Genomic DNA, 57,671 nt, shown 5'->3' on the forward strand with positions numbered 1-57,671 from the left:
GTAGGCATTGGTGCGATTGAGCGTCATACACGCATTAAATCTGACGCGGCCATGGGCTTGATGTTCACTAGCGCCTTTGCGCTGGGTATTGTGATTATCAGCAAAATAGCCTCCAGTACTCATCTAATGCATATCCTGTTTGGCAACGTGTTGGGTGTTCAACCCTCGGCGTTGCTGCTGACATTGGTGGCCAGCATGATTGCCCTCTTGGTAGTGTGGCTCGCCTATCGGCCATTGCTGCTTTATGCCTTTGACCCACTGCAGGCTCAGGCACTGGGCTTCAATACCAGTATCATTCACTACGGATTGATCCTACTGTTAACCCTTACCATCGTGGCGAGTTTGGAAACGGTGGGTATCATTTTAGTGGTGGCGATGCTGATAACCCCAGGTGCAACGGCACATCTACTCACGGATCGCTTTAAAACCATGATGCTGATATCAGTGGGGGTGGGGGTTAGCTCGGCAGTCATAGGGCTGTGGCTTTCTGTGATGTTAGATGTTGCTTCTGGTGGCTCCATTGTATTGGTGGCGACAAGTTGGTTCTTTATGGCGTTGCTGTTCTCGCCCAAGCAAGGTGTGCTGGTGCGTCAGTGGCGTCGCAGGTCTATGGGTTGAAGCCTCAGAGTAGCGAACCTATAAATCCGCTGAATCAGAAAGCGATCTGATCTGATTTTTAATACCCACAGCGTCTTCGACATCCAACTGAAAGGCGATCCCTGTACCGGGAGTTTCATCAAATTCGCCTACCTGGGCAATCGCCTCGAGAATATGGCGGCTGCGGTGCTCCTCGGCCAGGAACAGCAGCATATCCCGCTGCGCGGTAATCTCCATGCCAAAAATGCCGTGCGCTTTATTAAGCCCTTCGCCGCGAGCGTTATTGATCACCGTGGCGCCGGTAGAGCCAGCTTGGCGAGCCGCCTCAAGAATGGCGTCCGTTAGTGTGTCTTCAACCATCGCGACAATTAGTTTAAAGCGCATCGTGATCTCCTTTTCCTAATTAGTTGCTGTTCTGAGTCGTTAAGTTATTAGCGGAGCGTTTCCGCGTAGCTCGCCATTGAGCAAGTTGGGCGTAACCCATTACGGTGATTATCGGGAATAGGCAGGCGAGAGCGATCATACCGAAGCCATCCATTATGGGGCTTCGGCCGGGAATTTCTGATGCCAGCCCTAAGCCTAATGCAGCAATAATAGGAACGGTGATTGTCGACGTTGTGACGCCCCCCGAGTCGAACGCCAACGGTATGATGGCGCGGGGCGAACGCAGGGTTTGAATTATTACCAGTACGTAAGCGGCGAATACGAACCACTGTAAAGGCCAGCCCATTACAATGCGCCAGCTTCCCAGCGTAATACCAAAAGCCATGCCCAGGGCAACGGCAATGCGTAACATTAGGGGGTCGATCGTGCCGCCGGAAATTTCGCCTGCCTTTAACGACACCGCAATCAGCGAGGGTTCGGCAATAGTAGTACTGGCCCCAATAGCAAATGCAAAGATATATACCCAGTAGTAGTCGCTCCAGTGGCGCTCTGCTCCTGCTGCTAGGGCTGGTAAAAACGCTTGGCTGGTAAGTTGGGTAGCCATTAACTCACCCATGGGAAACAGCGCTTGTTCCAAACCAACCAGGAAAAATGAGAGCCCAATCCATACCATGAAAAAGCCAGTCAATACTTGGGACAGGCGTTTTACGGGTCGGCGAATCACCAGATACTGAAAGCCGAAAATAATCGCGGCAATGGGTAGGATATCGAGTAGCGTTCCCCAGAAAGTAGCAATAAGCGTCATGGTGCGACTCCGGGCACGAAGTGAAGGCCAATAATGCCAAACAGCAGTACAAAAATAATCGGCATGACAGAAGCAAGCGCTATTAATCCAAAGCCATCAAGCATAGGGCTGCGACCTTTGATCGAGGAGGCCAACCCAACACCCAGCGCCGTTACCAGGGGCACGGTAATGGTCGAGGTGGTTACGCCACCAGAATCATACGCAATGCCTACCATTTCAGCCGGGGCAATGAGGGTCAGCAGCAACACCACTACGTAGCCAGCAATTATAATTAAGTGCAGCGGCCAGCCTTTAAAAATACGTACCACACCTACTACGACTGCAGTGCCAACAGAAACAGCGACCACCAAGCGTAGCGCAAGCGCGAAGGCATTTTGTGAACTGCTGGTGTCAACAATGAGGCCGCCTTGCGCAACGACTTCAGCTGCTCGCGAGGCAATGGCGATGAGCGCAGGCTCGGCTACTGTGGAACCAAATCCCAGGGCGAAAGCAAACACCAATAACCAAGTGCCAGAGCCTTTTTTTACAAAAGCGCGCGCTAAGTTCTCACCGACGGGAAAAAGCCCCAGCTCAAGGCCTTTAATAAATAGTGTGAGTCCCACGAGAACGAATACCAGACCGAGTCCTAGATCAATCAAAGCAAGGGTGTCAGGGAGTGGTTGGCGTATAACCACTAATTGAAAAAAAGCTATTACCAATACCACCGGCGCAAGATCGCGCAGGCTATCTTTGAATTGACGGGCAAGCGATGCCACAAGTTCCATTGGAGCTTCCGCATGTCAGGGGGGCATAAAAAGTAACGCTTAGGCGTTATCTATTTGAGATATGAGTGTACAGAGGCGTGGCATACAAAAAAATGACGCTGCTCAAGATAAGCCTTATCAACCACTGATAGCTGTCTTAAGCCGTAGGTTTTAGCAGAGGCGACTACCAAACATCAATAACGAGGCGTCGAGGTTTTGCCAGCCCCACCATGCTAATGCCAAACCGCCTATCAAGGCAGCTGCTAATAATAGGGAGCTGAAAACGAGAGTGATGTTCATGGGGTTATCTCGGTTAGTACACTGCGCTCAAGCGGCTTTTCATTGATAAACCAATGTAATGCAGCCGCCACGACAGAAAGTACGATGGCTATTTGCCATACCGTATTGTAATGCCCCGTCAGGTCGTAAAGGTAACCGCCCAGCCAAACGCCCATAAAAGACCCTAACTGGTGAAACAGAAACACGATGCCTCCGAGCATGGAAAGATGGCGTACACCAAACACTGACGCCACAATGCCATTCGTCAGTGGCACACTAGAGAGCCATAGCAATCCCATCGCAATCCCAAAAACATAAGCACTCATGGGGCTAAGCGGTAAATAGACAAACGCCGTAATCACTACACCACGAATTAAATAAAGCCAAGTCAGTAGCTTGGGTTTGGACCAGATGCCGCCCATCCAACCTGCGGTATAGGTGCCGACAATGTTAAACAGCCCCACCAATGCCAATACCGTTGTTCCTACCTGCACCGCTAAGCCGTTATCGAATAAGTAGCCAGGGAGGTGGACAGCGATGAAAACCACCTGAAAGCCGCAAACAAAGAAGCCTAAACAGAGTAGCCAGAAGCCTTTTTGGCCTGCTGCTTCGTTGAGCGCCTCTTTTAGGCTTAAATCAGCGGTGGTTTTGGCCGAAGGTTTATCGCGTAACATGGCGCCCAGCGGAATGATAATGGTCGCGATAGCCGCCATTGCCATCAGCGCCGCCGCCCAGCCAAGCCACTCTAGCAAGCCAAGCGTTCCGGGCAGCATGGCGAATTGCCCGAACGAACCCGCTGCGCTAACAATGCCCATGGCCATACTGCGTTTTTCAGGCGCTACCGCGCGGCCAACTGCGCCCAAAATGACTGAGAATGTCGTGCCGGAAAGACCAAGACCTATCAATAGCCCGGCGCTAACCGTCATGCCTAGTGCCGAGGTCGAGAGGCTCATAAATAGCAATCCCAAGGCATATAGCAAGCCGCCCACCACGATAATCCTCGCGGCCCCGAAACGATCCGCCAGCGCGCCGGTGAAAGGTTGCGATAGGCCCCAAACGAGATTCTGTAAAGCCAGCGCAAAGGCAAACACGCCGCGTCCCCAGCCTAGCTCACTGCTGAGAGGTTCCATAAAGAGCCCAAACCCATGGCGTAACCCCATGGCAGTGGAAATAACCAAACTTCCCAAGATGATCAACAGCAATGAATGGCGACGGATGAGAGCCATGGCGTTCTCTTTATTGGCAGGCTTACGGATAGTTGACTATCGCATGCGTTGCAGGGTTTTAGAAGCTGCCAAATAAGGTGCCTAGGGTAATGACACTGATCAATGCCACAACCGGTAATGCGATGGTCACGATAGCGACATTCGCATAAGACTGACGGTGGGTTAAACCGCAAATAGCCAGCAATGTAATCACTGCACCCGAGTGGGGGAGGGTATCCATGCCACCTGCCGCTAGCGTTGCGACTCGGTGCATCAGTTCCGGATCAATACCTGCTTCCTGTGCCATTGCCAGGTATTCGCTGCCCAGGGTTTCTAGTGCAATAGACAACCCGCCGGAGGAAGAACCGGTAATCCCTGCGAGTACACTCATCGCCATGGCTTCAGAAATTAACGGATTTCCGGGTGATGCGGAGAGTACTGTATCGCGGATAATTGCAAACCCCGCAAGGCTTGCAATGACTGCGCCGTAACCGACTTCAGAGGCGGTATTAAAAATGGGTAAAAGTGAGCCCAAACAGCCTTGGTTAACGGTAGCTTTTAGGTCCTGCCATTGCTTCCAGCGGGTAATGATCAGCCAAGCCGACGCACTCAGTAGCGCGATTAAGATAGCCCACAGTCCGGTTTGGCCCGAGGGGGAAACATTCTCAAACGCGTCGCTGATAAAGCTTAAATCCATCGCGGGAAATACACCGTAGGTAAACAATGCATTTAATCCAATCACCATGACCAGTGGTATCAGCGCTAGCGAAAGAGGCATCTGCGCAGTCGGCGTTTCATCTTCACCGGTGGTCACTTCGCGTTCGGTATGATGCCCATAGCCTTCGCCTTTAGACGCTGCTTTGTTGACGCGCGATTGTAGATAAAACGTTCCCAAACCGAGCATGATAAGCCCGGCAATGATGCCTAAACCTGGGGCAGCAAAACTGTTGGTTTCAAAGTAAGGAATAGGAATCGCATTTTGAATCGCAGGGGTGCCTGGCAGCGCAGTCATCGTAAACGTGAAAGAGCCAAGCGCAATCGAGGCGGGAATAAGACGCTTGGGAACATTAGCACTGCGGAACAGTTCACGGCTGATAGGATAAATCGCAAAGGCGACCACAAACAGTGATACACCACCATAAGTGAGTACCGCACAGGCCATCACCACAGTGAGTACCACGTGATGAGTGCCCAGTTTTTTAACAATCCCGTTAGCAATCGATTGGGCTGCGCCCGAATCTGCCATTAACTGTCCAAAAAGAGCGCCTAATAAAAACAGCGGGAAAAACTGAATAACGTAGTTCCCCAGCGCACGCATAAAGGTATCGGTATAGATAGGCAATAAAAAAGCCATATCGCCTGAAAGAAGTACTGCTAAACATGCCATAAGAGGTGCCAGCAACAAGACCGAGATACCTCGGTAAGCCAGGAACATCAATAAAAGCAGAGAAATGACAATGGCAAGTATGCTCATGTGAGCTCCTAGGAAAATCTTGCGTGGCTTAATTAAGGTAAAAGAAAAGATGGTAGGCAGCATGATGCGGTGCAGCAATAGATTGTCGACTAAAGTGGCAGGGCTTTAGATAAGTATCCCAGGCTTAGGTTTGTACTTTTAATCTGCTAACATTCGCTCCCTTTGCCGTTAATAACCTCTCAATAGCTCTAGGGATTTTCATGAATGCAGTAATTCTTGCGGTGCTGGTGATGGTGGCACTGTCACTGGCGCGTGTCTCTGTGGTATTTGCGCTGGTCGTGGGCGCTTTAGTCGGTGGTCTAGTCGGTGGTTTATCTCTTGATCAAACGTTGGAGGCCTTCAATGAAGGGGTGGGGGGTGGTGCACAGGTTGCGTTGGCGTATGCGACGCTAGGGGCGTTTGCGGTCGCCATTTCCCGCTCTGGCCTGCCGGATATGCTGGCGAATCGCCTGATAACCCTGCTAGGTAAAGAGACCACTGCCACGCATCAGGCACGTGTCAAAATGTTGTTGCTAACAGCGGTCCTACTGGTGGCGATCTCTTCGCAAAATGCCATCCCCGTGCATATTGCGTTTATACCGGTACTGATACCGCCGCTGTTAACAGTGATGAACCGCCTGAAGTTAGATCGTCGTGCGGTGGCGTGTGCGCTCACCTTTGGTTTAACGGCTCCCTATATGCTGTTGCCGGTAGGGTTTGGGGCAATCTTCTTGAATGACATACTGTTGGCTAATCTCAACAGTGCAGGTGAGCCGCTGGGGCTGGAGATCACCCGCGGCATGGTGCCGATGGCAATGGCTATTCCTGTCGGTGGCATGGCGTTAGGGCTTATCGTGGCGCTGTTATGGAGTTACCGGGGAGCTCGTGAGTACCAGGCGCAAGACATTGCTGCCAACGTGGCCGAAGCGAGTGCGCCGGCAAAGCCGCATATGCTGGGTCTTGTGATGTCAGGGGTGGCCATTGTCGCGGCATTGGGCCTCCAGCTTTATAGTGGCTCAATGATATTGGGCGGGTTGGTCGGTATTGGTCTGTTATCCATGGGTGGAATATTCAAATGGCGTGAAGCAGATGACCTGTTTACCAGCGGTATGCGGATGATGGCGCTGATCGGCTTTATCATGATTTCCGCTGCGGGCTTCGCTGAAGTGATGAAAACCACCGGTGAAATTGATGCGTTAGTATCAGGTGCGTTTGCATTATTCGGCGATAATCGCGGGCTGGCTGCCCTGGTAATGCTGTTGGTAGGACTGTTTATTACCCTGGGTATCGGCTCGTCGTTTTCTACTATCCCCATTATTGCTGCTATTTTTGTTCCGTTAGCCGTCCAGTTTGGGTTCTCGCCAATGGCAACTGTCGTGCTTGTTGGCACCGCGGCGGCGTTGGGAGATGCCGGCTCTCCCGCGTCTGATTCTACGTTGGGCCCGACCTCAGGCCTTAATGTGGACCGTCAGCATGACCACATGTGGGATAGCGTAGTGCCGACGTTTCTGCACTACAACATCCCGTTAGTAGGCTTTGGGTGGCTAGCGGCAATGATGCTGTAAGCATTCAGTGGACAGAAAAAAAGAGCAACCCTTGGTTGCTCTTTTTTCTGTCAGTTAGCCCATTACTTTTCAGGTAGATGGCTTTCAAAAGCACTCAACAGACCGCGCAGTAACGAAAGCTCTTTACGACTAGGTTGGGCGCGGGCAAAAAGCGCCTGTAGTTGTTCTTCAGTGCGGGCGTGAGGCTGAGTTAAAAAACCGCTCTCTTGCATTAAGCGGCCTAGATGCGCTTGGAAATGTAGAAACTGCTCGCGGCTGGGTGGCGTTGCCTCCAGTGGGCGCTGGTAACTAAAGCCGCTATCGTCACCCTTACGCCAAGCGCGATGTACTTCATACGCAAGAATTTGCACCGCTTGGGATAAATTCAGAATGCCGTAATCAGGATTGGCGGGAATGCTGACTTGGTGCGTGCAGCAGCGTATTTCACCGTTAGTGAGTCCCGAACGCTCACGGCCAAACACCAGCGCAACCGGTGCCGTTTGAGCGTTTTGAATGACATCTTCCGCCATATCATCGGGTTCGTCGAAGTGCGGCAACGGCAGGCTACGTAAGCGCGCACTGGCCCCGACGACCTGAACGCAATCGTTAACGGCTTCTTCCAGCGAGCTAACCACCCGTGCACTCTCCAGTACATCAGTGGCGCCTGCCGCTAAACGAGTCGCTTCTTCGTCAGGAAACATGCGTGGATTAACCAGTACCAGCTCGGTTAAGCCCATGGTTTTCATTGCGCGTGCCGCAGCACCGATATTGCCTGGATGAAACGTCTGAACGAGTACGATACGGATATGCTGCAACATGCGCTGATTTCGCCCTATAGCCTAATAAAAATCGCGCCGATAGTAGCACGTTAGCTCCGCGTAATGGGTAGCAAGGTGGTTGAAACGTGGTTGGCAGTGTCTACGATTAATCAAACATCCAAAACGCAACAACCCCGCACAAGGCGGGGTTGTTGGTAATTGCTATACGTTAAGCAATCGAGAGAGCAGAGAGCTCAGGGGTGCATGTCGGGTAGCAGCAGTGCGTTACTGCACCGCCGCCCCCTAAGAACCGTACGTGCGAGTTTCCCCGCATACGGCTCAAGCCTTTATAAGCCCAAAGATGATAAGGCCGACGACTATTTTGATTGGCACTGGTTGCACTGTTCTCTACCAGGCGGCTTACTCTGCTTCGCAACCCAACCAGAGGCAGGGTAATTGTTCAAAGAACAACTTTTCTCCCAATGGTATGTATCGCTACCAGTTTCCTTGTAGTAGTACAGTGGTGATGGCTTAGACATATTCGATACCTCTTTCGCGGTGAAATGATTTGGTTATTTAATAACCAACCTTAACTTAGCAGAAAGAATGCTCGAATACAGCATGTGCTTACTATTGTCAGTAGTGATGCTACATATTGTGTATTATGTCTAATTCACTGTGCAATTGTCGATGGCAATTCGGATGCAGCATTACCAAGTTACTCGACTTGTTACTACCGCCTTTATGCCGTTCCACCACATGATGGACATTCCACCCAGTTTCCCAGGTGATAAAACCACGGCACATCGGACAGCGTTTGTTTTGCCGAGTCCAGAGCTTTTGCAGTTTCTTACGACCTTTCGTCGACGCCTTCCAAGAACGCTCCAACCTGTCCTCAAAATACTGCTCGTCTCTAGGGTCATAAGGGTTCGCCTCCGCCCTGATCTTAGTATGTCGCACAATCGGGATGTCCTTACTGCTCAACAACCTCACTGGCTTGCCGGGCAATAAGGTACTTTGGAAAACCCAGTTCTCGCTTTTGACTGAGTGAAAATATTTCTTTTTCACCCAACGTTTTTGACGATTACCGTGACGCCGACAGCTCCAGCGCCACAAAAGTTTCCAAACACGGTAGTCAACATAGCCAAACGTTTCCTTAGCCACCACGTGACGATGATAGTTGGCCCATCCGAGTAGTACTGGATTAAGCTGCTTTATCAAAATGTCTTGTCGTGACGTACGGTTCACATTGACGATGTCCTTGATTTTTCTCAGGTGTGTTTGCAGGTTCTTACGGCTGGGCTTAATCAACAGCTTGCCGTTGTACTTCCGCAGGTTCTGCCCAAGAAAATCAAACCCTTCTGTAATGTGCGTGACCAAGGTTTTACTGGTCGACAATGTTAGCCCGCGCTCTCCCATGAAGGCAGTAACGACAGGTAGAACATCATTTTCTAACAGCTCTTTTGAGATGGCAGTAATAATGAAATCATCGGCGTATCGCACATAGTTAACTTTGGTCTTGTAGCTGGCTTTGGTATTTTTCCTCCCAAAATGGGATTCCAACACTTTTTCCAGCCCATCAAGCGCCAAGTTGGCTAATACCGGAGAGATAATCCCTCCCTGAGGTGTTCCTGCCTCTGACGGATACAGTTTTCTGGACTCCATGAATCCCGCTTTCAACCACATTTTGAGCACTTGCTTGTCCATAGGGACGTTAGCCAGCAGCCAATCGTGACTGATATTGTCAAAGCACCCCTTGATATCGCCTTCCAGCACCCATTCAGCAGAGTGCTTACGGCTCAAATTGACAAAGCATTGCTCTATCGCATCGGCCGTTGAACGCCAGGGACGAAATCCATAGCTATTACGATCAGCTACCGTTTCTGAAACTGGTTCGAGCGCCAGCAAATATAGTGCTTGCATGGCTCGATCCCGCATCGTAGGTATCCCTAGTGGGCGGCGTGAGCCGTCCGTTTTGGGAATATAGACACGGCGTAATGGGGCAGGGCGATAGCCCTTCCTTTTTAGCCTGCCTAACGCCAACCACTTGGCTTGTGGAGTGCTCCACAATTCACCATCAACACCGGGCGTTTTCTTGCCCCGGTTTTCAGTGACACGTCTAACGGCCAATGTTCTGGCCGCAAACGAGTGGGTAAGTAGTCGTTGCAGGGCTTTCACCTTGCGCCAACGTTTTTCCCTAGTCGCCTTCGCGATCCGCACTTGTAGCCCTCTCACCTGCCTATTAATGACAGACCAATCAATGGTATGCCAGCTTTCGGGCGGGTGGGAGAACGCAGGTACTTGGTTAAAGTCAGTACTCATCTTGCTATCCTCCGAATGCCGATAGGACGACCCTCGGAGAACAAATACATTAGTCCCTTGCGGGAGTGTATTTGCTCCCGCAAGGGTATTGGTAAGGCTCTGGAAGAGCCTATACTTTTATCGTCATGTCTGCATGAAGAGCGCTTTACAGCACTATCACACGATTAAAGACCAGTTGGACGTGGGCCCCGTTTCCGGTAGAGGAACGTTTAACCTCTTATCCATCCCATTACAGGATGGCATTCGCTTTTTCCAACATCCTAAGCCTGCACCTCCTACAGCATCGATTGCTCTTTGCCTGCCCAAGAAGGGCGGAGATACAGGGTTTCCGAGTTCCGTGTCGATGACATGAGTCACTTAGGTTCTGCCAATACACCGAAGGCTGAATAGCAACGTATCCCCAGATGTAAGAGGGATAGCTAGCCTTATACCTTTTGGTCAAAGCGCATCAGTAGCTTGCGCTCATTGCGGCTGACGGTGCTTTTTAGCAGTTCACATAAGTTAACCATATGACTCAGTCTAGCCTCTCAACCGCCTGCTACTGGCGGTATCCTTGATCCACCTCACGATGAAATTCAAGCCCGAATGGGGAGTACATTGTCAGGAAGCTTCGAACCCCGCTGTTGCCAGCGACGCACTATCCCTAGACTACCGTTGGTTGCACAACGGGTTCCTCTCGCTATCTCGACCAAGTTACTTTTGGACTAGACAACGTGGAACAATCATCAGACACAGCTTCACACCGGCAGGTGCTTAGCTTTCTTTAAACGTAGATATCCCCGTTGCATCACAGCTTGGAATTTAAAGCTGCTTCAACGTGTATCCTTCATAGGAGGGGTACAGGCTTAAGCCAATACTCGCGACCGGATACTCCATTAAGGAGTGCCGATACCCGAGCTGGTGTTCAGCCCGGATATCGGGTTTATAGAGGCTATTTTCTGCTGGAAAAGGGGCACTTACTTATTTAAAGTAAGTGCTCCCAAAGGACGTAACCCAGCCAGGCTAGCTACCTGCGCGACTCTCGTCGCACTACATCATGCCGCCCATGCCGCCCATTCCGCCCATGCCACCCATATCGGGGGCAGCGTCTTTCTCTTCAGGGTCTTCAGCGATCATGCACTCGGTGGTGATCATCAGACCAGCAACAGAACCAGCGGACTGCAGTGCAGTACGGGTTACTTTAGCCGGGTCCAGAACACCCATTTCGAACAGGTCGCCGTACTCGCCAGTCTGAGCGTTGTAGCCGAAGTTACCTTCACCGTCTTTTACGCGGTTGATAACGACTGCAGGCTCTTCACCAGCGTTGGAAACGATTTGACGCAGCGGTGACTGCATAGCGCGAAGCGCCATATTAATACCGTGGTTCTGGTCTTCGTTTTCGCCGGTCAAGCCTTGTACTTTGGCCATGACGCGAACCAGGGCAGTACCACCACCAGGTACGACGCCTTCTTCAACAGCGGCACGAGTAGAGTGCAACGCGTCTTCAACGCGGGCTTTCTTCTCTTTCATTTCCACTTCGGTGGCAGCACCGACGCGGATAACGGCAACACCGCCTGCCAATTTGGCAACGCGCTCTTGCAGCTTCTCTTTGTCGTAGTCAGAGGAGGTGTCTTCGATTTGCGTGCGGATCTGGTTAACGCGTGCTTCGATATCGCCTTCTGCACCGGCACCATCAATGATAGTGGTGTTCTCTTTCGACATCGTCATGCGCTTAGCTGTACCCAGGTGATCCAGGTTCGCTTGCTCAAGCGTCAGGCCGACTTCTTCAGAGATGACCGTGCCGTTAGTCAGGATAGCGATATCCTGCAGCATGGACTTACGACGATCGCCAAAGCCAGGCGCTTTAGCAGCGGCTACTTTAACGATACCCCGCATGTTGTTGACGACCAATGTTGCCAGTGCTTCGCCTTCGATATCTTCAGCGATAATAGCTAGCGGCTTGCCTTGCTTGGCAACGGCTTCCAGCACCGGTAACAATTCACGGATGTTGGAGATCTTTTTATCCACTAACAGGATGTAAGGATCTTCCAGTTCAACCGTCATGGTGTCCTGGTTGGTGACGAAGTAGGGAGAGAGGTAGCCGCGATCGAACTGCATACCTTCGACAACTTCCAATTCGTCTTCAAAGCCACGGCCTTCATCAACAGTGATGACGCCTTCTTTGCCGACTTTTTCCATCGCTTCGGCAATGATTTCACCGATGCGCTTGTCACCATTAGCAGAGATGGTGCCTACCTGAGCAATCGACTTGGTGTCGGTGCAGGGGACAGACATTGCTTGGATTTCTTTAACCGCAGCTGCAACGGCTTGGTCGATGCCGCGCTTAAGGTCCATCGGGTTCATACCCGCAGTCACGCCCTTCAGGCCTTCAGCAATAATTGCCTGAGCCAGTACAGTAGCAGTCGTGGTGCCGTCACCAGCAGCGTCAGAAGTCTGTGAAGCGACTTCTTTAACCATCTGGGCGCCCATGTTCTCAAACTTGTCTTTCAGTTCGATCTCTTTAGCAACAGAAACACCGTCTTTAGTGACGGTCGGTGAGCCGAAAGATTTTTCCAGCACCACGTTACGGCCTTTCGGGCCGAGGGTAACTTTTACAGCGTTGGCGAGAACGTCAACACCGCGCGCCATGCGCTTACGTGCATCATCTGAAAATTTAACTTGTTTAGCTGACATATCTGCTACTTCCTAAATTGAATGCAAAACGTGAAAGTAATTGATCGAGGCGCTCATGAAAGAAGGGATGAGCTGCGACGATGGTTAGCCTTCAACAACCGCAAGAATATCGGCTTCACTCATGATCAAGACTTCTTCGCCGTCGATTTTCTGCTTCTCAACGCCGTAGCCATCTTTAAAGATCACGTTGTCGCCAACTTTGACGTCTAGCGGACGGACATCGCCATTTTCCAGAATGCGGCCATTACCGACAGCAAGAATTTCACCACGCGTCGGTTTTTCTTGTGCATTGCCCGGAAGCACGATGCCGCCTGCGGTTTTCTGCTCTTCTTCAACGCGACGGACGATGACACGATCGTGCAAAGGACGGATATTCATTCACGTTCTCCTGAGTAGGGTTGAAGCCCCGATGAGGGCGGTTAGCTAAAAGTGTTCTCGAGGGAGTGCCCCGCGAGAAGTGAAGGCCTGACGGTCTTCATTGTTAATGGCAGCTACCACTTAGATTGCTGCCGAATTTGTATGCTGGTTGAAAAATGGGGGCTGCGGATAGCCTTTCAAGGGGGCGGGTAATAAAAAATTGCTTTTTCGCTGATTTTCTTCCGAAGCAAACCTCAACGACGGCGCGGGGGCTCATCCCGACTAATAAAATCCCCCTCAATCGGGCCATCTTGTTGTGAAGACTGGCTGTTTTGGTGTTCCTTGGGCCGAGCTGATGATGCGCTGGGGTCTTGTTGTTGCCCAGTAACTTTTTTAAGCCCTAGCCAGGTAAGTGCTTTGAACATTAGCTGCCGCGCGCTGGGGATCAAGCATGCCAAACCTAATGCATCCGACAAAAAGCCTGGGGCCATTAACAAGGCACCGCCAAAAATCAGCGCCGCCCCGGTTAGGAGCTCACTAGAGGGCAATTCACCCGCTTGCATGCGTTGGCGCGCCCGCGCAAAGGTGGACACACCTTCTTTGCGAATCAAGTGTAGCCCGACAAAGCCTGTGCCGAGCACTAAGAGTAGGGTGGTGAGTAGGCCGATCTGGCTGCCAATCGAAAACAGAACCACAAAATCAAGTAGAGTAAAGAGCGATATAAAAACAAGAATAGGCATGGCTAACTCCAGGAAAAACGACTCGATGACAGTCTTAATTGCGTAATATGGTGACATAAATATAAATAGCAAGCAGCTAACATGGCGTGTTCCAGCGGTGATGTCGCTCGATTTATGTCAATAATTCTTCTATGCTGCAATGCACAATGCGGCTGGTTCAATCTATTGTTGGGAGTCACGAATGGTACTTAACGATAAAGTAATTGCAGTCACGGGTGGTGCGCGTGGGTTGGGTTATGCCATGGCGCTGCGTTTGGGCAAACAAGGCGCGCGCATGGCGCTATTGGATATGAGCGCTGAAGCGCTTGATCAGGCAGTGTCACAACTTTCTGCTGAAGGTGTCGATGCCCAGGCGTTTGTAGTGAATGTCGCCGAAGAGGCCTCCGTGACTCAGGCGTTTGCCGATATCGCGCAGCGCATGGGGCCGGTCAGCGGCTGCGTCAATAATGCCGGTATTACCCAAGATGCGCTGCTGGTAAAGGCCAAAGAAGGCCAAGTAGAAAAACGCATGTCCTTAGAAGCTTGGCAAAACGTTATTAATGTCAATTTAACCGGCGTTTTTCTATGTGGACGCGAGGCCGCCACACAGATGATTGAAGCGGGGCACGAAGGCGTGATCGTTAATATTTCCAGCATTTCCCGTGCGGGTAATAGGGGGCAAAGTAACTACGCAGCCGCTAAAGCGGGCGTGCATGCGCTGACGGTGACCTGGAGTCAAGAGCTGGCGCGCTATGGTATTCGTACCGGTACCGTTGCACCTGGGTTTATTGCTACCGAAATGACTGCGGCGATGCGGCCCGATATGTTGGAGCGCATCTCGTCGAGCGTGCCGCTAAAACAGTTGGGTGAGCCGGATAACATTGCCCAAAGCGTTGCGTTTGTCTTTGAAAATGATTACTTCACTGGGCGCATCATTGAGTGCGATGGTGGATTGCGGCTGTAATTTTCCGCTGTGACAACCCAGAGATTTGCTCGATAAAATGGGCGACCCTATAAGACCGTCCATAGCATATATTTATATTGGTTTAAAAATAATCGCGGCTAATCTCGCGTTGAAAATACATTTCCAGGCGCAGCGTCATGGCCCAGCGTGGGTCGTAGCTAACGTCGCGTTGAAAATGTAACTCCGGAATGACATCGGCAAATAAAATACCTTTGTGAATGTCGCGGCGATAGCGCGTTTGTAAGTAGTAATTGGTCATGCGGGGATTTGATGCGCTTTCACCGATAGCAATAGCGGAATAACGTAAGGCGCTGCGTCGGTTAATACGGTGATTGATTTCGGCAATCTCACTGTATTCCAGCTTGTCTTCTTCTTCGCGCCACTGAACGTTGGTAATAAACCGTAAATGGCGGCGCTCACTTAAAGGACGGCCAACATCCCAGCGCGTTCGGGCAGAGTACCCTTCATTATTAAACCAAGAAACGCGATTGTTCGACTCAAGCTGCCAAGGCCCTTCGCCAAGCTGCCACAGACGCTCGCTGGTAAAACGTACGTAAGGATCGAGGGGGAGGCGTAGGCGAATCCCCGCCCCTACACGGTTGCTCCAGTTTTCACGCTTGTCGCGGGTTTCTAACCAATCCAAGCCTAACGTAGAGCTGCGTCGATCACGTTGGTCATTAGCAAGTCGTCCTGAGCCTTGCTCTTCTAGGGTGCCTTGCGACTCTTCCGGATCGCTCTCTAGGACCAAACGTAAGCGCTCTTCGGAGGTGGGCAGATCAATACGATAACGAAGCGTTGTATCACCGCGGGTACCATCTCCCTCCATCCAGTCAATTTCCTGACCAAACCTTAGGTAAGACTCATTCTTCGCCTGCATATGGTCGTCTGTGCCAAAGAAACCATCAATACGGCGCGAGGTGTTATCTACCCAGTTGCCTACGCTTTCGCGAAATGGCTCAATGCGTTCTTCCGCCCAATCAGGTAGGTCACTATCTTCCTCTTCAGCATAAGCGTTAGCCGCTACCGTGGTCATTATGCCGAGCCAGCAGAAGGTTAGGAATTTATGCATCGAGGCGTCTCAATCTAGGGTTCTTGTTGTCCAAAAACAGCGTGACGAAGGTGTTGGATCAGCGTGCTTTATGGGTTTCAATCTCTTTCGCCCATTCTAATACACGCTTTCGCTGACTGCGGCTATTAAGTCGATCTGTATCGACGTTTACCGGAATCAACTGGTGGTTAGGCGATGCATCTAAATCAAGGTTAAAGGTGCGCGTAGCGCCAGTGGGCATATCTTCAGAACCATAAATAGCGATGACACGAATTTCAAGTTGGATATTTTGCTCATGCAGCAAATTATCTTCAATTTCCCAGTAGGCTTTGATCTGGCTCACAATGTCGCCAAAGGATTGAATGTTCAAATAGCCACCAGAAGCAAGCGGGCCTTGAAAGGTGTGATAGCTATTTTCTTCCTGCTCGCTGCCGCGCTGTTGGTACTCGACAACGTCTAGGGAATAACTGCGTTTTTGAGTATGCAGCACCGTTATCAAGTGTTGTATATAGATGGCTTCACTGCTCATATTGCTGATTAGGCAGATCGCCTCCACACCAATGCCTTTGCCGCGATTAATAATTACACGCGGGCGACGCTGGCGTACATAGCCGTTATAAAGCAATTGGGCATAAAACACCCAGACAAAGAGGGTGCAAATGCTGGCCACAGCGGAAATTGCTTGAGCGTTATCGTTAAGCCATTCCATTAGGCGAGATCCTTCTCATAGTCTTTTGGGATAGCTCTTTGCGAAAGTCCTTTGAGACAGTCTTTGGAGCTAGTCATTGCCGGAAAATATAGCGAGTATTTCAGACAGAGCCTAACGGAAAAGCGGGGGCAAGTCAGTTAGATCTAGCTATTATCATTATGTGGCGCTGTGTTGATAAGTAACCGCCAAACATGAAAGCCCCGCTGGTTCGTCTTCCAGCGGGGCTTCTTGGTAACAACGATTGAGTATGCAGCACATTTCTATGTTAATGGCCCAAACGATCAAGTGCTTTAGGGATTAAGGACGATTGTCGCCATTGTCGCTAGGCCGTCGCTCTGTCGTATGGCGCGGCGTAGCTTGCGGCTGTTGCGGTGGACGCTTTCCAGAATCGCGATTACGAAACTTGCTCCAGGCGGATTTGGCTTTCTGTCGGTTTTCAGGCTTACGCAACCAATTTGCAGCTGCCATCATAATCCACTTTCTCATGCGAACCTCCTGATTCCTTGTTGAGAGGTGTATTGCGTCTTACCCCTAAGCCTATAGCCTAACCCTTCAGGGTTGGCTAGTACTGGTGACGTTATTAGACGCGCCATGCTACCCTCAGTTCCTGCTGGTTTGCTTCTTCAGCAACAAACCATCTCCTGACGGCGCAGCTTATACCAGTACAGTACGAACGAGGCGATATTTCAACGAGCAGTAATATGGTAATGCAATAAATTCTGAGATTAATAAGCTTGAGGTGAATGCTTTTCATGCATGATTGCTGTCATTATACAAAGACTTAAGCTTGCAAGAGGGCATACATAAAAACGATGACTTAAAGGGGGTAGTTCTGGGGAAAGCAGACCAAAGAAGGGGATATGAAACGCTTGATCTGCTTGGCTTTAGACTTTATAGAGCAATCTAAAGCATTCAAATTGGTGCGGATGGGGAGACTCGAACTCCCACACCTTACGGCACTAGAACCTAAATCTAGCGTGTCTACCAATTCCACCACATCCGCTAAGACGATGCGTATACTATCAATTTTGTGGTAGAAGTCAATCATAGTTTTCCATTTTTATGCATCGTTAATTACACCCATAACCGCGAGGAGGAAGCATGGTTTTAAAACAATGGCTGCAGCGGGGAAGTCATTGGATCAAGCAAGCCATGCCAGGTTATTGCGCCTTTTGTTTAGCGCCGGCGCTAGCAGGGCGAGGGTGGTGCGCGACCTGTTTGGATGAGCTGCCGTGGAACATTCATGCCTGCCGCCAATGCGGCGAACCAGTGGCGAATGAAACCCCGTTATGCGGGCACTGCTTAATAGAATTGCCAGCGTTTTCGGCCACGCGGGCTGGGCTGTTGTACCAAGGGGGGATTAAAGCGCTGGTGCATGATTTTAAGTTCCATGCATCTCCGCGGGCGGGCACACTGTTATGCAATTTAATGTTATTAACCCCGCCGACAGCCATGGGTGACGCTCTAGTGTCGGTGCCTATGCACCCTTCGCATGCCCGCACGCGAGGATTTAATCAATCGCACTGGTTAGCCGAGCAGCTCAGCCAACAGCTTGGTATGCCTGTCGTTAATGGGAGACGAATAAAAGATTCTCACTCTCAGCGAACGCTGAATCGCCAACAACGGGCTGCCAACCTGGCGGGTGCTTTTGTATTTGAATCGCCGCCGCCGGCGCATTTAGTGATAGTCGATGATGTAGTCACCACGGGCGCCACAGGGCATGCATTAGCAAATGCTGCTCTAGAGGCAGGTGCGCAGCGTGTTGATATTTGGGCGGCTGCACGAACACCTTTAGGTTAGGGTTGCTAGAATAGCCCTTTAGCATATTCAAAAGCCTTTTTGCCAATCCAGGAGTGACCTATGTCACACCCGTTTAGCTCTCTTTCGCCCGATTTAGTAATGTCTGCAGTAGAGTCGCTCAATGTTTGGCCAGCAGGCGAGCCCTTTGCACTGAATAGTTACGAAAATCGTGTGCTGATGTTTCGCGATGACGAGGGCAAGAATTGGATCGTTAAGTTTTATCGCCCTGATCGCTGGTCGGATATGGCGATACAGGAGGAGCACGATTTTCTACAGGAGCTTGCTGATCATCAAGTGCCGGTAGTGGCGCCTTGGCGTGATCAGGCTGGTGATTCATTACACTATTATAAGACTTATCGATTTGCGCTGTTTCCTCATTGCCCCGGTCAGGCGCCTGAGTTAGATAATCCATCACACTTATTTGCAATGGGGGAGGTGCTAGGGCGGCTACATAAAGTGTCGGCTAAAAAAGCCTTTCAGCATCGTCCTCGTTTAGAAATGGTGGATGGCATCCTGGATGCACAGCAACGCGTGCTAGCTAGCAACTGGATGACTCCTCATCAGCGCAGAGCCTATGACAGAGTGATTGATAAAGTGCATCAGCACCTTACCCAACATAACGTGCCCGCCAGCAAGATGATTCGTTGCCACGGAGATTGTCATTTGGGCAATGTGCTGGGTCGTGACGAGCAATTCACTCTTGTCGATTTTGACGACTGCCTCACAGCGCCTGCCATACAGGATATCTGGATGCTACTTCCCACTGACGATCCTCAGGGATGGCGATCTTACCTGAGTGAAATTACCGAAGGGTATGAAGAAGCATGCCCATTTCCTACTGAGCAGATGTCGTTGATCGAGCCGCTACGAAGTTATCGCTTGATTAGTCACTCAGCGTGGCTGGTATCGCGTTGGGATGATCCCGCTTTTCCACGTGCATTTCCCTGGTTGGCGGATAGTGGCTATTGGGATCAGCATATCCGCCAATTAGAACAGCAATGCCTTCAATTAGAACAACCACGCTGGCTGGCATAAGCCAGCTTTATTGCAGCGTTAGTTGGCCCTGGTTCATTCTTCTAAACCTGGATCAGGCACGGCTTCTTCGCGAGGCACTGGGTTGTCGATGCCTTCTCCGTTAACCTGGCGGCGTTGCTCATTGAGCTCTGCGGAAGGATTGTCTAACTCTTTAATTTCAACGGGTTCATCCAGGGTTAGGAGGAACGTTTGCCCAGGCGAGAGCTTACATGGGGTATCTTCGCAAGCGATGCCGTACTGGCCATCCTCTGCATACGCGCTGGCACTAAACTCGCCAGTGAATATATCGCTGTCATCGTCATGGGTTTCAATGCATGTGGCTTCTTGGGTGGTAACGCGAATTCGTTCATCCACTAATTGCGCATTACCGACAATGACGCAATATTCAGGTAGTGAGTGCGAAGCTCCTGCTGCTTGAGTGGGATGTAGCAAAATCTCATTAAGGCGTGCCTGGCTTGACTCAAAGGCAAGCTCCTCAACAACCTCAACACCTACGGTCGCTTCATTAGGCAGAGAAAACGTGGCTTCCGCTTCCTCAGCATATAGGGGCGTAGCAAGAAAAGGGGCCACGATAGCGGTTAACCAAAATGTTGTTGGCTTAAATGACATGGTGAACTCTCAATGTTGGCGCCTGCAATAAAGGCGGTAAACTAAAACAATTTATCATAGCACAGGCTCCAGTGTTGCAAAGTGAGCTACGCGTCGCTCTGCCGCAGGTAGTGACCCATTGGCGGGCTATTTGCGGTAAAATACGCTCATTATTTATAAACTCTTGTGCGGTAATTTTGTAAGATATACCTTTTGTATAACATGAGTAGAGGAGACGTTGCTTAACGTCGCCCTAATAATGATTTTTATGCGCAAAGGGCTATAGACTGAAGTGGCCGCTTGAGTGCGATTGCGCATCGTTTTTGAGATAGCTATTGATGAGGCTAAATATGTCCGATGATATCGCCGAGCACTATCGCCAGATAATTTCAGCACTTGGCGAAGACCCTAATCGTGAAGGGCTGCGAGATACACCAAAACGTGCGGCCAAGGCCATGCAGTTTTTAAATGCCGGCTATTCACAGTCGCTAGAAACCATTATTAACGGTGCGGTGTTTGAATCCGAAACGGATGAAATGGTGCTGGTAAAAGATATCGAGCTCTACTCAATGTGCGAGCATCATCTTTTGCCCTTCATTGGTAAATGCCATATTGCTTATCTGCCAAACGGCAAAGTGCTAGGGCTATCCAAGTTTGCTCGCATCGTCGATATGTATGCTCGCCGCATGCAAATTCAAGAGAACCTAACGCGTGAAATCGCTGAAGCAGTCCAGGAAGTCACCCAGGCTAAAGGGGTTGCTGTGGTTATTGAGGCACGTCATTTATGCATGATGATGCGCGGAGTAGAAAAACAAAATTCCAGCATGACATCATCGGTAATGCTGGGTGGGTTTCGTAGCAACCAAGCGACCCGACATGAATTTTTAATGCTCATCAGCTGAATCTACACTGGGTAATTGGCTAGTAAAGTACGCTGCATATTTGGTCTAACGGGGTGTTTCGTCTTAGCATGAAGATGTTAATGAGCCTATAAGACCATCACTGTGGTCAGGAGTCTGACATGGAAGCGCTTAAAGAAACACAGCTGTATTGCCCGTTTGCCTACATAGACGGCAGCTGGGTTGCAGCGGATAGCGGCGAGCAGATTACGGTATTGAACCCGGCAACCGGTGAGCCGATTGGCGATATTCCGCGGTTGGGGAAAGCCGAGACCGAGCGGGCGATTGATGCGGCGGATGCTGCGCTACCCGCATGGCGGGCCCTTACCGCCCAAGAGCGCGCCGATTTACTGCTGAAGTGGCACGACCTAATGCTAGAGCATCAGCAGGATCTTGCGATGCTGATGACCTACGAACAGGGCAAACCACTCAAAGAAGCGGCGGGCGAAATTGCCTATGCGGCCAGCTTTATACGCTGGTTTGCCGAAGAGGCGCGGCGCGTTTATGGTGAAACGATTCCTGCGGGTAAAGCCAATCAACGTATCGTCGTGACTAAACAGCCTGTCGGTGTTGTTGGCGCAATTACCCCTTGGAATTTCCCCGCTGCTATGATTACGCGTAAAGCCGGGGCTGCGCTAGCGGCAGGATGTACCTTCGTGGTTAAGCCCGCTAGCCAAACACCCTTTTCAGCCACCGCCCTGGCGTTGTTGGCCGAGCGTGCCGGCATTCCGCGCGGCGTATTTAACGTGGTGCCAGGCAGCGCGAGCGATATTGCACAAGCCATGACTCAATCACCGAAAGTGCGCAAAATCACTTTTACCGGGTCTACCGAAGTGGGCCGGAAACTGATGGCGCAAGCGGCTGAGCACGTGCAGAAGATTTCGTTGGAGTTGGGTGGCAACGCCCCCTTTATCGTCTTTGAAGATGCCGATTTAGATGCTGCGGTAGAAGGGGCTATGGCCGCCAAATTCCGTAATGCCGGGCAAACGTGTATTTGTACTAACCGCTTTTTAGTGCAGTCCAGCGTGATTAACGCTTTTTGTGAAAAGCTGGCAGTCGCCATGAATAGCGAGCTGCATGTAGGCGATGGCACCAAGCCGAATATTAATATCGGCCCGCTGATCGATGAAAATGGCGTTAAAAAAGTCAGTGAGCATGTACAGGATGCCATTGATCATGGTGCTGAACTACTATTAGGCGGCCATCCGCATCCGTTGGGCGGTAATTTTTTCACACCAACACTGATCAGTTTTGCAACCGATAAGATGAAAGTGGCTCACGAAGAGACGTTTGGCCCGTTAGCCGCTGTCTTCCCGTTTGACGATGAGGAAACCGCGATTGAAATGGCCAATGACACCCAGTATGGATTGGCATCCTATTTCTATTCCCGCGATCTTGCCCGGGTATGGCGCGTAGCCGAGGCGCTGGAGTACGGTATGGTGGGTATCAATACAGGGGCTATTTCCAATGCCACTGCGCCGTTTGGGGGCGTAAAAGCTTCAGGTTTGGGTCGCGAGGGTGGCCACCAGGGCTTGGAAGAATATCTGGAAACCAAGTATCTGTGTATTGATCTTGGCTAAGCCTTTCCCTCTCTTTTATTGAAATAATAATGTAAAAAGCCCCATCGACTGCTCTTACCCAAAGAGTGTCGGTGGGGCTTTTTTATTACCGTTTAGTAATATGTTGAAATTTTACGTTTAGTGGCGGAAGTGGCGCATGCCGGTAAATACCATGGCAATGCCAGCTTCATTGGCGGCGTCGATGACTTCCTGATCACGCATGGAGCCGCCTGGCTGTATAACCGCAGTAATACCTGCCGCTGCGGCAGCATCGATGCCATCGCGGAAGGGGAAGAACGCATCAGACGCCATCACTGAGCCGGGAACAGAAAGTCCTTCGTCAGCGGCTTTAATACCGGCTATTTTAGCGGAATAAACTCGGCTCATTTGCCCTGCGCCCACACCCACGGTTTGGCCCTCTTTGGCATACACAATGGCGTTGGATTTAACAAATTTGGCCACCCGCCAAGCAAAAGCAAGGTCGCGTAGTTCTTGTTCGCTGGGGGCGCGCTGGCTGACCACGGTCAGGTCATCGCGGGTCACCATGCCGTCGTCGCGCTCTTGTACCAGCAAGCCGCCATTGACGCGCTTAAAGTCCAACGCAGGCTGCTGTTCGCCGGGCCAGTGAGCGCTGACATCCAGCAAGCGAACGTTTTGCTTATTTGCCACGATGGCGGTGGCTTCGTCGCTGACGCCTGGGGCAATAATCACCTCGACGAACTGGCGGTCAATAATCGCCTGGGCGGTTTCGGCGTCCAGTGGCGTATTGAAAGCGATAATGCCACCAAACGCGCTAGTAGGGTCGGTGGCAAAGGCTTTGTCGTAAGCGGCTAAGGCGGTCGCGCCTATGGCCACGCCGCAGGGATTGGCGTGCTTAACAATAACGCAGGCCGTCTCACTAAAGGCTTTCACACATTCAAAGGCGGCGTCAGTATCGGCCACATTGTTATATGAGAGTGGTTTGCCCTGAAGCATTTTTGCCGTGGCAACGCTGGGTTCGTTTGCCTGGGGGTCGACGTAGAAGGCTGCCTGCTGATGCGGATTTTCGCCATAACGCATGTCCTGCTTCTTATCTAGTTGCAGATTGAAGGTGCGTGGGAATGCCTCATCGGCAGTGTTTACCTTGCTTCCTAGGTAGTCAGCAATCGCACCATCGTAGCCCGCGGTGTGCTCAAATGCTTTAACCGCCAAGTCAAAACGTGTGGCGCGACTAACGTGGCCATCCTGGGCGGCCAGCTCGCCAAGTACCCGGGCGTAATCACTGCTATTGACCACAATAGTGGTGTAGGCGTGATTTTTGGCGCAGGCGCGTACCATGGTAGGGCCACCAATATCGATATTCTCGATGGCTTCTTCAAGCGTGCAATCTGGCTTGGCAACGGTGGCAGCAAAGGGATAGAGATTGACGACTACCATATCAATCGGGGTGATGTCGTTTTCGGCCATGACCGCGTCGTCTTGGCCACGACGGGCCAGAATGCCGCCGTGTATTTTCGGATGTAACGTTTTAACACGACCATCCATAATTTCTGGAAAGCCGGTGTGCTCAGAGACTTCTTTCACCGCAATGGCGTTTTCCTGCAATAGACGAAAGGTGCCTCCAGTGGAGAGAAGTTCAACACCGTGCTCAGTGAGTCCACGGGCGAACTCCACAATGCCGGTTTTATCAGAAACGCTCAAAAGCGCACGGCGAACGGGAGCGGTATTGCTATCAGTCTGAGAAGGATTATCAGACATTAGAGGGTTATCAGCCATTAGAGTGCTCTTGTGCAGAGTCGAGAATTAAAAACAACGACGCCCCAGGGTTACGGGGCGTCACCTTCGATAAGTCCGTACAGCTTGAGTTTTTTACGCAGGGTACCGCGGTTCAGGCCAAGGACATCAGCAGCCCGGGTCTGGTTGCCGTCGGTGTGCTCTAGAACGCAGGCGAGTAGAGGTGCCTCGACTTCGGCCATCACCATGGCATAAAGATCGGTAGCCTGACTGCCGTCTAGATGCTCAAAATAGCGGCGCATAGCCATTTCTACTGCCTCGCGAAGCGGCTGTGGCGGCGAGCTAGCAATAGCAGGGTCAGCTAGCGTGCCCGCTAGAGGGGTATAGCTCTCGCTGGGATAGGCGTCGCTGGGGTAGTCGTCGCTAGAGAGAAGATCGCGTTCAGTCATGCAGCATAGCTTCCTTTGGCTAGCAGACGCATGGCGGCGCCAGGGGCCATCACGTCGTTGATCCAATCAAATTGCGTTTCAGGTGACGCTAACGCATTGAACTGCTGCTTAAGCGTGCGCTGCTGAGGCTGCGTAAAGCGGAGGTCATCATTGATGTACCAGCCAACATGCTTACGCGCGATGCGCACTCCCATGGTCGTACCGTAAAACTCATGTAACGCTTCCACGTGCCCGAGAAGTACCTGCTGACGCTCCGTCAGCGTGGGCAAAGCCATCTTTTCTCCATAGTGAAGATAATGGCTAATCTGTTGAAAGATCCATGGGTTGCCTTGAGCGCCACGGCCAACCATTACTGCATCAGCACCTGTATACGCGAGTACCTCGGCGGCTTTTTCGGGGCTTGTTATGTCGCCATTGGCAATTACGGGTATCGAGAGGCGAGATTTGATCTCGGCAATCGTGTCGTACTCTGCCTGTCCAGTATAGCGCTGCTGGCGATGACGGCCATGTATGGCTAACGCTTGAATGCCTGCTGACTCGGCAAGCCTTGCAATGCGTAGTGCATTGTTCGATTCAGCGCACCAGCCCGTGCGAATTTTCAACGTTACTGGAATATCGACCGCTGACACCACTGCGTCGAGAATGTCGGCGACCAGGGCTTCATCGCGAAGCAGCGCAGACCCAGCGGCTTTATTGCACACTTTCTTGGCGGGGCAGCCCATATTTATATCAATAATCTGTGCGCCTAGCTCGGCATTCAAGCGTGCTGCCTGAGCGAGCATCTCAGCGTCGCCTCCGGCAATTTGCACCACACGCGGGTCAGGCTCACCGCGGTGATCCATGCGCAGCTGAGATTTACGTGTATGCCAGAGGCTAGGATCCGCCGTCACCATTTCGCCCACCACCCAGCCAGCACCCAGCCGTCGACATAGCTGACGAAAAGGGCGGTCGGTAACGCCGGCCATGGGCGCGAGAATTACCCGATTAGGTAATGTAAACGGACCAATAGTGGCTGGGCCTGGGGTGGCCGGTAGTGCGGTTAAAGTCATGGTGTCGGGCTTTGTATGCTGTGCTGGCGGCGAGTAGGCGCGTTCAAGGAGGCGTATGATACGCCTACTCGGCGACAGGGTGAAGGCGGATTGCCGCTTTAACGCGGACGTTGGCCACTTAGCCGCACCCAGCCTTCACGGATCAACGGTTCATCCATCATGATTCCCTGCGCCGCATAGGCCTGATGAACATCCTCGGCTTGGTTGGCTAAAATACCCGATAGTGCGATACGACCGCCTGGGGCCACGTGCCCTGCAATCATCGGTGCTAATTCGACCAATGGGCCAGCCAAAATGTTGGCAGTCACGATGGGATAGCCGCCACCATCGCTTAACTGTTCAGGGTAATATAGATTTAAATCTTCTTCGGCAATGCCGTTACGCTCCGCATTGTCGCGGCTGGCCTGCAGTGCTTGAGGGTCAATATCTGTCGCGTCGGCATGGTCCGCGCCCAACTTAAGCGCAGCAATGGCAAGAATGCCTGAGCCGCAGCCGACGTCTAAAATAGTTTGCTGTGCTAGGTGGCCTGCAACTGCCACTTCATCCAACCATTCCAGGCACAGCGCTGTGGTCGGGTGCGTGCCGGTACCAAAGGCAAGGCCAGGGTCGAGAATCAAGTTCACCGCATCGGCTTCAGGGGGCTCATGCCAGCTGGGGACGATCCAAAGGCGTTGCCCCATGCGTAGTGGCGTAAAATCATCCATCCACTCGCGCTCCCAGTCGCGGTCTGCTAGCAGCTCATACTCGATGGCCGGGCAGGGTTCGCCTGGCATCTGCTCAGACCACGCTGCCTCAATACGCTCCAGCATGCTTGCGATGCCCTCTAGGTCGTCGTAGAGGCCGGTAAGGATAGTATCTTCCCACAGCGGTGTCGTGCCGCGCTCGGGCTCAAATACCGGATCATCGTGGGCATCCTGAAGGCCGATTGCTGTTGCACCTTCGTCAAGCAACAGCTCTTCGAGGAACTCTGCCTGCTCGGGGGCGACATGAGCTTTGAGTTGAAGCCAGGGCATGAAGGTTCTCCGCAAGACGAATTAAAGACAGTACAGTAGAGGCAAGTACAGTAGATATAAGAACAGTAAAGACAAGCGCGGGGTGGGCATGGCCACCCCGCTGGGCATTACACTTGAATGAGGGCTGAAAAAGGCGTCAGAGCGGTATTAAGCGCTGAGTTTCTTTTCCAAGTAGTGAATATTGACGCCGCCTTGACGGAAGTAGCTGTCACGAACCAAATCTTTTTGTAGGTCAATATTGGTTTTAATGCCTTCCACCAGTAACTCGTCAAGCGCATTGCGCATCCGGGTCAAGGCTATTTCACGATCGGCGCCCCAAGTGATTAGCTTACCAATCAGAGAGTCGTAGTGAGGCGGTACGGTGTAGCCGGTATAGAGATGTGAATCCATACGAACACCTAGGCCACCCGGTGCGTGAAACAACGTTACTTTGCCAGGGGAAGGCATAAAAGTACGTGAGTCTTCGGCGTTAATCCGGCACTCAAAGGCGTGGCCATTAAGTTGCACATCTTCCTGGCGAATCGACAGCGGCAGACCAGAGGCAATGCGTAGCTGCTCTTTGACGATATCTACGCCGGTCACCATTTCCGTCACAGGGTGCTCAACTTGAACGCGGGTATTCATTTCAATGAAGAAATACTCGCCGTCTTCGTACAGAAACTCAAAGGTGCCAGCACCACGATAATTGATCTTAATGCACGCTTGGCGGCAAGCCTCAAGGACTTGGGCGCGGGCGTCAGGATCAAGTCCAGGAGCCGGGGCTTCTTCAAGCACTTTTTGGTGACGGCGTTGCAGCGAGCAGTCACGGTCATAGAGATGAATAGCGTTGCCCTGTCCATCAGCAAGCACTTGCACTTCTACGTGGCGCGGCTTTTCAAGGAATTTCTCCATATAAACCGTGCCATCACCAAAGGCGGCGTGCGCTTCGGTACGGGTAACTGTAATTGCCGATAGCAGATGGCCTTCAGAGTGCACTACGCGCATCCCGCGGCCACCGCCACCAGAGGCTGCTTTAATGATCACTGGATAACCAATGCGACGTGCGGTGTCTAAATTAGTGGCGTCATCATCGCCCAAAGGGCCATCAGAGCCGGGCACCGTGGGAACACCGGCTTCCTTCATTGATTGAATCGCACTGACTTTATCGCCCATTAGGCGGATCGTCTCGGCGCGTGGGCCAATAAAGGTAAATCCAGAGCGCTCTACCTGTTCAGCAAAGTTGGCGTTTTCAGACAGAAAGCCATAGCCCGGGTGAATAGCGGAAGAGTCAGTGACTTCGGCTGCACTGATCAATGCCGGGATATTTAAGTAAGACTGCGCTGACGATGCCGGTCCAATACACACGGCTTCATCCGCCAGGCGAACATGCATGAGTTCGCGATCAGCTTTGGAATGTACCGCTACGGTTTTAATGCCCAGTTCTTTGCAGGCCCGTAGAATACGAAGGGCAATCTCGCCGCGGTTCGCGATAAGTACCTTGTCCAGCATGGGAGAATCCACCCGTGTTGAAAATGAAAGATTAAGCGATAACGATCATGGGTTGATCGAACTCTACTGGTTCGCCATCTTCCACTAGGATGGCTTCCACCACACCGTCACGGTCAGCTTCGATTTGGTTCATCATTTTCATGGCTTCAATGATACATATAGTGTCGCCTTGCTTGACGCTATCACCGACTTCCACAAACGACTTGGCACCTGGCGCTGGGCTGCGGTAAAAGGTGCCTACCATCGGAGAATTGACCGCTTCGCCACGGTAGCTGGCGCCTTGAGGCTCTGCTTCAGTAGAAGAGGACACTACTGGAGCGCCTGCTGAAGGTGCATAGCTGGGCTGCTGCGCATAGTGTGGCATCGGTTGTGGCTGCCAAGTCGCGCCGTTAGGGTGGCGGCTGATACGGACTGACTCTTCGCCTTCCTGAATTTCAATCTCGCTAATATTAGATTCTTCGAGCAGCTCAATCAGTTTCTTAACTTTGCGGATATCCATGGCGTGGCCCTATCAATGTCGTAAAAGTAGGTTGTGAGAAATAGTCACAGAGCGAACCCAGCCTAACGGCGGGCTTATGCGACGCTGCGCAGTAATTATAAAAAGCGCAGTAAACCTGAATTAAAAACGAAGAGAACGCTGCATGTTAGCGAACGTTACCCTGTTCTCACCCCCAAAAAAGGAAGTTTTTAGCTAATATGGGAGCGAAGTTTGCCGAAAAAGTGCGAGGATGTCCAGCAACAGCCTGAACCAGCGCAAAAAACAGTGTGTAGATGAAAATTAAACAACTGTTTGACGATATTCGCGGCATTAGGCTACTCCTGTGCTGCAAAGTGCTTTTGAGATAGTCTTTAAAATAGTCTTTAAGATTTTTTTAAGATTGCCTTTAAGATAGTCTGTGAGAGCTTAGCTGCTTGCTAGCCACTGGCTAACCGATTCGAGGTGTTCAAGTAACTGATCGGCTGTTACTTCGCCCTGTATACGCGCATTGCGAATTTCTTCTCCCTGGCTAAAAAAGAGGAGGCTGGGAGGGCCAAACAGGTTGAATTTTTCAAGCAGCTGACGGCTTTGCGAATCCGTATGGGTGACATCGGCGGCAATCAGCGTGTAATCATTTAGCGTAGCAGTGACACGCGGGTCGGGATAGACGTCTCGCTCCAGAAGCTTGCATGAAATACACCAGTCGGCAGTAAAGTGAACAAATACCGGCTGGTTAACGCTATCGGCTTCAGCAATTGCCTTTTCGAGTGCGATTAGGTTATCTATTTCAATGAAATCGAGTGCTTCCGGCTGGGATTGGCCAGAAAAACTGGCCGTGGCAGCCAGGGGGCGCAAAGGATTGTTATTCCCTTGCGCGGCCCCAATCACCAGCACTACCCCCCACGCTAACAGCATGATGCCAAGCGTTTGGCGTGCCCGTGGCCACCCTTGGGGCTGATTGAAATTCAACGCTCCCAAGACAAGGGCCGTGCCAATCGCCAGCGCTGCCCATAATAAAAGTGCGACGGGGGCGGCCACCAAGCGCTCTATCATCCAAATCGCCACGCCCAAGAGCAGCAATCCAAAGGCGATTTTTACGCCATTCATCCAAGCGCCTGAACGTGGCAATAACGTAGCACCAAAGGTGCCGACTAAGAGCAGGGGAACGCCCATACCAAGCGCCAGTGCCAACAGCGCCGTACCGCCTATGACCGCATCGCCGGTCGAGGAGATAAACACCAGCGCCCCCGCTAGAGGCGCAGTCACGCAGGGCGATACGACCAACACTGAAAGGGCACCCGCTACGGCTAATCCCGCCGGGCCACTGCGCTGCGCCCGAGCTTGCCAAGCATCGATGCGGTTGGCCAAGCGAGGCGAAAGGTTAAGGTTAAAGACCCCGAACATCGCCAGTGCAAAGAGCGTGAATAGCACAGCAAAGGTGAATAAGACCGGCGCCGACTGCAAGCGGGCCTGAAGGTTAAGGCCGGCGCCAAACAGCCCCATCAATACACCGACCAATGCGTAGGTTAGCGCCATGCCCAGTACATAACTTAGAGAGAGTGCAAAGGCGCGCGGGCGTGTGGGGTTCTGGCCTACTACCATCGATGAGAGAATGGGTATCATCGGTAATACGCAGGGGGTGAAGGTTAATCCTAAACCCGCGATAAAAAACAGCCCTAACGCCAGTGGCAGGCTGGTATCGCTGATTAACGCGCTAAAACGGCTGTCTTCACTTTGGGGCGCGGTGAAAGCACTTTGTGTCGCGTTAGCATCCTCGTCGGTGGCTGTGCTGTTTGCGGTGTCCCAATTGGCAAATTGGCTGGGGGGCTGTGTTTCGCTGGCCTGTAGGTTCGTTTGTTCCGGCGGGTAGCAGAGTCCGGCATCCGCACAGCCTTGAAAGGTTAGCGTAATGTTAAGAGGGCCGGAATAAGGCGCTTTCAGCGGAACTTCGAACACCACCTGATCCCGGAAGATGTAGACATCGCCCATGAACTCGTCATTAGTGAAGGTGCCTTTGGGGAGGCTGGGCTCGCCCAGCGAGGCGCGTTCAGTTTGGCTGGTAACCGCAAGCTGATGACGATAAAGGTAGTATTGATCAGCAATATCGATGCCAATAAAGAGCCTCTCCCCATCGTGCCAAGCGGTAGGCTGGAAGGCTTCCATGACCGGTAAAAATTCGTCTTGACTACTGGAGGAACCAAACCACTGAGCGTGCGCATTCAGCGGTAGCCAGCCAAGAATAAAAACAAGTAAAGGAAACAGGCTCAGACGTTTAAGAAGTAACACGGTGCGTCCTTAATCAATGGCATCGCAAGCAAAGGCAAGTAGCATACCGCAACCTTAGACCCTACGCGTATAAGCTGCGGTGAGGTGACGCGGTCGCTAATGGTGTGTTAATCCTGGTAACAAAACCTGGTGACAAAAAAAGCCGCCTATATAGGCGGCCTCATTAGCTGCAAAACGGCAAATCCAGAACTGTTACGCTTTTTCGTAGGCGATAACGGACTTTTCGATTGCCTTGCGCGCCGCGTCGGCACCTTCCCAAGACTCGACTTTCACCCATTTGCCTTTTTCAAGATCTTTGTAGTTCTCAAAGAAGTGGGCGATCTGCTGGCGCAGCAGTTCAGGCAGGTCAGTGACCTCCTGGATGTCGTCGTAGAGCGAGCTAAGTTTCGCGTGGGGCACGCAGATCAGTTTTGCATCTTCACCGGCTTCGTCGGTCATGTTCAAAATACCTACCGGACGAGCGCGAATAATGCTGCCAGCTTGAACCGGGTGCGGGGTAACGACCAGCGCGTCTAGAGCGTCGCCATCATCTGCCAGGGTGTGCGGGATAAAGCCATAGTTGGCAGGGTAGAACATGGGGGTGGCCATAAAGCGGTCAACCAGTAATGCGCCCATGTCTTTATCAATTTCGTATTTGATTGGATCGTGGTTGGCTGGAATTTCGATCACCACGTAAACGTCGTTAGGGAGATCCTTTCCAGCGGGGATATTATCGAAGTTCATTGTTGATTCCTTGATAGTGCTGTGGCTAGAGTCGTGCAGTGATTAGGCAATCGATTTAGAGTCATTGATGGCGAAGAATTATACGAACATGACTGCCCGATTACCAATGCGACATAGGTTGGCCGACAGTGGTAAACCGGGCCGCTTTAAAAGACTAAGAAAACGATAGAGACGTTTGGTGAGCATCCTATCTACCCGGCTGCGTGTATCATAAGCGCTGTTGGAGGAAAGTAGTGGAGGAAAGAGATGTCTTTCGATCGAGTCGGCAGCCTAGGAGGATGACTTGTCGCACGCCCAGTTGCTCATCAGTTATGGTCAAGCGTTTGTCGCACCCGACAGGCGTCTGCACCGAAGTTCTATGTCGGTTCGCTTTCCAGAAGCACCGCTACTAAGCGCCAAAGGGGGTTGTGCAATTATCAGCGACTCCATTTCACGGAATACAATGGCCAAGCAAGCCGGTGATTTAAGCGTACGGGGTTTCCTGGCCGATTACTTCTCAACCCCTGATCATTGGGATGTTAAAACGTCAGCCACACGTGTACTGCGTGCGCTTAATAGCTGGTGCTACAGCCAAAGCCAGCATGTGAAAGAGGGTAGTTTCGTTTCATCTATGTCGGCGATGGTATTTCGTGGCCGCGAAGCGCATCTGTTTCATATGGGCGATACGCTAGTGTTTCGTTTGCGCGGCGCTGAGTTTGAGCAATTAAGTCGCGACCATGTCACCGATCTGGGTGGCTACCGTTACCCGTCGCGGGCCCTGGGTATGGACGGCAGTGTTGATATCGATTACACCCATATCCCCCTTAAGCAGGGCGACCTATTTCTGTTCACCACACAGGGCGTGCGCGGCACGCTGCTTCCCTCCGATTATGTACGTTTGATTCGCCAAGACGCCAGTGATCTGGACGCCGCCTGTGAGCGCTTAGCTAATGAGGCGAAGCAGCGTGCTCAAGAGCGGGGCTACGGCGGTGATCAGTTCTGCTTTCAATTGGTAAGAATCGATGAGTTACCTGAAGAGGTTACCGAGCATCCAGGGCAGCTCTATGGTGACTTGCCTATTCCGCCTGAGCTCTCGCCGGGTGAGCGTTTAGATGGTCTGGAAGTTCTCGCTGTTCTATCGCGAACGGCGCAGTCGCGTGTATATCGTGTTCGCGATGTGCATAGCGAACGTGAAATGGTGATGAAGGCGCCCAGCCCAGAGCTTTCGTTGCGCAACGCCTACCTGGAGCACTTCCTACTTCAGCAGTGGGTGGTAGAGCGGGTCAATTCACCGTTTGTCGTCAAGGTGATGGAGCCGTCAAGGCCGCGCCGTTACCTCTATTATCTAATGCAACATATTGAAGGCGAGACGTTGCGCCAGTGGGCGGAACGGCATCCCCAAGCGAGCTTAACTCAGCGCCTGGATATCGCGAATCAACTCGGCAAGGCGGTGCAGGCGCTGCATCACCGGGAAATCATTCATCAACAGATCAATCCCGATAACATTTTAATCGACCCACACGGCAAGCTGGTGCTTACCGATTTTAGTGCCTGCCATATGCGTGATGGCGAAGGGCATCGGCACTCAGGCGAGTTGCTCCGGCAGATTGGTTTTAATGAGCACACCGCTCCTGAGTATGCGTTGGCCGATAGCGTTAGCCGGCGCAGTGATCAATACTCGCTTGCTTCTACTACCTACTGGCTACTAACGGGCGCTTTGCCCTATACGCTGACCCCTAATCGGCTGCGTAGTCATACCGATCTCGAAGAGTTGACCTATCGAAGTGCGCGTACCACTAATCCAGAAATTTCACCGGCATTAGATGATGCTTTACGTCGCGCCCTGGACCCTCAGCGGGCACTGCGGTTTAGGCGTATGTCCGAATTCTTGCATGCACTTAGGGTGCCGCTTGGGCGAGCGACAAACCGAGGGGAAGAAAGTCGTCAGGAACCGCGGCGTTTTTGGCAGGGGGTGGCGGGGATTTTGTTGCTGCTGCTCGTGCTTTCCTGGCTGCTTCGGTGAGCCCAAGCAGTAAAGGCACATAAAGTAAGGCAATCTGAGCATGCTCTGTGGCAGACAACCCCGAGATTGCTTCACTTCGTTCGCAATGACAGAGAATGGGTCATTGCGAGGAGCGCAGCGACGAAGCAATCTCTCTCGCAATGACCTTGCTGCGTTAGCGGCTTATAGCGTAAACGTAGGCAGCTTGCGTTCGACCTTGGCTAATTTTAGCTTAGCCACTTTAGGTAGCCCGTTTTCAAACGGCGGGAAATCTTCGCCCTGAATGAGCGGGGAGAGGTAGTCCCGGCAAGGCTGGGTAATGCCAAACCCATTTTCACTGATAAAGTCGCGAGGCATAAACTTCTCTTGGTTGGCTACCTGAGAAAGCGGGGCGGAAATAACGTCCCACTGGTAGGGCGACTGAGAAATACGACGAATGGCTGGCATCATGGCGTTTTTGCCCGCCAGTGCTAACGTTACCGCTTCACGGCCAACAGCATAAGCTTGTTCAACGTCAGTCTTGGAGGCAAGGTGGCGCGCAGCGCGCTGGAGATAATCAGCGACCGCCCAGTGGTACTTGTAACCTAAATCCTGCTTGATCATCCCCGCTAACGTTGGCGCGACGCCCCCCAACTGTCGGTGACCAAAGGCGTCGGTATTACCTGCATCGGCCAAAAAAGTGCCATCTTCGTAGCGTGCACCTTCAGACACCACAATGACGCAGTAGCCAAATTGTTTAACGCTCTCTTCAACCCGCGCCATGGCCGCTTTACGGTTAAACGGAATTTCTGGGAAGATAATCATATGCGGGGGCTCGCCCTCCGCTTGGCCCGCTAAGCCACCGGCAGCAGCAATCCAACCCGCGTGTCGGCCCATTACCTCAAGCACAAACACCTTGGTAGAGGTGGCACACATGGATGCAATATCTAACGACGCTTCCAATGTAGAAGTAGCAATGTACTTGGCAACGCTGCCAAAGCCAGGACTGTTGTCCGTAATGGGCAGATCGTTATCCACGGTTTTTGGCACGTGAATCGCGGTGAGTGGGTAGCCAAGTTTTTCGGAGAGTTGAGAAACCTTTAAGCAGGTATCGGCACTGTCGCCGCCACCGTTATAAAAAAAGTAGCGAATATCGTGCGCTTTGAATACTTCAATTAAACGCTCGTACTGCGCGCGGTGGGTGTCAATGTCTTTCAGCTTATAGCGGCAGGAACCGAAAGCACCGCCCGGCGTGTGTCGCAGTGCTGCAATTGACTCATCGCTCTCCTGGGTAACATCAATCAGGTCTTCCGTTAAAGCGCCGATAATGCCGTTGTGACCGGCGTAAACCTTGCCAATTTGATCGGGTGCTTGACGGCAGGCTTCGATAACGCCGCAGGCGCTGGCGTTGATCACGGCGGTGACGCCACCGGATTGGGCGTAAAAGGCATTATGCTGGGCCATGGAAACGTCTCATCTCCTGAAAATGGGTAGAGTAAAAGGGTCGCAATAAGTGTTAGCCAAGCATAAGTGCAAATTGCTTGGCAGGATGCTCCGACGTGTGTTAGCGCAAGGTAACGAAGTGTAGCGTAAAGCCAAGAGGGCTGCACCTGTAGCACACTCGTTGCCTTATTGACTCATTCGGTGCCGTCCATTTCTTGTTCGCGCTGGGCAAGCTGCCAGCCACCTAAATCTTTATAACGATTGACCATGGCACAAAACAGCTCAGCGGTGCGCTCGGTGTCGTAACGGGCGGAGTGGGCCGCTTTGTTATCAAATTCAATGCCAGCGGCACGACAGGCGCGCGCAAGTACCGTTTGACCATATACCAGGCCTGCAAGCGAGGCCGTATCAAAACTTGAAAAAGGGTGAAAAGGGTTTCGCTTAATGCCGCACCGATTGACGGCTGCGTTTAAGAAGCCTTGATCGAATGCTGCATTATGGCCGACTAAAATGGCGCGCGTGCAGTCGTGGGCTTTGATGGATTTCCGTATGGGCCGAAAAATTTCACCCAGTGCTTCAGCTTCGCTTAGCGCTACCTGGCTGCGCAGCGGATCGTCTAGATTAATACCCGTAAAATCGAGTGCCGACTGCTCAACGTTTGCTCCCTCAAAGGGGACAATATGGTAAGCATAGGTGGCATCTGGAAGCAGGTTGCCTTCCGGGTCCATGGTCAGCGTAACGGCGGCAATCTCGAGTACGGCATCACCTTGGGCATTAAATCCCCCTGTTTCTAAATCAACGACCACCGGCAGGTAACTGCGAAAACGTTGGGCCATTAATTCGCGGGCAATTGCCTCGCTCATGCAGCTCTCCTTGTTTAAAGCGAGTAATAGTAACGCGGGTAATCAATCGACAGAAGCGGTAAGCCACCGCTTTGAATGGTGTGATTCTAGCAGCTTTAGCCCCCAGGCGTCGTTGACGGTGTTCGCTGAGCAATGAGAACGCTATACTCAAGCTCTGTATCAAAGAGCGATTTCAAAGCGCTATCGCACCAGCCTAGCGCAAGTGGTGAGTGTGTTTTTACAAATGAACGTTTTATGATCAAAGAGGAGCAAAGAATGTCCGATGTCAAAAAGGTTGTGCTGGCATATTCAGGCGGCCTGGACACATCCGTTATCGTTAAGTGGTTGCAAGAAACCTACAACTGCGAGGTAGTGACTTTTACTGCCGACATCGGTCAGGGCGAAGAAGTCGAACCAGCGCGTACCAAGGCACAAGCCCTTGGCGTAAAAGAGATCTATATCGAAGATCTGCGCGAAGAGTTCGTACGTGACTACGTTTATCCGATGTTCCGCGCTAACACTATTTATGAAGGTGAGTACCTGCTGGGTACGTCTATCGCCCGGCCATTGATCGCCAAGCGCTTGATCGAAATCGCCAATGAAACCGGTGCCGATGCTATTTCTCACGGTGCGACGGGTAAAGGTAACGACCAAGTACGCTTTGAGCTTGGCGGCTATGCGCTTAAGCCGGGCGTAAAAGTGATCGCCCCTTGGCGTGAGTGGGACTTAACCTCGCGTGAAAAGCTGATGGCGTACTGCGAAGAGCATAAGATTCCGGTCGATTTTTCTAATAAAAAGAAAAAATCGCCATACTCCATGGATGCCAACTTACTGCATATCTCTTACGAGGGCGGTATTTTGGAAGATCCGTGGGCCGAAGCAGAAGACGATATGTGGCGTTGGAGCGTTTCGCCTGAAGCCGCGCCCGACCAGCCGACTTATGTCGAGCTGACGTTTGAAAAGGGTGATATCGTCGCCATCGACGGCGAACCGCTGAAAGCCCATGAAGTGCTCGAAAAACTCAATAAGCTAGGTGGCGACAACGGCATTGGTCGGTTGGATATTGTTGAAAACCGCTATGTGGGTATGAAGTCCCGTGGCTGCTACGAAACGCCAGGGGGCACCATTATGTTGCGTGCTCACCGCGCCATTGAGTCACTGACCCTGGACCGCGAAGAGGCCCATTTGAAAGATCAGCTAATGCCGAAATACGCAGAAGTGATCTACAACGGCTATTGGTGGAGCCCTGAGCGTCGTATGCTGCAGGCAGCGATTGACGAAACCCAAAAGAATGTCGCGGGTGTCGTACGCATGAAGCTCTATAAAGGTAACGCTACCGTGGTCGGCCGCAAGTCTGATGAATCGCTGTTTGATGAATCAATCGCTACGTTTGAGGATGATGCCGGCGCTTACAATCAGAAAGATGCCGAAGGCTTTATCAAGCTGAACGCGCTGCGTTTGCGTATTGCTGCAGGTAAAGGGCGTAAACAAAGCTAGTAACATTAGCTGATAAAAAGCGCACATCTTGCTAGGGCGGCGAGTACGAATCGCCGCCCTACAAGCAGAGGAGCCACTATGTTAAAAAAACTATTTTCCGGTCTCTTTGGTAGCGAGCGACAAGCCCCTTCAGGCGCGACCACTAAGGCTGCTGAACCTGTGGAATATAAGGGCTACGAGATTGTCTCTCAGCCGGACGATAAGAGCGGCCAGTACCGTGTAAGCGGCTGGATCCGCAAGCCTGACGCTTCTGGTGAAATGCTCGAACATCGCTTTGAGCGTTCCGACATGCTGCCCGCACGCGAAGCTTGCGATACCATGATGGTCACTAAATCCCAGCGCTATATTGATGAAGTGGGTGAGGCAATGTTTGCGCCTGACCCGCGTCGCGCCAGCGAAAGCGATAGCGAAAAAGGGCAGTAAAGCCAATACAATATTGAACAATGCAATATTGAATGAAGGAGAGGCGCATGCGTGTTGTACACCAAGCCTCACCCTGGCGTGCTCTCTTTAACGAGCATGGCTACCTAGATACTCAGGCACTCAACGCGCCGTTACAGCATCTTTTCTCAAAGCTGTCTTCTTCTCAGATCTCATTAACCGACGCTTATGCGTGGCAACTGCCGTTGGTTGAAACACTGGCGCATTACGATCTGCCTGCTTGGCGTATTGCGCAAATTATCAGTGACCACAACGCGTTGCTTTATCGCCTGGCAATTGCGCTATCGTTAAGCGAGATGGAGGCGCAGGGGTGGGGGAAACCTCCCGTGGATTATTGTGTGCTGCTATTAGGCTCGGCGGCGCGCTTTGAAAGCCTGCTTGGCCCCGACCAGGATAATGCACTGATCATTGATGACTACCCTGACCATCGTCACGTCGAGATCGATGGCTTTTTTCAGTCACTAGGCGAGCGATTTACCCAGCGGCTGGATAAGGCCGGTATTCCGCTCTGCCATGGGCATGTCATGGCGCGCTGGCCTATGTGGCGAAAACGGTTAAGTGAGTGGCAAGCACAACTAGAAATATGGAGTGGTGATCGTCGGGTGAAACGCGTTCAGCAGACCAATATACTGCTCGATTTTTCGCCGGTCGCTGGTAGTTCAGCGCTTGCGGTGCAACTGGGCGAGCACATCGCTTCCATCCTCCCGAAAGCATCACTGTTTATGGCTGAAATGGCGGCGCTATTAGAGGAGTTGCCGGTAGCGCTGGATCGCTTTGGACGAGTCGCTTCGAGCCCACAGTTCGATGCACCCCATGGCCACGCTATTAACCTAAAGCATCAAGGCTTGATGCCGTTGATTAGCGCCGCGCGTTTGCTCTGCGTTCGACAAGGTCTGCGCACTATAGCGACTCGAGAGCGTTTGGTGATGCTTAGCCGGGAGGAGAAGGTGCTCCCGGTTGCTCAAGCAGAGCTACTCATCGTGGCATTTGAACGCCTGCAACAGCACATTCTGGATCAGCAACGATATAACAAAGCTTGTGGCCAAGCAGCCGATGGCTGGGTTGATCTGCGCCGCTTGCGCGAAGACCAGCGCCTGTTGCTTAAATTTGATCTTCAGCAGATTAGAGCGTTTGTTCAGCAAGTAATAAAAGCCTAGAGGTGGCTGTGAAAGCCATGGCTGATTAAGCAGAAATTGCCTCAGTCGGCGCATCGGGCAACTCCAGTGTCAGGCAGGCGCCCCCCAGCGTTTTGGCATCTTCCACCCATAGCCTTCCGCCCAAGTGGGCGATGATACCCCGGCTAATCGGCAGCCCTAAACCACTGCCTCTTGGCCGCCCCCTTGGAATATCGTCGTCTTGTTGTATTTGATGGAATTTCTCAAACACGCGTTCACGCTCTTCCTGGCTAATGCCAGCGCCGTTATCCTCTACGCTTAAACGGAAGTGGTGACGATGGCGATAAAGGGTGACGTACACTTTTGGCTGATGGCGATCGGCAAACTTGCCGGCGTTATCAAGCAGGTTGATGATTACTTGCTCCAAGCGGTCTTGGTCGCCAATCACCATTGCTGGGTCCGCTTCTAAGCTGACGATTAACTCGATTCCTTGCTCTTCATGGAGATGCGCAATGGCATCAATGCTGTGACGGGTGAGTGCAGCAAGATCGAGGGGGAGTGGGTTTAGCGTTAAACGACCGCTTTCCAAGCGGGCAAGATCCAGGATTTCTTCTATTAAACGGGATAGCCGCTGGCTTTCATGAACAATGACGCCAAGAAAATGCTGGCGTTTATCCTCTGGTAGTTGCCCGCTATCGCGTAAAATTTCAGCAAAAGCACGGATGGACGTGAGCGGGGTGCGCAGCTCATGGCTCACCATGGCCACAAACTCATCCTTGAGACGGTCTAGCTCGCGCAGGCGCTCATTAGCACTGCGTAACTCCTCCCCGATTTGCACCAATTCTTGGGACTTCTGCTCCAAACGACGATTGTATTCCAACGTTTGCGAGGTGGTATCCAGGATGCTAAGAATCGACTCGATATCCAGCGCCTCACCGCGGACAACCGAGTTAATCAATACACGTGCTGACGCACTGCCCAGCGAACCCGCGAGTGCCTGCTCGGCACGTGTAATCAGCTCGGCGGTAGCGGGCTCATCAGCAGAATAAGTACTTTTGTTGCTATGGCTAAACACTCGGCGGGTAGTTTGACTGCCTAAATAACGAATAAGTAGTTCTTTTAGCGCCCCCTGAGTCGTTTGCCCGCGCCATAGTGATGTCGATAGCGACGTGGTTTGCAGGTTGGGGTGCATCGCTTCGGTGAACAGCGCCGCCTGGGTCTGCTCAAGCCGTGTGGGGCGCGTAAACAGCGAGACGCCTACTAGGAGTCCTACGTTGGCTAACATGCTCCATAACAGTGAATGAGTATAAATATCCCACTCTGCAAGCCCGAATAAGCCATAGGGTATCAGCCAGGTAATTCCCCATGGGCCCTCTGTCAACAGTGACGCATCCAGCCAACCCGATTGGGCAAACCCGGGTAACAGCAAGGTATAACACCAGATTAAGAAGCCAGCGATTAAGCCGGTAGTGGCGCCCTGGCGCGTGGCACCACGCCAGTAAAGGCCAATCAGTAGCGCTGGGGCAAACTGTGCCGCCCCGGCAAAGGAAACCAGCCCAATGGTCACTAGGCTGTAGGAGTCGCCGATTAATGCATGGTAAAGATAGCCAAGGAGTAAAATCAGCACGATAGCGATGCGTCTGATGCCCAATAGCCAGCCTGCTAGTTCCCCTTTGGTGCTCAGGTGCAGCCGCTTGGAGCGTAGCAGCAGCGGCATTATCAGTTGGTTGCTCACCATGGTAGAGAGTGCGATCGTTTCGACAATTACCATTCCTGTTGCCGCTGAGAGGCCGCCAATAAATACTAAAAGGGGTAATCCTTCCAGGCCTGCTGAGAGTGGCAGCGTCAGGACAAAACTGTCCGGATCGCCCGCGCTTGCCCCTAGCAGCAAGCCGGCCAGCGCAATGGGAATAACGAACAGATTGATTAATAGCATGTAGAGAGGGAAGAGCCAGCTCGCTCGGGCTAAGTGCTGTTCATCGACATTCTCGACCACCAATACCTGGAATTGGCGGGGCAGAGTTAAAAACGCTAAAAAGGCCAGCACCAGCATGCCCACCCAGCCGGTGACGCCACCAGGGACACTTTCCAACCGCATGCTGTCGACTAGCGCGGGGGTAGCCGCTACTTGAGCAAACAGCGCGGTGGGGCCTTCAAACATCACAAAGACCACAAATAGGCCAACGGCCATAAAAGCCACTAACTTAACGATGGATTCCACCGCTATAGCCGCCACCATCCCTTCGTGACGTTCACTGGCATCTAGATGGCGGGTGCCGAACAGGATAATAAAGACTGCTAGTACCAGGGCGACCCAAAGAGACTTATCCATCCAGAAGTGTTCGTCGACCAAGGTGGTGTCGGCAGCACGCGGATAGTTAATCAGCACTGCGTGGCTAACGGTGATGGCTTTTAATTGCAGGGCAATATAAGGGGTAATGCTAATTAGAGCCATTAAGGCGACGAGCGCCCCAAGGCCGGTGCTTTTACCGTAGCGGGCACTGATAAAGTCAGCAATAGAGGTGATTCTCTGGCGTGCGGCGATGCGGACCATCTTGCGAACCACAAAGGGAGCCAACAGCATCGCCAGGGTGGGCCCCAGGTAGATTAACAAAAAACTGGGGCCATACTCGGCAGCTCGTCCGACGCTGCCGTAGAACGTCCAGGCGGTGCAGTAAACGGCAATGGAAAGCGCATACACCGTGGGCGAGCCAATCAGTGATCGACCTTGCTCCGCCCGCCGATCACCCCAGGCGGCCACTACAAACAGTAGCGCTAAATAGCCAAAGGCGGTGCCCAGGATAATAGCGTCAGTACGCATGCTTAGCGGCCCGCCCGGTGTTCCATTAACCAAGCCGTTAGGCCGATGACAACGGCCCAAGCGCAAAATAGATAAAGGGGTAGCCAGCTCATGTTAAATGAGGGAAGACGGTCTACCACGATAATTAGTGGTGGACAGAAAAGCAGTAAGGCAATCGCTACCAAGGCCATTAAGCGTTCGGTTTGTCGCGATTTTTGACCTGAGCTTTTCATAAGGCACTGGCATCCTGGCGGTCAAAGGCATTGGCCTGCAGCGTCAGCAGCTGTTCCAGGGTATCTACGCCGCGGGCCTCTAAACGTGGCAGCAGAGCAAGCCAGAGCTCGGCGGTCACTCGGGCATCACCCAGTGCAGTGTGACGGGTGCCAGGCGGGAATGCCAGATCGTAGCGTTGGGCTAGGCTATCCAGATCATGGCCATCAAGGGCTTCGTCCAACGCACGAGAAATCAGGAGAGTATCGATGACGGGAATGTCAAAGGCGACTCCTTTATGGCTGATGGCGAGTAGGTCAAAGGCGGCATTATGAGCGAGTAATACGGCTTCTCCTATATAGTCGCGAAAGCGGGTCAGCACGATATCCAGCGGTGGTGCACCGATCACATCGGCATCGGTAAGACCATGAATCGCAGTGCTGGCAGGCGGGATCGGCCGTTGAGGGTCTACCTTTTGATCGAAGGCTTCGCTTGCCAGGAGTCGCCCGTTGACCACGCGGCAGGCGCCAAGGCTAATGACCGTGTCACCGCGGCGTAGCTCAAGGCCGGTAGTTTCGGTATCAAACGCCACAACCTCCAAGCTGCGCAGGGAACGGCTGGCGAGCGCTTCGTCCGGCGGCGGGAGATCGGCAATGCCGAAGTCATGAAATTCAGGCCGTGGTGGTGCGGTTTCCCGCGGGGCACCGACGCGCTCCACTGCGGGAAGCGGAAGGCGCAGTCGGGCATGCACGCCATCATCGTCGGCTAGGCTCCAGATGTCGCTGGCGTGTTGGCGTAGTACATCGGCAACGCTGGGTGTTAACGGCAGCGAGGTTAGTGGCTGCTGGCGCCACTCGGCGAGTTCATGCTCGGGTATCGCTTTACCGCGCCAAATAAGGTCGAGATAAACGCGTTTATTACCCAGGCATAACTCTCCTTCAAACCCATTGTCAGGAAGATAGGCATTGAGATGCTTAACCAACGAATCAAATAGCGCAATCAAGGCCGGGGCGTCGCCTTTAAACCAAGCAGGCATGCCCACCGGTGTGATTAACCGGTGTTCGGGATCAAGGCGCTCATCCAGTGCTTGCCAGAAGTCGTTGGACCACATGGGCGTTAGGCGCTCGCCCTGGTGCTGCATATCATCGAGCAGTTGGCCAATTTTGGCTACGTTGTCGCCTAATGTGACGCCTTCTTCATGGATGACGCGCTCAAAGCGTTGGCGCAGCGAAGACGTGCTGGCGTCGTTTTGATCGCGTAGCTGGATGAGCGCATCGGCGGCGCTGGTCAAACTGGCGGTATGCTGGCGAAGCGGGGTCAGCATATCGGCAAGCTCTGCTCTGACGCCCATTTCGCTCGACCACGACGCCGTTGCGTCGCTAAAGGTCAACAACGTTTCGCGGTCGCTACCTGGCACTCGACGCAGGATGACTTTTAGCCAACGGTTATCACAAGGAGCGAGAAGTTCTCTAGGCGAGCCGTCGTTAGGCAGCTGGCTGAGTGCTTGCTGCAAGCTGGCTACGGGCAGTAGGGCTTCCAGGCGTTTCCCTAAGCCAAGCCCGGTATTGCCGACAAAAAAGTCTTCTGCGGCCTGGTTAAATAGCATCACACGGCGGTGATGATCACAGAGTAGCAGCGGGGTTTCGAGCACTTGCAGCAGCGTTTCGAGCTCCTGGCGTATGCGTGCCGCGCTACGAGCACCGTCAGCGTGGGCAGTGGCTAGGCGGCTGCGATCCTCGCGCCAGCTTTCACGCACTCGACGTAAGTCGGGTCCCAGACCTTTTAGCCAACCTTCGGGTGGGTGTTCATCACGGGCATCGGGATTGGCGACTAAACGCGCTAATTGCACCTGTAAATGGCGCAGCGGTGTAAACAACATGCGCTCAAGCAACAAACCCACCAGAAATATCGTTGCACCGCCAGAGAAGCTGCCTATCCACAGCGCTATTCGGGTGGCGCCTGTCGGGGTAAGCTGAGTATCCAGCCAGGCGGCAAAAACAGCACCGCCCAGTAGGCTGACGCCGCTAAGCAACAGCCAAAGGCCGATCAGGCGCTGGCGCTTGGGCAACCCGCCTCGTGTCATGGCTGCTCCTTAATGAGCAGTGTTTTGACTTTCTCCACCAGCGATTGCGTAGAAAAGGGTTTGGTGATGTAGTCATCTGCGCCTAGTGCCATACCTTTTTCGCGCTCTACGTCACGTCCGTGTGCGGTCAACATAATAATGGGTAGTTGTGCAGTGGCTTCTTCGCTGCGTAGTCGCTCTAACACATCAAAACCGCTAATGCCCGGTAGGCTGATGTCGAGTAGGAGTAGATCCGGCTGGGCATCCTTCACTCGTGCCAGTGCCTGTTCACCATCTTCGGCAGTGACGACCTCAAACCCTGCTTGTTCCATCAAAAACTCTAACGATAAAACAATATTAGGTTCGTCATCGACGACGAGCACTTTAGCCATGACACTCTCCTGCTTTTATTTGTTTTAGCGATACATGCCTGCAGTCTAGATAGATCGAGACAGTCAGCCAAGACGACCTTGGCCGAATGCTCGGCAGTGAGACAGCCATCAGCGAGCAAACCGACTTGCTTTGTTACACTACTCGCCACTTTGCCATGGCTGACGGTGTTATGGCGGTTCACTGATTAGCAAGGTAGGGCTCTTAGTGCGCGTATTACTATTATCAGCCTATGAAGCGGTAAGCCATCGCTATTGGGCGCAAAGTTTAATGGAGCAATTGGATGAGGTGTCATGGACACTATTGGCCCTGCCACCACGGCATTTTTCTTGGCGTATTCGCGGCAATCCGTTGAGCTGGATGTTAAAAGAGCATGCCATCCTCAACCAGTCGTATGATGTCGTGCTAGCTACCTCAATGGTCGACCTAGCGACACTGATTGGGCTTTTTCCACATCTTGGTCGAGCGAAGAAGGTCGTTTATTTTCATGAAAACCAGTTCGCCTATCCTGAGTCGAGCGACCAGATGTCGCAAGTGGAAGCCAAAATGGTCAATCTCTATACGGCGCTAGCGGCGGATAATGTGGTGTTTAACAGCGCTTACAACCGTGACTCCTTTATTGATGGCGCGCGTGGCTTCTTGAAAAAGATGCCTGAGAACCTGCCTGCGGCGAAGCCACTTGAAGCGCTGCGCGAGCGGTCTCAGGTTTTACCAGTACCCATTTCTGAGAGCTCAACATCTCGCCAGCAAACGGCTATTCAAAAAACAGTGCCTCAGCGTATTGTTTGGAATCATCGTTGGGAGTACGACAAAAACCCTGACGATTTCTTCGCGGTACTGTTTGCGTTAAGCGAAGCCGGTGTAGCGTTTGAACTTGCGGTGCTCGGGCAGCGCTTTCGCCAAGTCCCTGCTATTTTTGCTGAGGCTAAACAACGTTTATCTAGGCATATCGTTGCGTGGGGGCCGCAGCCTGAAGACGCGTATCGAGAATTGTTGGATAGCGCGGGTATCGTGGTCTCAACCACATGGCATGAATTTCAGGGCTTGGCGATTATGGAAGCGGCCCAGCGTGGCGCACTGCCGCTGGTGCCCAATCGGCTCTGCTTCCCGGCGCTTTACCCGCCTACTTATCGCTATGACGGCACTCAAGCAGGGCTGTATGAGCGGCTGCATCGGTGGCTAACCGATCCTGCAGCGCGTCCTGAACCGCTAGATACCAAGCCATGGGAGTGGCCAGCTTGGCGCGAAGAATATAGAAAATTGCTACTTGCCCGCTAAGCGATCTCTGTTTTTTCTTTATATTCGCAAAGATCTTCAATGATACAGCTGCCGCAGCGTGGCTTGCGCGCTATACACGTATAACGCCCGTGGAGTATCAGCCAGTGGTGAGCATCCTGGAGAAACCCTTTGGGCACATGACGTAGCAGTTTTTGCTCCACCTCGACCACATTCTTGCCTTTAGCGATGCCGGTGCGGTTAGAAACTCGGAAAATATGCGTATCCACTGCCATAGTGGGGTGACCAAAGGCCGTATTGAGAATGACGTTGGCGGTTTTGCGGCCTACACCCGGCAAGGCTTCTAACGCTTGCCGGGTATCGGGCACTTCGCCACCGTGCTGGTCGACTAGAATGTGACAGGTTTTCATCAAATTTTCGGCCTTGGTATTGTAAAGGCCGATGGTTTTGATATGCGCTTTAAGCTGGTCGATACCCAAATCAATGATCGCTTGAGGCGTATTCGCGACAGGATAAAGGCGTGCTGTGGCTTTATTGACCCCTACATCGGTGGCTTGAGCCGAAAGCAGCACGGCAGCCAGCAACTCAAAGGGGGTGTTCCAGTTGAGCTCGGTAGTGGGTTGGGGAGTCTCTGCCTGAAGGCGAGCAAAAATTTCATGACGCTTTTGGGCATTCATGGTTTGTCTCTTTTTTAGATGCAGTTATTTAAATGCAGTAATTTAAAAACCGTTATTTAAAAGCCGTTATTTAATCGTGCCGGTAACTCGCACGCGGCGTTCAATGCGAGGTGCAGCTGTAACAGGGCGAGCGCGAGCAACGCTGTGTTGATCAATGACATTTTTTAGGGCGATTAGCATGCCAGCCACAAAGAAAGCCCCTGGCGGCAGTATGAAAAATAGAAACTGATAATCGTCAGCAATGGTGAGCTGCCAATTAGCGGCCTGCGGCCCAAACAGCAGTGCCATATCGCTAAACAGCGTGCCTTGGCCGAGCAACTCTCGCAGGGCGCCCAGCAATACCAGAACTGCGCCAAACCCTAATCCCATCATCAAGCCATCGATGGCGGCAGGCAGCACTGGTTGACGAGAGGCAAAGGCATCCGCGCGGCCGAGGATGGCGCAGTTGGTGACAATTAGCGGAATAAAAATGCCCAGTACCTGGTAGAGCGGGTAGGCGTAGGCGGCCATTAGCAATTCAGCGCAAGTAACAAAGGCAGCAATGACCATCACGAAAGCGGGCAGGCGTACGGCGGTGGGCACCTGATGACGGATCAATGAAATAGCCGTACTGGCACCCACCATTACCATCAGCGTGGCAAGCGCTAGCCCTAGCGCATTGACGATGCTGCCGCTGACAGCCAACAGGGGGCAGAGCCCTAGCAATTGCACCAGAGCTGGGTTATTCGACCAAAGACCGCTTCGGGCGAGTTCGCGCCACTGGCTCATGATGTAGGCTCCTGAGAAGAAATCGGTAGCGGTGTTTCGGCGGCGTACTGTAAGGCTTTATATACGGCGTTTACCACGGCCCTAGGCGTAATCGTCGCACCGGTAAAAGCGTCAAAATGGCCGCCGTCTTTAGCCACTGTCCAGCCTGACGGTGACAAGCTATCTAATCCCAGGCCATCAAAACCGGTAATCCAGTCGCTGCGTCTGCGTTCTATATCATCACCCAGTCCAGGTGTTTCCTGATGTTGGGTGACGCGTACTCCGCTAATACGCTGCTGCTCATCAATGCCTATTAGTAGCTGAATTTCGCCGTTGTATCCCTGCCGTGTCACCACTGGAAAAATCACCGCACCGCTATCCTGGTCGCTTACCGACCAGCCCTGGGTATCTTTTTCTAGCCCCAGCACCTCTGCGTTGGGAAGGGTAAAGGTGCTTTCCAAAACGTCGGTAATGGGAATATTGGCTAACGTTTCGGGCAATACTTCTTGAAGTTGGCGGTGCTGATAAGCCAACTGGTGCGTCGCTATTCGCTCGGCGGTTAAGGCGCGCGTTAATGCGATGCTGCCCGCCGTTACCAGTGCAAAGGCCCCCAGCGCGAGTGCCCCTCGTAGCATGGCCTGGCGTAGCGTCATAGCTGCTTTCCTGGCGAGGTTTTTGGTATGCCGGTGGGGCGCGGCACGCTATAAAGGTCTAACAGCGGTACGCACAGATTCATCAGTAATACCGCAAACGCCACTGCATCGGGGTAGCCACCAAAGGTACGAATGATGATGACTAACACGCCAATGCCAGCGCCATAAATAAGTTTACCGCGTCGGCTAGTGGCTGCAGAAACAGGGTCGGTGGCGATAAAGAACGCCCCAAACAAGGTTGCCCCGGTGAGCAGGTGAAACAACGGAGAAGCAAAGTGGCTTGGGTCGCTGAGATAAAACAGCGTCGCAAGTACCACGACACTACCCAGCATGGCGGCAGGAATGTGCCAACTGATAATCCGTTTGTACAATAAGAACGTACCGCCCAGCAGCCAGGCTAAGCTGATGATTTGCCATGCACCGAGCGTACCTTCAGGCAATGGTTTGGCTGCCCAGAACTCGCTGGCAAGCACCGCTTCACCTTTGTGCTTAAAAGCATCGAGCGGTGTGGCACCGCTCAGGCTATCCAACTGAGCGGCTGGCAGCGTGCCAGTGATTTGAGACCATAACTCGGTGGGCACAATGTTTTGGGGTGGTGTCCATAGCGTCATATAGGTAGGAAAAGACACCAATAGCAGCGCATAACCCACCATGGCAGGATTGAAGGGATTATGACCTAAACCTCCATACAACTGTTTGGCGACTACAATCGCAGCAACCATGCCCACGCAAATCAGCCACCAGGGGCTGGCTGGTGGTAGCGAAACGCCAAGCAGAACACCTGTGAGTAGGGCGCTTGAGTCATTGATCGTTATTCGTATTGGTCGTTTGCGCACTCGTAACACGGCTGCTTCAAGCGCAACCCCCAGCGTTGCTGCTAACAGCACGTTGCTGAGAACGCCAAGGCCAAAGAAATAGCTCATCGTGGCGATGCCCGGCAGGGTTGCTGCAAATACCCAACGCATTAAGCTCGCCGTGGGGGGCACGGTAGAAGCGGCGTTACCACCGTTTACCTGTGAAGCGTGCATCATACTCATGGCGATTCCTTGCTGGGCTGCTGCTCGCGTGCTTTAGCAAGCTGCAACTCGGCTGCTCGTAAGTTCTCCTGCGCGGTTGCAAGCTGCGTTTCCAGATCATCAAGGGGCTGTTTAGGGTCTTCCTGGGCCACACGTGAAAGGTTTTTTTCGGCTTTTTTAACCGACGCTTTGGCAGCTGCATGGGCAATTCGCAGTCCGCGTAAATCCACTTTCTCACTGCTTGCCGTGGTGTTGCTGGCAGGACGCTGTTGCTGTGCTTGGCGAGCTGCCTTGCGCGCCTGTTTTTCGGCCTCTTCGCGAGCAAGCCGCGCTTGCCGAAATTCAAAGCGGTGCTTGGCGTGCTCTGCTTTTTCCGCCTCAATACGCTGCAGGCGTAGACGGCTTTTCGCCTCGCGATAATCATCAACCAGCGGAATATGGCTTGGACAAACGTAACTACAGGCACCGCATTCAATACAATCGAACAGGTGGTAGTGCTCCATCTTGGTGTCGTCTTTAGCGCGTGCGTACCAGTGAAGCTGCTGAGGCAACAGTGCTACCGGGCAAACGCTTTCACATTCGCCACAACGAATGCAGGGCGACTCCTCTGGTGCCTGTGGAAGTTCATCAGTGGTTGCGGCGATCAGGCAGTTGGTGAGTTTGGTGACCGGCGCATCCAGTGTCAGCAGCGGCGTTCCCATCATGGGACCGCCCTGAATCACTTGACTTAATGTTGCCTGGTTTAGACCCGCGTGCGTCAGCAGTTCGTTTATGGAGGTGCCTATGCGAACCCAGCGGTTGCCGGGGCTGGCAACCGCTTCTCCCGTCAAGGTCACCACTCTGGATACCAGCGGTTGTCCGTCGCGAATGGCCTGGAGTACCGCGAGAAGCGTGCCGGGGTTATGGCAAAGCACCCCCACATCGACTGGCAAACCGCCACTGGGTACTGTCAGATCAAGTAATTTTTTTATCAGTTGACGCTCGCCACCGCTGGGGTAGCGAGTGGGAATCACTTTTAGCTCAACCAGAGCCGGCTGGCTAAACGGTAGTGCACTTCTCAGGGCTTCAATGGCCGCGGGCTTATTATCCTCGATGCCAATTATGATCTGCCGTGCGTTACACAGTTTGGCCATTATCTGCGCGCCTTCGAGTACTTCACTAGCGTAATGGCGCAAGGTGATATCGTCGGCAGTAATATAAGGCTCGCACTCAGCAGCATTGATCACGAGGGTGTGAATCGGATGCTGTTCCACCGCAAGCGCTTTAATGTGGGTAGGAAAGCCGGCCCCGCCTAGGCCGACAAGGCCGCTCTCGTTTAAGCGCTCAAGCAGCTCAACGGGAGCGGAATAGCGCCAGTCGAGGCCAGGCAGGCGCTGCCATTCATCTCGCCCATCACCCTCTATAATGATTTGGATGGTGCTAACGTCGGCTATCGTGCCGCTGATGCTGGCATGCAAGTGGCTGGAAATCATCCCTTCGCGCTTAGCAATCACGCTGCCCACCTTCACCAAGTCACCTGGCGCGACACAGGGGGTGGCGGGCTGACCGCTATGTTGTTGCAGTGGGAGAACCACTCGGTTCGGCAGTGGCGCCTCAATCAGTGCAGCCTGATTTGAGCGCAGCTTGCGCTCGGGAGGGTAAATGCCACCCGGAAAATCAAAGGCGCTCGACATGAACACCTCCTGGCGTAGCTTGTCGGTCACTGGCAATAACATTGGATGGCGGTTTGATAACCGGCTGCCAGCGGCTGAGTGGCGCCGTTCGCGGCAGCATATCAATACAGTCGACGGGGCAGGGGTCCAGACACAAATCGCAGCCGGTGCATTCATCTTCAATCACGGTATGCATTAATTTGGCAGCGCCAATTATCGCGTCGACCGGGCAGGCTTGAATGCATTTTGTACAGCCAATGCACTCTGCTTCGCGAATAAAAGCCACCTTCGCTTCGCTTTGGGCTTCACCGTCGAGAGGCTCGGGTGCGCGACCTAATAAATCGGCAAGCCCCTGGATAGTCGCTTCACCCCCTGGTGGGCATTTATTAAGTGAGTCACCTTGGTTAATGGCTTCTGCATACGGTCGGCAGCCAGGGTAGCCGCACTGGCCACATTGGGTTTGCGGCAATAACGCATCAATTTGCTCTACCAGTGGGTTATCTTCACGCTTGAAGCGTTCATTAACGACCCCCAGAAGAGCACCGAAACTGATGCCCAAGCCGGTGAGTACCGCGATGGCGCTTAGAATGCTGATAGCATCGAATGTATTACTCATTACGCGCTGCCTTCACCCTTGTACTAACCCAGAAAAGCCGAGAAATGCCAGCGACATCAGGCTAGCGGTCACCATGGCAATAGCGGCACCTTGGAACGGTTTGGGGATATCTGCCCCGGCTATGCGTTCGCGCATGGCTGCAAACAAAACCAAAATAAGCGAGAACCCCAGTGCGGCGCCCAACCCATAAAGGAGGGTATGAAAAAAACTTAACTCGCGATTTAGCGACAGCAAAGCGACCCCCAGCACTGCGCAGTTAGTCGTGATGAGCGGTAGGAAAATGCCCAGTACTTGATGCAACAGAGGGCTTAGCTGGCGCACCATGATTTCAGTGAACTGCACCACGGCGGCGATGACCACAATAAAACTGATGGTGCGAAGATAAGCGACATCCAGCGGCACAAGCAGTCCGTGGTAGACCACGAAGCTGGCCGCTGACGCCAGGGTCAGTACAAAGGTGGTGGCCAGGGACATACCCATAGCCGACTCTAATTTATTAGAGACCCCCATAAAGGGACACAAGCCCAAAAACTGAACCAGCACGAAATTGTTGACCAGTGCTGTGCTGATCAAAATAATAAATAGCTCACTCATGGCGGCGTATTATGAGAAGAAAATGGGGTATTGGCTAGCGAAGGTGTATAAACCACGGAGCAATGTCGTCCAGCGGCTTTGGCAGCGTACAATGCTTGGTCTGCAGCTGTCATTAAAGCGGTGGGGGTCATAAGTGCCGTGCTGTCAAACTGACAAATCCCAATGCTGACGGTGACATGCGGCGCCACAGGCGACAACTGGTGCGGGTACTTTAATTGATCAATGGCATGACTCAAAGCCTCGCTTTTTTCAATCGCTTGGGTAGCTGAAGTGGCAGGCAGCATGGCACTAAACTCTTCACCGCCCGTGCGTGCGATAAAAAACCCCTGGTTAGTGGCGACGTCATGCATTGTCTGCGCTACTCGTTGCAAGCATGTATCGCCCTCAGGATGGCCGTAATGGTCATTAAATAATTTAAAATGGTCAATATCGAGCATCATCACCGACAGGGGTTGGCCGGTGACCAAGGCGATATTAATCACTTCTTGTAGCCGCTGGTCGAATAAACGGCGATTGGGTAAGCCAGTCAATGCGTCATGGGTAGAAAGCTCGATTAGCTCGGCATTAAGCTGCTTTTGATGTTTAAACTGCTGCTGAAAGGTACGCGCTAACACACCGATTTCATCGGTGCGCTTTATCAGGTTGGCCGATTCGGCCGAGTCGACACTGACTTGCTGGGTAAATTGGGTAAGGGTTCTCAGTGGCTTCAGGATAATACGCTCGAGTAGAAACAGGACAAGGGCAATGACCAAAAGCATTAAGCATGCTGTCCACAAAAGTACGTATCGAAAGGTCTCTAAACTGGCTAAATAGCTGGTGCGATTAAGGTGGGTTCCTAGCTCGATTTGCTCGTTGTGTGGATAGGTAGGTATATAGCGCTGCGCCTGGATAGTATTACCCGTAATAGTAACGGCAACCTCTTTGTCTATAGGCGCATCAACCATCGAAAGTGTGGTTGGTAACCCCGTATAGTCTTCTATGATGTCACGCCATGCACCATCCATTGGCCTCACTTTAAATAACCAGCCTTGTGGTGGGCCACTTTCGTCAGTACGCAAAATGGGATTAGAAGCCACCATCAAGGGAGGTGAGCCAGCATAGAGGTTGCTTTTTCCTTGCTGCGGGTCTTCCTCAATAGAGGCCTTCATAGTTCGGATTAACCCTTCCGCCCAACCGCACTCCCGCTCCATGGTATGGCAGGTAGTGTAAAGGTCAGTAGCAGGGTTAATGCCTGCTATAAAATGGACTTGGCCCTCTGCGTTAAAAAACACCATCAGCTGGTAGCGCATTTCTTCAAACATTTGCTGGCTAAAATTTGTATCGGTATAGCCGGGATAATAGCCTTGGATAAATTCGTAAGTATCGTCCCAAATAGCCCAATCTCGAACTTGGGCTAATAGTTCTTTCTGACTGATCTGAAGGCTGCGCTCAATTTGCTCAAGCTCTTGCATCACTACCGCACGCTCTTCCTTGTGAAGCGCTGGGAATATCACCCATTGACTCAATGCCCCTAAAGAAATGAGAGCAAGGAGCAAGACGCCTCCTAAGGCAGCTAAAAAACGAAAGCGTAAAGATCGCGAGAAGATTCGAACCATAAAAAGTGCCTGAGCAAAGCGGTGATGATGTGCGACTAAAAATGTGCGACTAAAACAGTACTTAAAAACAAAAAGGGCAAAGGCGGTTAGCCTCTGCCCCTTAATAACCTACTCTCTTGATTACGTTACCCGCTGGCCCGGTTCGGCACCAGTGTCTGGGGAAAGCAGATAAATGCCTTCTTCATTGGCAGAGGCTAATACCATGCCTTCAGACATCCCAAAACGCATTTTGCGCGGTGCCAGGTTAGCGACCATCACGGTCAATCGTCCTTCTAATGCTTCGGGGGCGTAAGCGGAGCGAATGCCGGAGAAGACATTGCGCGTTTCGCCGCCCAGATCGAGGGTCAGCTGTAATAGCTTGTCGGCGCCTTCTACGTACTGGGCCTGAGTGATGCGTGCAATCCTGAGGTCGACCTTCGCAAACGCTGCAAAATCGATTTCAGCGGCGATGGGTTCATCTGCCAACGGGCTTTTTGGTGCCTCTTTCAGTTTCTGCTCTTCCACAAGATCTTCCTTGGATGCTTCAATCATCGCATCGATTTTATCGCGCTCAACGCGCGTCATGAGCGGCTTGAATTTGTTGATTGAATGATCTGTCAGGACGCTTTGTCGAGTGTGCCAGTCGAGTGATTCGATATTCAAAAACTCACGGGCATCCTCAGCCATGGCGGGGACCACGGGGGCAAGATACACCATTAACTGGCGGAATAAATTAATACCTACCGAACATATCTCCAAGACTTCTGCATCGCGCCCATCCTGTTTTGCAAGTGCCCAGGGTTCTTTATCTGCTATGTAGGTGTTGGCCTCATCCGCCAGTTCCATAATTTTGCGCATTGCCCGACTAAATTCACGCAATTCAAAGTCGTCGGCAATATCGTCACCGGCGGCAATAAAGCGGGCGACCATTTGCGGCTCAGCGCAATGTGTCGAGAGTGTGCCACCGCCCAGCTTTTTAACAAAGCCAGCGCACCGGCTGGCAATGTTGATCACTTTGCCAACCAGATCGGAGTTTACCCGTGCAGCAAAGTCTTCCAAGTTTAAATCTAAATCATCAACTTTGGAGGTGAGCTTGGCCGCAAAATAATAGCGCAAGTATTCCGGGTTAAGATGATCGGCGTAGGTCGCAGCTTTAATGAACGTTCCGCGAGATTTCGACATCTTGGCGCCGTCTACCGTTAGGAAGCCATGGCAGTTGACGGCCGTTGGCGTACGAAGGTCGGCGCCATGCAGCATAGCGGGCCAGAACAGCGCGTGGAAGTAGACGATATCTTTACCGATAAAGTGATATACCTCGGCGTCGGAGCCCTTTTTCCAGAAGCTGTCGAAGTCGATACCTTGGCGATCGCATAGGTTTTTAAAACTGGCCAAATAGCCAATTGGCGCATCTAGCCATACATAAAAGTATTTGCCCGGCGCGTCAGGTATTTCAAAGCCAAAGTAAGGCGCGTCGCGGGAAATGTCCCATTCATTAAAGCCGGACTCAAACCACTCCATCAGCTTGTTACGGATTTGCGGCTGAACGTGGCCGTCGTCAATCCAGCGCTGCAAGAAGTCGGCAAAGTCGGGCAGCTTAAAGAAGTAATGGGTCGAGGTGCGCACTTCGGGCGTGGCGCCTGAGATCGCCGAGACAGGATTGATCAAGTCAGCGGGCGTATAGGTAGCACCACACTTTTCACAGTTATCGCCGTACTGGTCGTCTGCCCCGCATTTTGGGCAGGTGCCTTTAATAAAGCGATCAGCTAAGAACAAGCCTTTTTGCGGGTCAAACATTTGCTCTATATCGCGCGTGGCAATATGGCCTTTATCCCGCAAGCGCTTATAAATCATTTCACTGAAATAACGGTTTTCAGCGGAGTGGGTTGAGTGGTAGTTGTCGAAACCAACGCCAAAACGAGCAAAGTCTGTTTGATGATCCTGAGAAACCCGTTCAATCAGTGCTTCCGCCGTAATGTTTTCCTGCTCAGCACGCAACATGATAGCGGTGCCATGGGCATCATCGGCACATACGTAGTAGCACTGCTGGCCACGGCTTTTCTGGAAACGTACCCAGATATCAGTCTGGATATACTCAAGTAAGTGACCGAGGTGAATGGCTCCGTTGGCATAAGGGAGCGCGCTTGTCACCAAAATGTTGCGCGTGGCGGTAGTAGGCATGGTGAAGGTTAATTCCGAGTGGATATAAGGATCGTTCGAGCGTTAACAAATAAAGACGGCGAAGTCGCTAAAAGGCGCTTCGCCGATAACCGGGCGCTTAACAACGCTTAATAGAGTGCTTGCTCTTCTTGAACCACTTCGCGCAGTAATTCTAAAAAGAGTTTATCAGCTTCAGAGTGCTCAGCCGGGTCTTCCGGGATATGCACGCTGGTGGTGTCGGATATTTCGTTAGCAATGCGTGCCATCGCCGCAGCACTACTGCCTTCGGTCAATTGTTGACGAGCAATCGTCAGAGATTGCTCAAGAATTTTGGGGTCTTGTAATAACTTGCGAATAAAACCACGTAGCTCATTGATGACACGTGTTTTCTGAATTTCTGAACCGGACATGGAAGTCTCCTTAGGATCGCGGTTGACGGCAGCGCCAAGCGGGACCAATCACTGCTTTGACCATAGCATTTTTTCTGCCAACGGGCATGAGTTGCCTGGTATTAAAACGCCAACTTAAAGGCACCAGCTCAAAACGTCAGGTTAAAGCGTCAGTCTACCTGCTTTATGCTTAACAGGGTTTGCGTACTGGGCGAGCCAGTAAGGGCGCAGTGGCTCAGGTACCTCAGCAAGCCGCGCATTAAAGCGCTCCCTGTCTTGGCGCGTAATGGCTTTTCGCGCTACCAGTTCAGGCGCTTCACCCTGTGCTTCCAGCGCTAAATAGTGGCTGGGGAATAGACGATAACCACCAATTACCTGGCGATCTATTTCAGCCGCTACTTCATCAGGCGTTGCCATGTCAGACCCAACAGGGGTGCCAAAGTGTAGTCGTACGCGTCCTTTGGAGCCGGTAATGCCTGCGACAATGGAGCGAATGTCTTCAAACTCCTCTTTGGCGTAACTACCCTGGGTATCAATGTCGTGCAGCTCTTGGGCCTTTTGTACATCGCAGGGATCGTACTCATAGCTAATCGATACGGGCACAAGCTTCAGCTCGGCAATCGCATCGCCGAATACCATATCGCGCTCTGAAGCACGCCTCGCCATGATCAGCATTTTGATGATGGCGGGCTCGGTGTGATCAATGCCGTTTTTGGCCCGCCCTTCGCGCTGCGCCATCCATATCGAGTGTTGATCTTCGGTAATGGTGTGGCGAATATAGGCGGAAAGCTGCTGATATGCCGCCAGCATAGCCCGTTTGCCGCGCGCGCTACGCGGTACAATAAAGCTTTTATTAAGCCGCATCAGGTCGGTGACATAAGGTTTTTTGAGCAAATTATCGCCAATAGCGATACGCACGGTGTCCCGCTTTGCCTGATACAGCGCGTAGTTAACGAAGGCTGGGTCCAGCGAGATGTCGCGATGATTACCAATAAATAGGTAAGCACCATTAGGATCAAGCTTATCAAGGCCAGTCACTTCAAATGCATCGGTGGTGGTGCGAATCATGCGCTCCATATAGTGAGCAATGCGCATTTGAAATTCGTAAACCGTCGAAACATCTTTGACTTCGCGGCGTACCGCGCGGCTGGCAAAACCACGTGCCAACGATGGTGCCCAGCGTGCTAAGCGTGGCAGTCGAAAGCGGGTGAGCGCATCTAGCAGCTCATTGTCCCGTGAGAGCCTAGCAAGAACATCGGCTACTTCGTGATCCATGAACGGCCGAATATCGGCCCACGGGTCTGTCTCGATAGAGGCGTTGGGAGCGTTGTTATGATGAGTCATGCGAACCGTTGGATGATAAACCGTTGGTGATTAGGAATAGGTGCCGATTAATACCATAAAGGCGAAAAGACTATAAAGGCATTACTGCGCCGCGGGTTCCCGCTGCGTTTCACCGCCGAGCCACTCTATCAAGCGAGGAATGTCATCGGATAGCGCCTGTGCCATTAAAATAAAGTCCGTTTCCAAACGAGCAAGGGCATCATCGCCATCGTCAGCATGGTCGGCTTCTTCGATGAGGGCATCGCCAAAGCGTAATGATTTCAACGCAAGATCATCATGCAGAATAAAGCTTAAACGTCCTTCCAGGCTAATCGCGAGCTTGCTGGCTTGACGACCGCTCTCCAGCAATTGCTGGATCTCATCGCTGTCTAAATCAACTTGGCGCGCGCGCAATACGCCGTCGTCACCTTTGGCTTTTAGCTCGACCTGGTCGCCAAGCTGCAAGTCCGCAGGGCGGCTTGCAGTGTCGCCAAGCCAGGTGGTCATTGCGCGAATAGGCAGTGTTTGCGAGCTGAGCGGCGTGACTTTTAAACTACCCAGTGTTTCTCTTAATAGATCCAAAATATCTTCAGCGCGGGTGCGCGAGCTGGCGTTAATGCCAATCAGCTGGCTGCGG

At 52.3% G+C, this 57,671-nt stretch carries 52 protein-coding genes and 1 tRNA gene (2 of these 53 cut by a window edge); 12 read left to right on the top strand and 41 right to left on the bottom strand.

Features of this window, described 5'->3' with window-relative positions; all coding sequences use genetic code 11:
• Positions 1–618, top strand: the 3' portion of a protein-coding gene (locus ACW44H_RS08170) for a metal ABC transporter permease (RefSeq protein ID WP_457508977.1). Its footprint begins 306 nt before the window's first position; 618 of the gene's 924 nt are visible here — the last part of the coding sequence; its start codon lies beyond the left edge, outside the window; the stop codon is at positions 616–618.
• A gap of 18 nt (positions 619–636) precedes the next feature.
• Here ACW44H_RS08170 and ACW44H_RS08175 read toward each other — a convergent pair whose 3' ends face one another.
• The 5 genes from ACW44H_RS08175 to ACW44H_RS08195 all read right to left on the bottom strand — a co-directional run bounded on the left by ACW44H_RS08175 (position 637) and on the right by ACW44H_RS08195 (position 5,487).
• Complete coding sequence (locus tag ACW44H_RS08175) at positions 637–981, bottom strand: P-II family nitrogen regulator (protein WP_113267993.1); 345 nt, start codon at positions 979–981, stop codon at positions 637–639.
• 19 nt (positions 982–1,000) lie between these two features.
• Positions 1,001–1,786 (bottom strand): Na,Li,K/H(+) antiporter subunit UmpB, encoded by a 786-nt coding sequence (gene umpB, locus ACW44H_RS08180; RefSeq protein ID WP_457508352.1) that lies wholly within the window; start codon positions 1,784–1,786, stop codon positions 1,001–1,003.
• Positions 1,783–2,550, bottom strand: coding sequence for a DUF1538 domain-containing protein (locus ACW44H_RS08185; RefSeq protein WP_113267991.1), 768 nt, complete (start codon positions 2,548–2,550; stop codon positions 1,783–1,785). The genes umpB and ACW44H_RS08185 overlap by 4 nt, the downstream gene beginning before the upstream one ends.
• A gap of 275 nt (positions 2,551–2,825) precedes the next feature.
• Positions 2,826–4,034 (bottom strand): MFS transporter, encoded by a 1,209-nt coding sequence (locus ACW44H_RS08190; RefSeq protein WP_457508354.1) that lies wholly within the window; start codon positions 4,032–4,034, stop codon positions 2,826–2,828.
• Positions 4,035–4,092: 58 nt separating this feature from the next.
• A complete protein-coding gene (locus tag ACW44H_RS08195; protein WP_457508356.1) occupies positions 4,093–5,487 on the bottom strand; it encodes a GntP family permease in 1,395 nt (464 codons plus the stop codon).
• 200 nt (positions 5,488–5,687) lie between these two features.
• On the opposite strand from ACW44H_RS08195, the gene ACW44H_RS08200 reads away from it, so the two are divergent.
• Positions 5,688–7,031, top strand: coding sequence for a Na+/H+ antiporter family protein (locus ACW44H_RS08200; RefSeq protein ID WP_457508358.1), 1,344 nt, complete (start codon positions 5,688–5,690; stop codon positions 7,029–7,031).
• Positions 7,032–7,093: 62 nt separating this feature from the next.
• Here the strand turns inward: ACW44H_RS08200 and ACW44H_RS08205 are convergent, their stop codons facing one another.
• The 5 genes from ACW44H_RS08205 to ACW44H_RS08225 all read right to left on the bottom strand — a co-directional run bounded on the left by ACW44H_RS08205 (position 7,094) and on the right by ACW44H_RS08225 (position 13,860).
• The gene (locus ACW44H_RS08205; protein ID WP_457508360.1) at positions 7,094–7,828 is read right to left on the bottom strand and encodes an RNA methyltransferase; all 735 of its coding nucleotides are present in this window, start codon (positions 7,826–7,828) and stop codon (positions 7,094–7,096) included.
• A gap of 588 nt (positions 7,829–8,416) precedes the next feature.
• On the bottom strand, positions 8,417–10,090 hold the full coding sequence (gene ltrA, locus ACW44H_RS08210; RefSeq protein ID WP_457508362.1) for a group II intron reverse transcriptase/maturase: 1,674 nt from the start codon (positions 10,088–10,090) through the stop codon (positions 8,417–8,419).
• Between the two features lie 1,029 nt (positions 10,091–11,119).
• Positions 11,120–12,763 (bottom strand): chaperonin GroEL, encoded by a 1,644-nt coding sequence (gene groL / locus ACW44H_RS08215; RefSeq protein ID WP_113267987.1) that lies wholly within the window; start codon positions 12,761–12,763, stop codon positions 11,120–11,122.
• Positions 12,764–12,847: 84 nt separating this feature from the next.
• Positions 12,848–13,141 carry a co-chaperone GroES gene (locus ACW44H_RS08220; protein WP_022523671.1) on the bottom strand — a complete coding sequence of 98 codons (294 nt, stop codon included), beginning with the start codon at positions 13,139–13,141 and terminating at the stop codon, positions 12,848–12,850.
• A gap of 233 nt (positions 13,142–13,374) precedes the next feature.
• Positions 13,375–13,860 (bottom strand): FxsA family protein, encoded by a 486-nt coding sequence (locus ACW44H_RS08225; RefSeq protein ID WP_113267986.1) that lies wholly within the window; start codon positions 13,858–13,860, stop codon positions 13,375–13,377.
• A gap of 181 nt (positions 13,861–14,041) precedes the next feature.
• On the opposite strand from ACW44H_RS08225, the gene ACW44H_RS08230 reads away from it, so the two are divergent.
• A complete protein-coding gene (locus ACW44H_RS08230; RefSeq protein WP_113267985.1) occupies positions 14,042–14,803 on the top strand; it encodes an SDR family oxidoreductase in 762 nt (253 codons plus the stop codon).
• An 82-nt stretch (positions 14,804–14,885) separates the two neighbouring features.
• Here ACW44H_RS08230 and ACW44H_RS08235 read toward each other — a convergent pair whose 3' ends face one another.
• From ACW44H_RS08235 to ACW44H_RS08250, 4 genes are all read right to left on the bottom strand, one after another.
• The gene (locus ACW44H_RS08235; RefSeq protein WP_457508365.1) at positions 14,886–15,872 is read right to left on the bottom strand and encodes a hypothetical protein; all 987 of its coding nucleotides are present in this window, start codon (positions 15,870–15,872) and stop codon (positions 14,886–14,888) included.
• A 58-nt stretch (positions 15,873–15,930) separates the two neighbouring features.
• Entirely contained in the window at positions 15,931–16,560 is a 630-nt protein-coding gene (locus ACW44H_RS08240) for a hypothetical protein (protein ID WP_457508367.1), read from the bottom strand.
• A 297-nt stretch (positions 16,561–16,857) separates the two neighbouring features.
• The gene (locus ACW44H_RS08245; protein WP_457508369.1) at positions 16,858–17,046 is read right to left on the bottom strand and encodes a hypothetical protein; all 189 of its coding nucleotides are present in this window, start codon (positions 17,044–17,046) and stop codon (positions 16,858–16,860) included.
• Between the two features lie 432 nt (positions 17,047–17,478).
• A tRNA-Leu gene (locus ACW44H_RS08250) sits at positions 17,479–17,563 on the bottom strand.
• Between the two features lie 98 nt (positions 17,564–17,661).
• Between ACW44H_RS08250 and ACW44H_RS08255 the strand changes: the two genes are divergently transcribed.
• Together ACW44H_RS08255 and ACW44H_RS08260 are read left to right on the top strand one after the other, a co-directional pair.
• Positions 17,662–18,360 (top strand): double zinc ribbon domain-containing protein, encoded by a 699-nt coding sequence (locus ACW44H_RS08255; RefSeq protein WP_457508371.1) that lies wholly within the window; start codon positions 17,662–17,664, stop codon positions 18,358–18,360.
• Positions 18,361–18,420: 60 nt separating this feature from the next.
• On the top strand, positions 18,421–19,395 hold the full coding sequence (locus ACW44H_RS08260; protein ID WP_457508373.1) for a serine/threonine protein kinase: 975 nt from the start codon (positions 18,421–18,423) through the stop codon (positions 19,393–19,395).
• Between the two features lie 33 nt (positions 19,396–19,428).
• Here the strand turns inward: ACW44H_RS08260 and ACW44H_RS08265 are convergent, their stop codons facing one another.
• Positions 19,429–20,004, bottom strand: coding sequence for a hypothetical protein (locus tag ACW44H_RS08265; protein ID WP_457508375.1), 576 nt, complete (start codon positions 20,002–20,004; stop codon positions 19,429–19,431).
• 329 nt (positions 20,005–20,333) lie between these two features.
• Here ACW44H_RS08265 and folE point away from each other — a divergent pair, with 329 nt between their 5' ends.
• Positions 20,334–20,885 (top strand): GTP cyclohydrolase I FolE, encoded by a 552-nt coding sequence (folE, locus tag ACW44H_RS08270; protein ID WP_447043989.1) that lies wholly within the window; start codon positions 20,334–20,336, stop codon positions 20,883–20,885.
• Between the two features lie 119 nt (positions 20,886–21,004).
• A complete protein-coding gene (locus ACW44H_RS08275; RefSeq protein ID WP_457508377.1) occupies positions 21,005–22,462 on the top strand; it encodes an NAD-dependent succinate-semialdehyde dehydrogenase in 1,458 nt (485 codons plus the stop codon).
• 117 nt (positions 22,463–22,579) lie between these two features.
• On the opposite strand, the gene purH is transcribed toward ACW44H_RS08275, so the two are convergent.
• The 8 genes from purH to ppa all read right to left on the bottom strand — a co-directional run bounded on the left by purH (position 22,580) and on the right by ppa (position 31,640).
• Entirely contained in the window at positions 22,580–24,196 is a 1,617-nt protein-coding gene (gene purH, locus ACW44H_RS08280) for a bifunctional phosphoribosylaminoimidazolecarboxamide formyltransferase/IMP cyclohydrolase (RefSeq protein WP_457508379.1), read from the bottom strand.
• Positions 24,197–24,246: 50 nt separating this feature from the next.
• Positions 24,247–24,603 (bottom strand): DNA-binding transcriptional regulator Fis, encoded by a 357-nt coding sequence (fis, locus tag ACW44H_RS08285; RefSeq protein ID WP_113267975.1) that lies wholly within the window; start codon positions 24,601–24,603, stop codon positions 24,247–24,249.
• The gene (gene dusB / locus ACW44H_RS08290) at positions 24,600–25,652 is read right to left on the bottom strand and encodes a tRNA dihydrouridine synthase DusB (RefSeq protein ID WP_113267974.1); all 1,053 of its coding nucleotides are present in this window, start codon (positions 25,650–25,652) and stop codon (positions 24,600–24,602) included. The genes fis and dusB overlap by 4 nt, the downstream gene beginning before the upstream one ends.
• Positions 25,653–25,750: 98 nt before the next feature.
• Positions 25,751–26,665 (bottom strand): 50S ribosomal protein L11 methyltransferase, encoded by a 915-nt coding sequence (gene prmA / locus ACW44H_RS08295; RefSeq protein WP_457508381.1) that lies wholly within the window; start codon positions 26,663–26,665, stop codon positions 25,751–25,753.
• Between the two features lie 147 nt (positions 26,666–26,812).
• Complete coding sequence (accC, locus tag ACW44H_RS08300) at positions 26,813–28,153, bottom strand: acetyl-CoA carboxylase biotin carboxylase subunit (protein ID WP_113267972.1); 1,341 nt, start codon at positions 28,151–28,153, stop codon at positions 26,813–26,815.
• A 31-nt stretch (positions 28,154–28,184) separates the two neighbouring features.
• The gene (accB, locus tag ACW44H_RS08305; protein ID WP_457508383.1) at positions 28,185–28,652 is read right to left on the bottom strand and encodes an acetyl-CoA carboxylase biotin carboxyl carrier protein; all 468 of its coding nucleotides are present in this window, start codon (positions 28,650–28,652) and stop codon (positions 28,185–28,187) included.
• A 405-nt stretch (positions 28,653–29,057) separates the two neighbouring features.
• Positions 29,058–30,917 carry a protein-disulfide reductase DsbD gene (gene dsbD / locus ACW44H_RS08310; RefSeq protein WP_457508385.1) on the bottom strand — a complete coding sequence of 620 codons (1,860 nt, stop codon included), beginning with the start codon at positions 30,915–30,917 and terminating at the stop codon, positions 29,058–29,060.
• A 192-nt stretch (positions 30,918–31,109) separates the two neighbouring features.
• Entirely contained in the window at positions 31,110–31,640 is a 531-nt protein-coding gene (gene ppa / locus ACW44H_RS08315; protein WP_113267970.1) for an inorganic diphosphatase, read from the bottom strand.
• Positions 31,641–31,923: 283 nt separating this feature from the next.
• Here ppa and ACW44H_RS08320 point away from each other — a divergent pair, with 283 nt between their 5' ends.
• Positions 31,924–33,642, top strand: coding sequence for a protein kinase domain-containing protein (locus ACW44H_RS08320; protein ID WP_457508387.1), 1,719 nt, complete (start codon positions 31,924–31,926; stop codon positions 33,640–33,642).
• A gap of 162 nt (positions 33,643–33,804) precedes the next feature.
• Here the strand turns inward: ACW44H_RS08320 and ACW44H_RS08325 are convergent, their stop codons facing one another.
• Entirely contained in the window at positions 33,805–35,064 is a 1,260-nt protein-coding gene (locus ACW44H_RS08325; protein WP_113267968.1) for a 6-phosphofructokinase, read from the bottom strand.
• A 173-nt stretch (positions 35,065–35,237) separates the two neighbouring features.
• Positions 35,238–35,906 carry a ribonuclease T gene (gene rnt / locus ACW44H_RS08330; protein WP_113267967.1) on the bottom strand — a complete coding sequence of 223 codons (669 nt, stop codon included), beginning with the start codon at positions 35,904–35,906 and terminating at the stop codon, positions 35,238–35,240.
• A 255-nt stretch (positions 35,907–36,161) separates the two neighbouring features.
• Here rnt and ACW44H_RS08335 point away from each other — a divergent pair, with 255 nt between their 5' ends.
• The 3 genes from ACW44H_RS08335 (at position 36,162) to ACW44H_RS08345 (ending at position 38,980) form a co-directional block, all read left to right on the top strand.
• Positions 36,162–37,382 (top strand): argininosuccinate synthase, encoded by a 1,221-nt coding sequence (locus ACW44H_RS08335; RefSeq protein WP_071693107.1) that lies wholly within the window; start codon positions 36,162–36,164, stop codon positions 37,380–37,382.
• A 78-nt stretch (positions 37,383–37,460) separates the two neighbouring features.
• On the top strand, positions 37,461–37,805 hold the full coding sequence (locus ACW44H_RS08340; protein ID WP_457508390.1) for an HlyU family transcriptional regulator: 345 nt from the start codon (positions 37,461–37,463) through the stop codon (positions 37,803–37,805).
• A gap of 47 nt (positions 37,806–37,852) precedes the next feature.
• Positions 37,853–38,980, top strand: a complete 1,128-nt coding sequence (locus ACW44H_RS08345) for a DUF294 nucleotidyltransferase-like domain-containing protein (protein WP_457508392.1) — start codon at positions 37,853–37,855, stop codon at positions 38,978–38,980.
• A 25-nt stretch (positions 38,981–39,005) separates the two neighbouring features.
• On the opposite strand, the gene ACW44H_RS08350 is transcribed toward ACW44H_RS08345, so the two are convergent.
• Genes ACW44H_RS08350 through ACW44H_RS08365 form a run of 4 tightly spaced genes read right to left on the bottom strand, consistent with a single transcriptional unit; the run spans position 39,006 to position 44,402 of the window.
• Positions 39,006–41,759 (bottom strand): ATP-binding protein, encoded by a 2,754-nt coding sequence (locus ACW44H_RS08350; RefSeq protein ID WP_457508393.1) that lies wholly within the window; start codon positions 41,757–41,759, stop codon positions 39,006–39,008.
• Between the two features lie 2 nt (positions 41,760–41,761).
• Complete coding sequence (locus ACW44H_RS08355) at positions 41,762–41,971, bottom strand: hypothetical protein (RefSeq protein WP_447044004.1); 210 nt, start codon at positions 41,969–41,971, stop codon at positions 41,762–41,764.
• The gene (locus ACW44H_RS08360; RefSeq protein ID WP_457508394.1) at positions 41,968–44,031 is read right to left on the bottom strand and encodes an exonuclease domain-containing protein; all 2,064 of its coding nucleotides are present in this window, start codon (positions 44,029–44,031) and stop codon (positions 41,968–41,970) included. The genes ACW44H_RS08355 and ACW44H_RS08360 overlap by 4 nt, the downstream gene beginning before the upstream one ends.
• A complete protein-coding gene (locus tag ACW44H_RS08365; RefSeq protein WP_457508396.1) occupies positions 44,028–44,402 on the bottom strand; it encodes a response regulator transcription factor in 375 nt (124 codons plus the stop codon). The genes ACW44H_RS08360 and ACW44H_RS08365 overlap by 4 nt, the downstream gene beginning before the upstream one ends.
• 205 nt (positions 44,403–44,607) lie before the next feature.
• On the opposite strand from ACW44H_RS08365, the gene ACW44H_RS08370 reads away from it, so the two are divergent.
• A complete protein-coding gene (locus tag ACW44H_RS08370) occupies positions 44,608–45,678 on the top strand; it encodes a tRNA-queuosine alpha-mannosyltransferase domain-containing protein (RefSeq protein WP_457508398.1) in 1,071 nt (356 codons plus the stop codon).
• On the opposite strand, the gene nth is transcribed toward ACW44H_RS08370, so the two are convergent.
• The 12 genes from nth to ACW44H_RS08430 form a co-directional block, all read right to left on the bottom strand.
• The gene (nth, locus tag ACW44H_RS08375) at positions 45,675–46,313 is read right to left on the bottom strand and encodes an endonuclease III (protein WP_113267960.1); all 639 of its coding nucleotides are present in this window, start codon (positions 46,311–46,313) and stop codon (positions 45,675–45,677) included. The genes ACW44H_RS08370 and nth overlap by 4 nt on opposite strands.
• Positions 46,314–46,379: 66 nt before the next feature.
• Positions 46,380–47,081 carry an electron transport complex subunit E gene (locus ACW44H_RS08380; RefSeq protein WP_113267959.1) on the bottom strand — a complete coding sequence of 234 codons (702 nt, stop codon included), beginning with the start codon at positions 47,079–47,081 and terminating at the stop codon, positions 46,380–46,382.
• Positions 47,078–47,713 carry an electron transport complex subunit RsxG gene (gene rsxG / locus ACW44H_RS08385; RefSeq protein ID WP_457508400.1) on the bottom strand — a complete coding sequence of 212 codons (636 nt, stop codon included), beginning with the start codon at positions 47,711–47,713 and terminating at the stop codon, positions 47,078–47,080. Before rsxG ends, ACW44H_RS08380 begins: the two co-directional genes overlap by 4 nt.
• A complete protein-coding gene (locus ACW44H_RS08390; RefSeq protein ID WP_457508402.1) occupies positions 47,710–48,750 on the bottom strand; it encodes an RnfABCDGE type electron transport complex subunit D in 1,041 nt (346 codons plus the stop codon). The genes rsxG and ACW44H_RS08390 overlap by 4 nt, the downstream gene beginning before the upstream one ends.
• The gene (gene rsxC, locus ACW44H_RS08395) at positions 48,747–50,402 is read right to left on the bottom strand and encodes an electron transport complex subunit RsxC (RefSeq protein ID WP_457508404.1); all 1,656 of its coding nucleotides are present in this window, start codon (positions 50,400–50,402) and stop codon (positions 48,747–48,749) included. Before rsxC ends, ACW44H_RS08390 begins: the two co-directional genes overlap by 4 nt.
• Positions 50,386–50,997, bottom strand: coding sequence for an electron transport complex subunit RsxB (gene rsxB, locus ACW44H_RS08400; RefSeq protein WP_457508406.1), 612 nt, complete (start codon positions 50,995–50,997; stop codon positions 50,386–50,388). The genes rsxC and rsxB overlap by 17 nt, the downstream gene beginning before the upstream one ends.
• 12 nt (positions 50,998–51,009) lie before the next feature.
• Positions 51,010–51,591, bottom strand: a complete 582-nt coding sequence (gene rsxA, locus ACW44H_RS08405) for an electron transport complex subunit RsxA (RefSeq protein ID WP_113267954.1) — start codon at positions 51,589–51,591, stop codon at positions 51,010–51,012.
• Entirely contained in the window at positions 51,588–53,126 is a 1,539-nt protein-coding gene (locus ACW44H_RS08410; RefSeq protein ID WP_457508408.1) for a sensor domain-containing diguanylate cyclase, read from the bottom strand. The genes rsxA and ACW44H_RS08410 overlap by 4 nt, the downstream gene beginning before the upstream one ends.
• 180 nt (positions 53,127–53,306) lie before the next feature.
• Positions 53,307–55,343, bottom strand: a complete 2,037-nt coding sequence (gene metG / locus ACW44H_RS08415) for a methionine--tRNA ligase (RefSeq protein WP_457508410.1) — start codon at positions 55,341–55,343, stop codon at positions 53,307–53,309.
• A 107-nt stretch (positions 55,344–55,450) separates the two neighbouring features.
• On the bottom strand, positions 55,451–55,732 hold the full coding sequence (locus ACW44H_RS08420) for a hypothetical protein (protein ID WP_457508412.1): 282 nt from the start codon (positions 55,730–55,732) through the stop codon (positions 55,451–55,453).
• Positions 55,733–55,873: 141 nt separating this feature from the next.
• Positions 55,874–57,055 (bottom strand): 1-acyl-sn-glycerol-3-phosphate acyltransferase, encoded by a 1,182-nt coding sequence (locus ACW44H_RS08425; protein WP_113267950.1) that lies wholly within the window; start codon positions 57,053–57,055, stop codon positions 55,874–55,876.
• Positions 57,056–57,136: 81 nt separating this feature from the next.
• Positions 57,137–57,671, bottom strand: partial view of a recombination-associated protein RdgC gene (locus ACW44H_RS08430; protein ID WP_457508414.1) — the 3' portion only. It continues 395 nt past the right edge of the window; 535 of the gene's 930 nt are visible here — the last part of the coding sequence; its start codon lies off the right edge, out of view; its stop codon occupies positions 57,137–57,139.

It is taken from the genome of Vreelandella sulfidaeris Esulfide1, assembly GCF_054072535.1.

Excerpts from the sequence above, each read along its gene's own strand:
- ACW44H_RS08175 (WP_113267993.1), bottom strand. The coding sequence starts at position 981 with ATGCGCTTTAAACTAATTGTCGCGATGGTTGAAGACACACTAACGGAC.
- umpB (WP_457508352.1), bottom strand. The coding sequence starts at position 1,786 with ATGACGCTTATTGCTACTTTCTGGGGAACGCTACTCGATATCCTACCC.
- ACW44H_RS08185 (WP_113267991.1), bottom strand. The coding sequence starts at position 2,550 with ATGGAACTTGTGGCATCGCTTGCCCGTCAATTCAAAGATAGCCTGCGC.
- ACW44H_RS08190 (WP_457508354.1), bottom strand. The coding sequence starts at position 4,034 with ATGGCTCTCATCCGTCGCCATTCATTGCTGTTGATCATCTTGGGAAGT.
- ACW44H_RS08195 (WP_457508356.1), bottom strand. The coding sequence starts at position 5,487 with ATGAGCATACTTGCCATTGTCATTTCTCTGCTTTTATTGATGTTCCTG.
- ACW44H_RS08200 (WP_457508358.1), top strand. The coding sequence starts at position 5,688 with ATGAATGCAGTAATTCTTGCGGTGCTGGTGATGGTGGCACTGTCACTG.
- ACW44H_RS08205 (WP_457508360.1), bottom strand. The coding sequence starts at position 7,828 with ATGTTGCAGCATATCCGTATCGTACTCGTTCAGACGTTTCATCCAGGC.
- ltrA (WP_457508362.1), bottom strand. The coding sequence starts at position 10,090 with ATGAGTACTGACTTTAACCAAGTACCTGCGTTCTCCCACCCGCCCGAA.
- groL (WP_113267987.1), bottom strand. The coding sequence starts at position 12,763 with ATGTCAGCTAAACAAGTTAAATTTTCAGATGATGCACGTAAGCGCATG.
- ACW44H_RS08220 (WP_022523671.1), bottom strand. The coding sequence starts at position 13,141 with ATGAATATCCGTCCTTTGCACGATCGTGTCATCGTCCGTCGCGTTGAA.
- ACW44H_RS08225 (WP_113267986.1), bottom strand. The coding sequence starts at position 13,860 with ATGCCTATTCTTGTTTTTATATCGCTCTTTACTCTACTTGATTTTGTG.
- ACW44H_RS08230 (WP_113267985.1), top strand. The coding sequence starts at position 14,042 with ATGGTACTTAACGATAAAGTAATTGCAGTCACGGGTGGTGCGCGTGGG.
- ACW44H_RS08235 (WP_457508365.1), bottom strand. The coding sequence starts at position 15,872 with ATGCATAAATTCCTAACCTTCTGCTGGCTCGGCATAATGACCACGGTA.
- ACW44H_RS08240 (WP_457508367.1), bottom strand. The coding sequence starts at position 16,560 with ATGGAATGGCTTAACGATAACGCTCAAGCAATTTCCGCTGTGGCCAGC.
- ACW44H_RS08245 (WP_457508369.1), bottom strand. The coding sequence starts at position 17,046 with ATGAGAAAGTGGATTATGATGGCAGCTGCAAATTGGTTGCGTAAGCCT.
- ACW44H_RS08255 (WP_457508371.1), top strand. The coding sequence starts at position 17,662 with ATGGTTTTAAAACAATGGCTGCAGCGGGGAAGTCATTGGATCAAGCAA.
- ACW44H_RS08260 (WP_457508373.1), top strand. The coding sequence starts at position 18,421 with ATGTCACACCCGTTTAGCTCTCTTTCGCCCGATTTAGTAATGTCTGCA.
- ACW44H_RS08265 (WP_457508375.1), bottom strand. The coding sequence starts at position 20,004 with ATGTCATTTAAGCCAACAACATTTTGGTTAACCGCTATCGTGGCCCCT.
- folE (WP_447043989.1), top strand. The coding sequence starts at position 20,334 with ATGTCCGATGATATCGCCGAGCACTATCGCCAGATAATTTCAGCACTT.
- ACW44H_RS08275 (WP_457508377.1), top strand. The coding sequence starts at position 21,005 with ATGGAAGCGCTTAAAGAAACACAGCTGTATTGCCCGTTTGCCTACATA.
- purH (WP_457508379.1), bottom strand. The coding sequence starts at position 24,196 with ATGGCTGATAACCCTCTAATGTCTGATAATCCTTCTCAGACTGATAGC.
- fis (WP_113267975.1), bottom strand. The coding sequence starts at position 24,603 with ATGACTGAACGCGATCTTCTCTCTAGCGACGACTACCCCAGCGACGCC.
- dusB (WP_113267974.1), bottom strand. The coding sequence starts at position 25,652 with ATGACTTTAACCGCACTACCGGCCACCCCAGGCCCAGCCACTATTGGT.
- prmA (WP_457508381.1), bottom strand. The coding sequence starts at position 26,665 with ATGCCCTGGCTTCAACTCAAAGCTCATGTCGCCCCCGAGCAGGCAGAG.
- accC (WP_113267972.1), bottom strand. The coding sequence starts at position 28,153 with ATGCTGGACAAGGTACTTATCGCGAACCGCGGCGAGATTGCCCTTCGT.
- accB (WP_457508383.1), bottom strand. The coding sequence starts at position 28,652 with ATGGATATCCGCAAAGTTAAGAAACTGATTGAGCTGCTCGAAGAATCT.
- ppa (WP_113267970.1), bottom strand. The coding sequence starts at position 31,640 with ATGAACTTCGATAATATCCCCGCTGGAAAGGATCTCCCTAACGACGTT.
- ACW44H_RS08325 (WP_113267968.1), bottom strand. The coding sequence starts at position 35,064 with ATGGCCCAGCATAATGCCTTTTACGCCCAATCCGGTGGCGTCACCGCC.
- rnt (WP_113267967.1), bottom strand. The coding sequence starts at position 35,906 with ATGAGCGAGGCAATTGCCCGCGAATTAATGGCCCAACGTTTTCGCAGT.
- ACW44H_RS08335 (WP_071693107.1), top strand. The coding sequence starts at position 36,162 with ATGTCCGATGTCAAAAAGGTTGTGCTGGCATATTCAGGCGGCCTGGAC.
- ACW44H_RS08340 (WP_457508390.1), top strand. The coding sequence starts at position 37,461 with ATGTTAAAAAAACTATTTTCCGGTCTCTTTGGTAGCGAGCGACAAGCC.
- ACW44H_RS08345 (WP_457508392.1), top strand. The coding sequence starts at position 37,853 with ATGCGTGTTGTACACCAAGCCTCACCCTGGCGTGCTCTCTTTAACGAG.
- ACW44H_RS08350 (WP_457508393.1), bottom strand. The coding sequence starts at position 41,759 with ATGCGTACTGACGCTATTATCCTGGGCACCGCCTTTGGCTATTTAGCG.
- ACW44H_RS08355 (WP_447044004.1), bottom strand. The coding sequence starts at position 41,971 with ATGAAAAGCTCAGGTCAAAAATCGCGACAAACCGAACGCTTAATGGCC.
- ACW44H_RS08360 (WP_457508394.1), bottom strand. The coding sequence starts at position 44,031 with ATGACACGAGGCGGGTTGCCCAAGCGCCAGCGCCTGATCGGCCTTTGG.
- ACW44H_RS08365 (WP_457508396.1), bottom strand. The coding sequence starts at position 44,402 with ATGGCTAAAGTGCTCGTCGTCGATGACGAACCTAATATTGTTTTATCG.
- nth (WP_113267960.1), bottom strand. The coding sequence starts at position 46,313 with ATGAATGCCCAAAAGCGTCATGAAATTTTTGCTCGCCTTCAGGCAGAG.
- ACW44H_RS08380 (WP_113267959.1), bottom strand. The coding sequence starts at position 47,081 with ATGAGCCAGTGGCGCGAACTCGCCCGAAGCGGTCTTTGGTCGAATAAC.
- rsxG (WP_457508400.1), bottom strand. The coding sequence starts at position 47,713 with ATGACGCTACGCCAGGCCATGCTACGAGGGGCACTCGCGCTGGGGGCC.
- ACW44H_RS08390 (WP_457508402.1), bottom strand. The coding sequence starts at position 48,750 with ATGAGTATGATGCACGCTTCACAGGTAAACGGTGGTAACGCCGCTTCT.
- rsxC (WP_457508404.1), bottom strand. The coding sequence starts at position 50,402 with ATGTCGAGCGCCTTTGATTTTCCGGGTGGCATTTACCCTCCCGAGCGC.
- rsxB (WP_457508406.1), bottom strand. The coding sequence starts at position 50,997 with ATGAGTAATACATTCGATGCTATCAGCATTCTAAGCGCCATCGCGGTA.
- rsxA (WP_113267954.1), bottom strand. The coding sequence starts at position 51,591 with ATGAGTGAGCTATTTATTATTTTGATCAGCACAGCACTGGTCAACAAT.
- metG (WP_457508410.1), bottom strand. The coding sequence starts at position 55,343 with ATGCCTACTACCGCCACGCGCAACATTTTGGTGACAAGCGCGCTCCCT.
- ACW44H_RS08420 (WP_457508412.1), bottom strand. The coding sequence starts at position 55,732 with ATGTCCGGTTCAGAAATTCAGAAAACACGTGTCATCAATGAGCTACGT.
- ACW44H_RS08425 (WP_113267950.1), bottom strand. The coding sequence starts at position 57,055 with ATGACTCATCATAACAACGCTCCCAACGCCTCTATCGAGACAGACCCG.